The 57,671-nt window shown below is 44.8% G+C and carries 51 protein-coding genes and 1 tRNA gene (2 of these 52 cut by a window edge); 25 read left to right on the plus strand and 27 right to left on the minus strand.

What is annotated here, in order from left to right:
• A protein-coding gene (gene leuS, locus DWW52_RS08375; protein WP_118715043.1) for a leucine--tRNA ligase crosses the window boundary here: on the plus strand, nucleotides 1-624 show its end. 2,148 nt of this gene lie to the left of the window's left edge; the window shows 624 of its 2,772 coding nt (coding positions 2,149-2,772); its start codon lies beyond the left edge, outside the window; its stop codon occupies nucleotides 622-624.
• Between the two features lie 32 nt (nucleotides 625-656).
• On the opposite strand, the gene DWW52_RS08380 is transcribed toward leuS, so the two are convergent.
• Together DWW52_RS08380 and DWW52_RS08385 are read right to left on the minus strand one after the other, a co-directional pair.
• Entirely contained in the window at nucleotides 657-1,028 is a 372-nt protein-coding gene (locus DWW52_RS08380; RefSeq protein ID WP_118715044.1) for a YbaN family protein, read from the minus strand.
• 6 nt (nucleotides 1,029-1,034) lie between these two features.
• Nucleotides 1,035-1,994, minus strand: coding sequence for a tRNA-dihydrouridine synthase family protein (locus DWW52_RS08385; RefSeq protein ID WP_118715045.1), 960 nt, complete (start codon nucleotides 1,992-1,994; stop codon nucleotides 1,035-1,037).
• Nucleotides 1,995-2,133: 139 nt separating this feature from the next.
• Between DWW52_RS08385 and DWW52_RS08390 the strand changes: the two genes are divergently transcribed.
• Both DWW52_RS08390 and DWW52_RS08395 read left to right on the plus strand, forming a co-directional pair.
• The gene (locus DWW52_RS08390; RefSeq protein ID WP_118715046.1) at nucleotides 2,134-2,340 is read left to right on the plus strand and encodes a hypothetical protein; all 207 of its coding nucleotides are present in this window, start codon (nucleotides 2,134-2,136) and stop codon (nucleotides 2,338-2,340) included.
• A gap of 16 nt (nucleotides 2,341-2,356) precedes the next feature.
• Nucleotides 2,357-2,881, plus strand: a complete 525-nt coding sequence (locus tag DWW52_RS08395; protein ID WP_118715047.1) for a TlpA disulfide reductase family protein — start codon at nucleotides 2,357-2,359, stop codon at nucleotides 2,879-2,881.
• Between the two features lie 10 nt (nucleotides 2,882-2,891).
• On the opposite strand, the gene DWW52_RS08400 is transcribed toward DWW52_RS08395, so the two are convergent.
• From DWW52_RS08400 to DWW52_RS08445, 10 genes are all read right to left on the minus strand, one after another.
• Complete coding sequence (locus tag DWW52_RS08400) at nucleotides 2,892-3,800, minus strand: DNA/RNA non-specific endonuclease (RefSeq protein ID WP_118715048.1); 909 nt, start codon at nucleotides 3,798-3,800, stop codon at nucleotides 2,892-2,894.
• Between the two features lie 3 nt (nucleotides 3,801-3,803).
• The gene (locus DWW52_RS08405) at nucleotides 3,804-5,402 is read right to left on the minus strand and encodes a S41 family peptidase (protein ID WP_118715049.1); all 1,599 of its coding nucleotides are present in this window, start codon (nucleotides 5,400-5,402) and stop codon (nucleotides 3,804-3,806) included.
• A 13-nt stretch (nucleotides 5,403-5,415) separates the two neighbouring features.
• Entirely contained in the window at nucleotides 5,416-5,862 is a 447-nt protein-coding gene (locus tag DWW52_RS08410; RefSeq protein WP_118715050.1) for a dCMP deaminase family protein, read from the minus strand.
• A 12-nt stretch (nucleotides 5,863-5,874) separates the two neighbouring features.
• Nucleotides 5,875-6,849: a polyprenyl synthetase family protein gene (locus DWW52_RS08415; RefSeq protein ID WP_118715051.1), complete on the minus strand. Its 975-nt coding sequence runs from the start codon at nucleotides 6,847-6,849 to the stop codon at nucleotides 5,875-5,877.
• A gap of 152 nt (nucleotides 6,850-7,001) precedes the next feature.
• Nucleotides 7,002-8,108 carry a thioredoxin domain-containing protein gene (locus tag DWW52_RS08420; protein WP_118715052.1) on the minus strand — a complete coding sequence of 369 codons (1,107 nt, stop codon included), beginning with the start codon at nucleotides 8,106-8,108 and terminating at the stop codon, nucleotides 7,002-7,004.
• Nucleotides 8,109-8,170: 62 nt separating this feature from the next.
• A complete protein-coding gene (locus DWW52_RS08425) occupies nucleotides 8,171-9,706 on the minus strand; it encodes a PKD-like family lipoprotein (RefSeq protein ID WP_158582529.1) in 1,536 nt (511 codons plus the stop codon).
• A gap of 18 nt (nucleotides 9,707-9,724) precedes the next feature.
• On the minus strand, nucleotides 9,725-10,570 hold the full coding sequence (locus DWW52_RS08430) for a DUF4843 domain-containing protein (RefSeq protein ID WP_158582530.1): 846 nt from the start codon (nucleotides 10,568-10,570) through the stop codon (nucleotides 9,725-9,727).
• Nucleotides 10,571-10,590: 20 nt separating this feature from the next.
• Nucleotides 10,591-12,084, minus strand: a complete 1,494-nt coding sequence (locus tag DWW52_RS08435; protein ID WP_118715055.1) for a RagB/SusD family nutrient uptake outer membrane protein — start codon at nucleotides 12,082-12,084, stop codon at nucleotides 10,591-10,593.
• 23 nt (nucleotides 12,085-12,107) lie between these two features.
• Nucleotides 12,108-15,482, minus strand: a complete 3,375-nt coding sequence (locus DWW52_RS08440) for a SusC/RagA family TonB-linked outer membrane protein (RefSeq protein WP_118715056.1) — start codon at nucleotides 15,480-15,482, stop codon at nucleotides 12,108-12,110.
• 85 nt (nucleotides 15,483-15,567) lie between these two features.
• Nucleotides 15,568-16,728, minus strand: a complete 1,161-nt coding sequence (locus DWW52_RS08445) for a FecR family protein (protein ID WP_118715057.1) — start codon at nucleotides 16,726-16,728, stop codon at nucleotides 15,568-15,570.
• A gap of 123 nt (nucleotides 16,729-16,851) precedes the next feature.
• Here DWW52_RS08445 and DWW52_RS08450 point away from each other — a divergent pair, with 123 nt between their 5' ends.
• Nucleotides 16,852-17,403 (plus strand): RNA polymerase sigma factor, encoded by a 552-nt coding sequence (locus DWW52_RS08450; protein ID WP_118715058.1) that lies wholly within the window; start codon nucleotides 16,852-16,854, stop codon nucleotides 17,401-17,403.
• 375 nt (nucleotides 17,404-17,778) lie between these two features.
• Here the strand turns inward: DWW52_RS08450 and DWW52_RS08455 are convergent.
• Nucleotides 17,779-17,850, minus strand: a tRNA-Arg gene (locus DWW52_RS08455).
• A 262-nt stretch (nucleotides 17,851-18,112) separates the two neighbouring features.
• Between DWW52_RS08455 and DWW52_RS08460 the strand changes: the two genes are divergently transcribed.
• The 5 genes from DWW52_RS08460 (at nucleotide 18,113) to DWW52_RS08480 (ending at nucleotide 23,802) form a co-directional block, all read left to right on the plus strand.
• Nucleotides 18,113-19,336: a PLP-dependent aminotransferase family protein gene (locus DWW52_RS08460; RefSeq protein WP_118715059.1), complete on the plus strand. Its 1,224-nt coding sequence runs from the start codon at nucleotides 18,113-18,115 to the stop codon at nucleotides 19,334-19,336.
• Between the two features lie 97 nt (nucleotides 19,337-19,433).
• A complete protein-coding gene (gene dtd / locus DWW52_RS08465) occupies nucleotides 19,434-19,886 on the plus strand; it encodes a D-aminoacyl-tRNA deacylase (protein ID WP_118715335.1) in 453 nt (150 codons plus the stop codon).
• Between the two features lie 144 nt (nucleotides 19,887-20,030).
• Nucleotides 20,031-20,360: a nucleotide pyrophosphohydrolase gene (locus DWW52_RS08470; RefSeq protein ID WP_118715060.1), complete on the plus strand. Its 330-nt coding sequence runs from the start codon at nucleotides 20,031-20,033 to the stop codon at nucleotides 20,358-20,360.
• A 49-nt stretch (nucleotides 20,361-20,409) separates the two neighbouring features.
• A complete protein-coding gene (locus DWW52_RS08475; protein WP_118715061.1) occupies nucleotides 20,410-22,764 on the plus strand; it encodes an RND family transporter in 2,355 nt (784 codons plus the stop codon).
• Between the two features lie 102 nt (nucleotides 22,765-22,866).
• Entirely contained in the window at nucleotides 22,867-23,802 is a 936-nt protein-coding gene (locus DWW52_RS08480; protein ID WP_118715062.1) for a hypothetical protein, read from the plus strand.
• A 26-nt stretch (nucleotides 23,803-23,828) separates the two neighbouring features.
• On the opposite strand, the gene DWW52_RS08485 is transcribed toward DWW52_RS08480, so the two are convergent.
• From DWW52_RS08485 to DWW52_RS08510, 6 genes are read right to left on the minus strand one after another with little or no spacing between them, the layout of a single operon-like run.
• Nucleotides 23,829-25,160 carry a DUF58 domain-containing protein gene (locus DWW52_RS08485; RefSeq protein ID WP_118715063.1) on the minus strand — a complete coding sequence of 444 codons (1,332 nt, stop codon included), beginning with the start codon at nucleotides 25,158-25,160 and terminating at the stop codon, nucleotides 23,829-23,831.
• On the minus strand, nucleotides 25,160-26,137 hold the full coding sequence (locus DWW52_RS08490; RefSeq protein WP_118715064.1) for a MoxR family ATPase: 978 nt from the start codon (nucleotides 26,135-26,137) through the stop codon (nucleotides 25,160-25,162). The genes DWW52_RS08485 and DWW52_RS08490 overlap by 1 nt, the downstream gene beginning before the upstream one ends.
• Nucleotides 26,138-26,145: 8 nt before the next feature.
• Nucleotides 26,146-27,306 (minus strand): DUF4350 domain-containing protein, encoded by a 1,161-nt coding sequence (locus DWW52_RS08495; protein ID WP_118715065.1) that lies wholly within the window; start codon nucleotides 27,304-27,306, stop codon nucleotides 26,146-26,148.
• Complete coding sequence (locus DWW52_RS08500) at nucleotides 27,303-28,028, minus strand: DUF4129 domain-containing protein (RefSeq protein ID WP_118715066.1); 726 nt, start codon at nucleotides 28,026-28,028, stop codon at nucleotides 27,303-27,305. The genes DWW52_RS08495 and DWW52_RS08500 overlap by 4 nt, the downstream gene beginning before the upstream one ends.
• Nucleotides 28,012-28,890, minus strand: a complete 879-nt coding sequence (locus DWW52_RS08505) for a hypothetical protein (RefSeq protein ID WP_118715067.1) — start codon at nucleotides 28,888-28,890, stop codon at nucleotides 28,012-28,014. The genes DWW52_RS08500 and DWW52_RS08505 overlap by 17 nt, the downstream gene beginning before the upstream one ends.
• Nucleotides 28,877-29,833, minus strand: a complete 957-nt coding sequence (locus DWW52_RS08510; RefSeq protein ID WP_118715068.1) for a stage II sporulation protein M — start codon at nucleotides 29,831-29,833, stop codon at nucleotides 28,877-28,879. The genes DWW52_RS08505 and DWW52_RS08510 overlap by 14 nt, the downstream gene beginning before the upstream one ends.
• Nucleotides 29,834-29,919: 86 nt before the next feature.
• Here DWW52_RS08510 and DWW52_RS08515 point away from each other — a divergent pair, with 86 nt between their 5' ends.
• Nucleotides 29,920-30,627 carry an RDD family protein gene (locus DWW52_RS08515; RefSeq protein ID WP_118715336.1) on the plus strand — a complete coding sequence of 236 codons (708 nt, stop codon included), beginning with the start codon at nucleotides 29,920-29,922 and terminating at the stop codon, nucleotides 30,625-30,627.
• Between the two features lie 74 nt (nucleotides 30,628-30,701).
• Here DWW52_RS08515 and deoC read toward each other — a convergent pair whose 3' ends face one another.
• Entirely contained in the window at nucleotides 30,702-31,562 is an 861-nt protein-coding gene (gene deoC / locus DWW52_RS08520; protein ID WP_118715069.1) for a deoxyribose-phosphate aldolase, read from the minus strand.
• 222 nt (nucleotides 31,563-31,784) lie between these two features.
• Here deoC and mutS point away from each other — a divergent pair, with 222 nt between their 5' ends.
• On the plus strand, nucleotides 31,785-34,400 hold the full coding sequence (gene mutS, locus DWW52_RS08525) for a DNA mismatch repair protein MutS (RefSeq protein WP_118715070.1): 2,616 nt from the start codon (nucleotides 31,785-31,787) through the stop codon (nucleotides 34,398-34,400).
• Nucleotides 34,401-34,612: 212 nt separating this feature from the next.
• Here the strand turns inward: mutS and DWW52_RS08530 are convergent, their stop codons facing one another.
• Together DWW52_RS08530 and DWW52_RS08535 are read right to left on the minus strand one after the other, a co-directional pair.
• Nucleotides 34,613-34,891 carry a TfoX/Sxy family protein gene (locus DWW52_RS08530; RefSeq protein WP_118715071.1) on the minus strand — a complete coding sequence of 93 codons (279 nt, stop codon included), beginning with the start codon at nucleotides 34,889-34,891 and terminating at the stop codon, nucleotides 34,613-34,615.
• Between the two features lie 4 nt (nucleotides 34,892-34,895).
• Nucleotides 34,896-35,693, minus strand: coding sequence for a peptidylprolyl isomerase (locus tag DWW52_RS08535; protein ID WP_118715072.1), 798 nt, complete (start codon nucleotides 35,691-35,693; stop codon nucleotides 34,896-34,898).
• Nucleotides 35,694-35,809: 116 nt separating this feature from the next.
• Here DWW52_RS08535 and DWW52_RS08540 point away from each other — a divergent pair, with 116 nt between their 5' ends.
• Together DWW52_RS08540 and DWW52_RS08545 are read left to right on the plus strand one after the other, a co-directional pair.
• Nucleotides 35,810-36,235 carry an SPOR domain-containing protein gene (locus DWW52_RS08540; RefSeq protein WP_118715073.1) on the plus strand — a complete coding sequence of 142 codons (426 nt, stop codon included), beginning with the start codon at nucleotides 35,810-35,812 and terminating at the stop codon, nucleotides 36,233-36,235.
• Nucleotides 36,236-36,246: 11 nt separating this feature from the next.
• The gene (locus DWW52_RS08545; protein ID WP_118715074.1) at nucleotides 36,247-36,744 is read left to right on the plus strand and encodes an SPOR domain-containing protein; all 498 of its coding nucleotides are present in this window, start codon (nucleotides 36,247-36,249) and stop codon (nucleotides 36,742-36,744) included.
• Here DWW52_RS08545 and DWW52_RS08550 read toward each other — a convergent pair.
• From DWW52_RS08550 to hemW, 4 genes are all read right to left on the minus strand, one after another.
• Entirely contained in the window at nucleotides 36,741-37,340 is a 600-nt protein-coding gene (locus DWW52_RS08550) for a PAP2 family protein (RefSeq protein WP_233556787.1), read from the minus strand. The genes DWW52_RS08545 and DWW52_RS08550 overlap by 4 nt on opposite strands.
• An 18-nt stretch (nucleotides 37,341-37,358) precedes the next feature.
• A complete protein-coding gene (rpoN, locus tag DWW52_RS08555) occupies nucleotides 37,359-38,849 on the minus strand; it encodes an RNA polymerase factor sigma-54 (protein WP_118715075.1) in 1,491 nt (496 codons plus the stop codon).
• Nucleotides 38,850-38,879: 30 nt separating this feature from the next.
• Nucleotides 38,880-40,325 carry an asparagine--tRNA ligase gene (gene asnS, locus DWW52_RS08560; protein ID WP_199691974.1) on the minus strand — a complete coding sequence of 482 codons (1,446 nt, stop codon included), beginning with the start codon at nucleotides 40,323-40,325 and terminating at the stop codon, nucleotides 38,880-38,882.
• A gap of 166 nt (nucleotides 40,326-40,491) precedes the next feature.
• A complete protein-coding gene (gene hemW / locus DWW52_RS08565; RefSeq protein WP_118715077.1) occupies nucleotides 40,492-41,619 on the minus strand; it encodes a radical SAM family heme chaperone HemW in 1,128 nt (375 codons plus the stop codon).
• 116 nt (nucleotides 41,620-41,735) lie between these two features.
• On the opposite strand from hemW, the gene DWW52_RS08570 reads away from it, so the two are divergent.
• From DWW52_RS08570 to DWW52_RS08600, 7 genes are all read left to right on the plus strand, one after another.
• Nucleotides 41,736-43,973, plus strand: coding sequence for a TonB-dependent receptor domain-containing protein (locus DWW52_RS08570; RefSeq protein ID WP_118715078.1), 2,238 nt, complete (start codon nucleotides 41,736-41,738; stop codon nucleotides 43,971-43,973).
• Between the two features lie 4 nt (nucleotides 43,974-43,977).
• Nucleotides 43,978-44,784 (plus strand): DUF4249 family protein, encoded by an 807-nt coding sequence (locus DWW52_RS08575; protein WP_118715079.1) that lies wholly within the window; start codon nucleotides 43,978-43,980, stop codon nucleotides 44,782-44,784.
• A 649-nt stretch (nucleotides 44,785-45,433) separates the two neighbouring features.
• Nucleotides 45,434-45,889 (plus strand): 50S ribosomal protein L13, encoded by a 456-nt coding sequence (gene rplM, locus DWW52_RS08580; protein WP_118715080.1) that lies wholly within the window; start codon nucleotides 45,434-45,436, stop codon nucleotides 45,887-45,889.
• Nucleotides 45,890-45,895: 6 nt separating this feature from the next.
• Nucleotides 45,896-46,282 carry a 30S ribosomal protein S9 gene (gene rpsI / locus DWW52_RS08585; protein WP_118715081.1) on the plus strand — a complete coding sequence of 129 codons (387 nt, stop codon included), beginning with the start codon at nucleotides 45,896-45,898 and terminating at the stop codon, nucleotides 46,280-46,282.
• Nucleotides 46,283-46,375: 93 nt separating this feature from the next.
• A complete protein-coding gene (rpsB, locus tag DWW52_RS08590) occupies nucleotides 46,376-47,161 on the plus strand; it encodes a 30S ribosomal protein S2 (RefSeq protein WP_118715082.1) in 786 nt (261 codons plus the stop codon).
• Nucleotides 47,162-47,243: 82 nt separating this feature from the next.
• Entirely contained in the window at nucleotides 47,244-48,062 is an 819-nt protein-coding gene (gene tsf / locus DWW52_RS08595; protein WP_118715083.1) for a translation elongation factor Ts, read from the plus strand.
• Nucleotides 48,063-48,140: 78 nt separating this feature from the next.
• Nucleotides 48,141-48,800: an HAD family hydrolase gene (locus DWW52_RS08600; protein WP_118715084.1), complete on the plus strand. Its 660-nt coding sequence runs from the start codon at nucleotides 48,141-48,143 to the stop codon at nucleotides 48,798-48,800.
• 21 nt (nucleotides 48,801-48,821) lie between these two features.
• Here DWW52_RS08600 and DWW52_RS08605 read toward each other — a convergent pair whose 3' ends face one another.
• Nucleotides 48,822-50,459, minus strand: coding sequence for a glycosyltransferase family 39 protein (locus tag DWW52_RS08605; protein WP_118715085.1), 1,638 nt, complete (start codon nucleotides 50,457-50,459; stop codon nucleotides 48,822-48,824).
• A 181-nt stretch (nucleotides 50,460-50,640) separates the two neighbouring features.
• Here DWW52_RS08605 and DWW52_RS08610 point away from each other — a divergent pair, with 181 nt between their 5' ends.
• The 5 genes from DWW52_RS08610 to DWW52_RS08630 all read left to right on the plus strand — a co-directional run.
• Entirely contained in the window at nucleotides 50,641-52,215 is a 1,575-nt protein-coding gene (locus DWW52_RS08610) for a glycosyltransferase family 39 protein (protein ID WP_233556788.1), read from the plus strand.
• A 79-nt stretch (nucleotides 52,216-52,294) separates the two neighbouring features.
• Complete coding sequence (locus tag DWW52_RS08615) at nucleotides 52,295-52,873, plus strand: RNA polymerase sigma factor (RefSeq protein WP_118715087.1); 579 nt, start codon at nucleotides 52,295-52,297, stop codon at nucleotides 52,871-52,873.
• Between the two features lie 70 nt (nucleotides 52,874-52,943).
• The gene (locus DWW52_RS08620) at nucleotides 52,944-54,059 is read left to right on the plus strand and encodes a FecR family protein (RefSeq protein WP_118715088.1); all 1,116 of its coding nucleotides are present in this window, start codon (nucleotides 52,944-52,946) and stop codon (nucleotides 54,057-54,059) included.
• 36 nt (nucleotides 54,060-54,095) lie between these two features.
• On the plus strand, nucleotides 54,096-57,575 hold the full coding sequence (locus DWW52_RS08625; protein ID WP_118715089.1) for a SusC/RagA family TonB-linked outer membrane protein: 3,480 nt from the start codon (nucleotides 54,096-54,098) through the stop codon (nucleotides 57,573-57,575).
• Between the two features lie 10 nt (nucleotides 57,576-57,585).
• Nucleotides 57,586-57,671, plus strand: partial view of a RagB/SusD family nutrient uptake outer membrane protein gene (locus DWW52_RS08630; protein ID WP_118715090.1) — the 5' portion only. Its footprint extends 1,387 nt past the window's final position; only the first 86 of its 1,473 coding nucleotides appear in the window; its start codon is at nucleotides 57,586-57,588; the stop codon falls past the right edge of the window.

A 57,671-nucleotide genomic window follows, 5' to 3' on the forward strand; every position in this document is an offset into this window, starting at 1 on the left:
GCTGACACCTTACGCTTGTACGAAATGTTCCTCGGACCGCTGGAATTCAGCAAACCGTGGGATACACAAGGTATTGACGGGGTATTCAAGTTCTTGCGCAAATTCTGGCGCCTGTTCCAAGTTGGCGAGGAGTTTAGCGTGAGCGATGAAGCTCCCACCAAGGAAGAGTTAAAAGTATTACACAAAACGATCAAGAAAGTCGAATACGATATCGAGAACTTCTCGTTCAACACCTCTATCCCGGCTTTCATGATCTGCACGAACGAGTTGACCGCCCTGAAATGCAACAAACGGGCTATCCTTGAACCTCTCGTGATCGCTCTCGCTCCTTTTGCCCCGCACATGTCGGAAGAATTATGGAGCTTGCTGGGTCACTCCCAAAGCATCACGAAAGAATCATTCCCGAAATGGGAAGAAAAATTCCTGGTAGAAGATGAATTCGAATACCCGGTTTCTTTCAACGGAAAGGTACGTTTCAAACTGCCCATGCCGTTAACCGCCACCAATGCCGAGATCGAGGCCGCCGTGAAAGCCGCTCCCGAGTCAACGAAATGGCTGGAAGGAAAAGAAATCAAGAAAATGATCATCGTTCCGAAGAAAATCGTGAATATCGTGATCGGATAAAATAAAACGCCCCTACAGGGCGTTTTATTTTTTTATCTCCTCTTGGCATTAGGCACTATAAACAACACGCTGCACGTCCCGATTACACCCAATCCCAAGAGTAACAACCGCACGTGCCAGTTCTCAAAAAACCCGAAAGCGGAGATCGAAATCATCGTCCACATACAGACAATGGATACCGCTTTGGTCTTCCACCCAACCCCCTTTCGCTCCTGAAAACGTCGCAGATAGGGCCCCAACCATTTCGAACGATGCAAAGCATTATGCAACTTTTTCGAACTATTGTAAAATAACCAGGAACTCAACAACAAAAAAGGAGTCGTGGGCAAACCCGGTACAAAAATACCGATAACCCCAAGAACGATGGAGATACAACCAATAATGATATATATTGTTTTCTTCATCCCTTATTACTCTTCTTCCTCGCTAGGGATAAAAGCTTTCACGACAGCCTCGTTATACTGTGTCAACTTATTACTTTTCTGTATCTTTTTCAAAATCTTCCGATTCGTTGCAGGCATAAAATATTCCCATAACGTTTTCATTTTCATCAACAACTGATGATCTCCTTGCAATCGCTCCATGTACGCTGCAAGTAACTCGGCATGGAAGGCCTTGAATTTCCGGAATTTTTCCTCTTGCGAGAGCATCGTGTTTTCCACGTACTCCCGTGCCAAAGCCGGATCGGATAACAGTCCTCTTCCGATCATAACCCCCGCCAGCCGGGGAAATCTTTCCGTCACGGCATGAATATCCTCCACCGTAACAATGTCACCATTATAAAATAACGGGTGTTCACACCCCTTGTAAAAAGCCTCGAAAGCCTCCTTGTCGGTTTCTCCCTTGTATTCCTGCACTCCAACCCGGGCATGAAGAAATACAGCCGCCAACGGAGTCGAATTCAAGACGGGTAACAACCGCAAACACTCCTCCGGATCTTCCCACCCCAAACGCATCTTCACGGAACACCCAATCTCCGGGAATTCCTTCACCACATCCATCAAAGCCCGCACCCGTTCCGGATCGGACAACAAACCAGCCCCCTTTCCCCGTCGAGAGATCATCGTAAAAGGACACCCCATATTAATATCCACCTGCTTGTAACCCCGTCCTTCCAACATCTGCAAACAAACATCCAGCTCATCGGGTTCTCCCCCCAGCACTTGGGGGACCAGATTCTCCACGCTATTCAATTCCGGGTCACAATCCTTCATATCCCGAGAACGAAAAGAATCCTCCTTTTCCACCCGGATAAACGGCGTGTAGTAAGCATCAACTCCCCCGAAATGTTTCGCGTGTATATTCCGGTAAGTCCAATCAGTATGCCCTTGAACAGGGGCGAAATGTATTTTATAATTCTGTTGTTCCATAATTTTGTGCAAGTAATGAGATACAAAAATAGCCATTTTGTTTCGTATACGAAACAAAACACTAGCATAACCAATAAAAAACACCTTCCGTATATAACGAACAAAAATATTTACTATCTATGTACCAAAAATAATTCACATGAGATTTTTACTATGTCCACAATGCGGAATCCGCCGCTTTTACGTGAAGGATGAAAAAGGGAACCAATGTCTCGTGCAAGTCACGACAGATCATGTTATCATCCCCGTGAATGAACAGGATTCTCTCGAAGGTTTCGACTTGGAAACCCTCTATTGTCTGGGATGTTCCTGGAGCGGGAGTCCCAAAAGTCTAAAACGATATTAATTCAAAACTATATTTCATGAAACAACTGACATTTATATTATTACTCGTGATGACCTGTTCTCTGGCAAAAGCCCAGAAAGATGACAGGGGATACATCGTGAAAGTAGGTGAAAAAGCTCCCGATATCGAATTATTGTTCCCCGACGGAACGAAAAAACATCTAAAAGACCTGAAAGGTAAAGTGATCATGTTGCAATTCACCGCAAGCTGGTGTGGCGTATGCCGGAAAGAAATGCCTTTCATCGAAAAAGACATCTGGTTGAAATACAAAAACAATCCCGACTTCGCCCTGTTTGGCATTGATTTCAAAGAATCAAAAGAAGTAACGGAAAAATTCGCCAAAGACATCAAAATCACCTATCCACTACTGCTTGACCCAGAAGGAAAAGCGTTCTACACCTTCGCTGCACAAGGAGCCGGCGTCACCCGCAACGTGATTATCGACAAAAAAGGGAATATCGTCTTCCTCACCCGCCTATACGATCCCAAAGAATTCGAGGAAATGGTGAAAGTCATTGACCAACTTTTAAAAGAGAAATAAGCCGTATGGCTTATTTCTTTTTCTTTACAGGTTTCGGTTTCCGTATCGGTTTCTTTTTCTTCTTTTTCCCTCCCCAATATTTAATCAACAAATGCACGATCAGGAAAATTACGATCACGGCCACCACCGCGATAATTTGTTGTTCTCTCGTCGGGCGATACGATTTCTCGGTTGCTTTCCCGGATACTGATGGCAAATGCGAAAGCGTGTCCGCTTCCAGCACCCGCTCTAACTCATCGGGCAATTGAGAGAAGAAATCAATTCCCGTCATTTTCTCGACCTTATCCACGGGAACGGCAAAACTATTTAAAGGACGCTTGCTCTCCTCGTTCGGCAGCACGTAAGCAATCATCTGCTGCTTGGAAGGAGAATAAAATAACTTATAATAATACCCCGGCACGGTGACTTTTCCCTTCCCGACAACCCCTTTATTACTCTTGAATATAGGTCCCGTAACCACGTAAAGTTTCTCTTTACGGGCCCGGTTCCGCACATGTTCTTCCAATTGCTTCCAGATTCCCCGGTTGAACATCGGAACCTGAGGCGACATATTCGACATATAAAAGGTCTCGCTCATCGCCTTCGCATCAAACGACATGTCTGCCGCGGGACACAGATGGCCCCGGTCATAACCGCTTCGCTTGTAATCCTCCGGCGTGGCGCACCATTGACTGATCTTCGGGTCTACCCGGAAATCATTCTTCCGGCTGGCCTTCCCCGTCAGGTTGGCTGAAGTCAATTCATAATACACCCAATTCGCTTGTTTATGCTCCTTGTTGAATCCGAGGCAATAATGCTTGTATTCCACCCGCATACCCCCGTCTCCGACTGGAATATAACGTTCCTTGGCAAAACCACCCAAGGCTAAAAACAGGAACAGGAGGCTTATAATCAGCCTCCCGTGTAATATACTCTTCATCAATTATTGTTTAATCGCTTCCTGCAAAGTATTATCAATCTGGCCCAAAATCGGGTAGAAGCCCTCGTCATCTATCGCGTGACGGGCAATATACGCCTCGATCCGGACACGCATCACTTGGTAAGATTCCCGGATACCCTTCTCGTCCCGTTTCACTCCCCGCCCGGCAGCATAATTTGCCATCTCGTTCACCAGATCGAACGATTTCAAATACTGCTGAATCTGTTTGTAATCTTTCAAGTTCTTCATTTCGGCCCGATGCTTATCCATGAAAGCAAACGTGTACTCGTACAACAATTGCGTCTTTGTCACGTTAGCCAGATAACGGGAAACCCCTGTCGTGTCGGCCGGGACAAAAACATCCGGCATGATACCGCCACCGCCATATACCGTACGTCCGCCAACCGTTTGATATTTCAGATTCTCGTCAAAAACGATACTGTCTTTCTGGGAAAATTCCCCATGCACCAAACGATTATAAAGATCATTATAATATTTCTCTTTCCCCTCGTTATACGGTTTTTGGATAGAACGTCCCGAAGGTGTATAATAACGAGCCACGGTCAAACGCAAAGCGGAACCGTCAGGCAACGGCCGTTGTTCCTGTACCAATCCCTTGCCAAAAGAACGACGCCCGATAATCAGCCCCCGATCATTATCCTGTATCGCCCCGGCAAATATCTCGCTGGCCGATGCGCTAAACTCGCTGATTAACACATCCACCCTCAAATCCTTAAACTGGCCTTTACCGTTAGACTTGTAGTCCGTTCTAGGTTGTGCTTGTCCCTGCGTGTAAAGGATCAAACTGTTAGCATCCAAGAATTCGTTAATCATCTGAATCGCTATCGGTAGCACTCCTCCTTCATTCTCCCGCAAGTCAATAATCACCTTCCTCATCCCCAGTTGCTTCAAGTCGACCAAAGACCTCATGAACTCGGCATACGTGTGCATCCCGAAAGTATTGATTTTCACGTATCCCGTCGTGTCGTTCAGCATATATGCCACGTCAACACTCTTCACCGGGATACTTCCCCGAATAATTTCTTTCTTTATAGGCTTCGGTTCCCCCCTTCTCACGATCGTCAATTCGACTTTCGTTCCCAGTTCTCCCCGCATCATCGCCATAATCTGATCCGTGTTTTTATTCACCCCGGCAACAACAGAATCACCCACCCGGACGATCCGGTCTCCATCCATTATCCCGGCCTTCTCCGAAGGTCCCCCGGGCACGACTTTCACGACCGTCACCGTATCCAGATACTTGTAGAACTGCACTCCCACACCCCCGAAATTTCCCACAATCCCTTCATTCGCACGTTGCATATCCTTTGCCGGAATATACACCGTATGCGGGTCCAGATCTTTCAATATAACAGGAATCGCATTCTCCACGATCTCCCTCGTGTCCACCGTATCCACGTACGAATGCTGGATCATATTAATAATCAAATCCAGCTTACTCCCCGTAACGGGCAAAAACATCTCCGAGGACGCCGACACTTGGCCACGATCCGGCAAGAACCGATTCAACATCATCCCGAACACAATAGCCAACGCCAACACGATCGGGGTCAGCAACGCCCTCAAATTACTCTTATTCATGATCGCCTAAATTTTAATCTTTAAATTCTTTATTCTCGTCCAACTCGATAAATGCCACCTCGATCCCCGCCTTACTCAATAGCTCGATACCGTCGGCACTCCGATAATTTTCCGAATACACCACCCGCCGGATTCCGGCCTGTATAATCAATTTCGCGCACTCGATACAAGGAGAAGCCGTCACGTACAGCGTGGCCCCCAAGCTACTGTTATTTGATTTCGCCACTTTCGTGATCGCGTTAGCCTCCGCGTGCAACACGTAAGGCTTCGTCTTGTTATTCTCGTCCTCGCAGACATTCTCGAACCCCGAAGGCGTTCCATTGTATCCATCCGAAATAATCGCATCCCCCCGCACAATCAATGCCCCCACCTGCCGACGCTCGCAATACGAATTCTCCGCCCATATCCGGGCCATTCTCAGGTAACGTTCATCCAGTAATCGTTGCTTCGATTTTTCCATTTAAATATCCATTTATTTCTTTCGATTTCCAAGTGCATCAAGTATCTCGTAAAAATCAACCTTCCGTTCTCGCGGAACTTCTATTTTATCCAAGATATCCCGGCTAAGCTTCAAATATTTATCAATAGCGGCAAAAGCCACCTCCTTAATTCCCAAACGGTCATATATCCGGGTCACGGCCTCGATTTTCTCCTTGTGGTCAAACTGCTTTTTCTCGATCCATCCCCACAACTCCTCTTTTGTTTTCGGGTCTGCCAGTTCGAGAGCCTTGATCAACATATACGTTTTCTTATTCGCGACAATATCTCCACCGATATTTTTCCCGAACTCTGCCACATCACCATACACGTCCAGATAATCATCCTGCAACTGGAATGCCAATCCCAGATTTCCCCCGAAATCATACAAAGCATTATATTCATGTTCCGGAGCCCCCGCCAGCAAAGCCCCGTGCCGCAAGCTACCGGCAAGTAACACAGATGTTTTTAAATAGATCATGTGAATATATTCCTCTTCCGTCACGTCATTACGAGTCTCGAATACCATATCATATTGCTGTCCCTTGCACACGTCCATTGCCACTTGATTAAAGAAGTCGATAGCCCGGCGCAAATACTTGTCCTCGCAATGTTCGATACACTGGTACGCCGTGATCGCTGCCGCATCCCCACTCAAAATAGCCACATTCCGATTCCACTTCTTGTGAACTGTCGGACGCCCTCTTCTCAACTCGGCATCATCCATCACGTCATCATGCAAAAGCGTGTAATTATGAAATATCTCGATCCCGATAGCCGACTTCAACACTTTCTCGATATCCTCCCGGTAAAGATTATAAGCCATTAACGTGAGCATCGGCCGCAACCGTTTTCCCCCGTCTTCCAATATATACTGGATCGGTTCAAACAACGAATACGGTTCCTGCATATACTCTTTCTTCTCTAACTCTTCCTTGATAATCTCCTTTAAATCGTCTATCGTATACATATTCATCACTTTTTCTAATTAGTTCGGCTAAAGTATAAAAAAAGAGCCAACAACGCACCATTAACCGAAAGAAATATCTTTCTAATAGAAATATCCCGACCTCCAACAAGGGAAACCGGGATACAGAAACGATTTCGATAGCATTTTTATCTTTAATGTCCCCCGCCCTCCAACTGGCTTAATTGTTGGGCAACAAACATAATCATCGTCGCGTCCATTTCCAGGAACAACCCGCGTAGGAATTTCGCGACACGAGCCTTTACAGTCTCATCCCCCGCTGCAAACAACTGAGCGCAATTATACATCATAGAAGCCTTGTAATCATCATTCAACCCGTCATACTCTTTCTCAAACAATGTCAGGAACGCACTCAAATCTCCTTTCCCGTAACACTCGATCAAACGAAATGCTCCCGTGTAATAATCCTCCTTGTTCAATCCCAAATCCAGAATACCTCTTTTCACCGCATCATATTGTTGCTGATCAAAGGGTACTTGTGCCGTAATATACTTCTGGATTTCCATTTTATACAAAGCCGCAATCTGTCCCGCAATCTTATCCTTGATCGTCGGGGCAAACTTATTCCGGTTCGCAATCATGTATTGCGCGATAGCATCCGTCGGACTCTCCGTGAAAGAAGTATAAATAAACAGATTTTCTTCCTTCAATCTCTCCCGATCATTCAATCCGTTGAAATAATCCTGCACCATCTTAAAGGCCTCATCCTTCTTCGACATATCCGGCCGACGATTTTGATACACTTGTTCCATTTTCATTCCCGCGTAAGCGGACACCAGATCAGCCGACCGCTCACCTCTCTCGTAACGTTGTTGCAAACGTTCGGGACTCTTGTTCGGATCAATCAACCGATCAATACTTCCGACAAACTCCCTTCCATCAAAAGCCCCTCCTTCTTTTGTCATCAACACTTTTTCATCGGGATCAATCGCCACGAAAGTCGGATACGCTTTCACCTTGTACCGTTTAGCCAGCTCCGGCCCCTCGCCTTTCTCCGCGTCAATCTTCACACACACGAACTTGGCATTCAGGTAATCACCCACCTCCTTCAACGGGAATACATTCTTCATCATCATCTTGCACGGCCCGCACCAAGACGTGTAAAAATCTATAAACACCTGCTTCTTTTCAGCTTTAGCAGCAGCGATAGCCTCCTTGTAAGTAACATCTCGAAAATTCGTCTGTGCCAAGGCCGGATAAAACAAGGCCAAGCCCAGTAATATCAAAAATATCTTTTTCATAAAAATCGTTCATTAATACGTTAATTATCTATCATTTGCACTACACCTTTCAGCCCCAAGCTTTAATATGGAAAATCCGGTCCCATCCCAAACATTGAAGCATAATCCGTAAATGCATAATAATTAGGCATCATCGCCCATATTATAGACTGGGAAACATAACGAACTTGCTTTATCTTTCCATTTCCTTTTACAACATGAACCGGTTCTCCATAAGGTTGCCCTCCCTGTATCTCATACATATACAACGCATAATTATCACCCGCTTGAGTTCCTATCACGATATAATCAAAGCTCTTTCCAAAATAAATATCCGATAAATAAGTAATCTGCCCTTCTATTGAACCCGGAAGGGATAATAAAACCTCCGAAGCATCCTCACTCAAACTATAACGATATAATTGATTATTATGTACCGAATATATAGAATAGGATGACAAGCCGTTCCCTGCAATAATGTCAGCGTTGGCAATATGTAAAGAAGACGATAAACGGCGTACTTCAACTACCTCAAATTTAGGGTTAATTAAAACCAAATAACGCTGGCCATTCTGATCTTCAAACATATACCACATTGTATTCTCTCCGGCCAAATGATTCCACCCCGTAGCAATCGCCCTCACGTTATCCCAAATAATCTCTCCCCCCATATACCCGATTTCTTCAACTTCATCTCCCGCAAAATAACATAAACGATGTTGTTGCTCGTTCCAAAACATCAAGCCTCTACCATCACATGCCTGCACGAAAGAACTTGCTCCGTTTCCTTTTGGATAACCCAATCTCCCCGTCGTATATTCGGAACCAAACATACCCGCATAATCTCCTCGAATCCCTTTACTCGAAAAAAAGAAGTTATAAGCACCAGCCGTCGCCATACAATAAGGAACTTCTTCCTCGCTCATCTCGCCATACAACAAAGTCGAACGATCAAATATTTTCACCAAATCTTCCGTGCGAAAACAAGCCATATCACGTTCACCTGCCCCCACAAACACCGTAGTCGTATACCCGCTCGCTGCCGTTTCCGGATCAACATGAGCTTTCTCGTAAATAACACTCAAATTTCTCGGCTTTCCTCGCATCGCATCCCCTTGCGTACCGTCCAGGACATTCGTCATTAATTGCTTATTTCCCTCGTTATATATATCCAAATCGGTATTCCCGTCAGAAGTTTCTTTCAATATATAAAACCCTCTTGAAAAAGCCGTTGAAACAGTTAATTTCACCTCCTTCATAACGGCATAGCCACTTTCTTTATTAGTAACCTCGAACACCAACGTGTAATCTCCCTTTTTCACATCTACCGCCCAAGACAAATTTTTCACGGAATCAATCTGAACCGTCCGGTATCCTTTGTCCGTCTGCTTTTCAAACTCACCCCCGTAAATATACCAGGCATAGGATAACTCTTCTTCCGAATAACCGCTAACTTCCGGAATCAGATCCAAAACCGTACTACATGATATAGCCGATGTATCTTTCAGTCCATCTATCACAATATCGTTAAGCAACTTCGTGGCCACATGACTATCGTCATCATAACAAGATACGACCCCCAACAAGCTACAGGCTAGAATTATTATATATTTTTTCATGATCATCATTTTAAATTACTAATCCAATGGTGTAAAATCCACAGCATCATTATTCTCCTCCCGATAAACATCCCCGATTTGCGGATCTGCTAATCGTTCGGCATTCTCCTTTAATAACCTCTCGGCAAACCACGAAGCCAAATAATTCACGTACTCACGATCTTTAGGAAACCATGCCACGGTTCCTCCGCTATATTGATATTCATAAAAAAGAGATTCGATATAAGCATCATCCCACGCTTGTTCCGTCCATGCTATCATCAGCTCGTGTTTCATGGCACCATAAGCCCCGAAATAACTATCCAGATGACAAGTTGCCCACATAGTCGGTTTCGCCAACTGGTCCGAAATAACAATCGTGTAAACCGAAAATTCAGGATATCCCAACTTAAAATAACCGTTTTCTTTAAATGTAAACTTCAACACGACATCACCACTCGTTTCCAATGACGGGTCACGCTTTACAACAATCGGGACTAAAGCTTCTGCCTGCCCGGCCGGAATAAAATACCAATTTTGCATCTCCACATCACTAAACGCCACGTAATGCTTTCCCGCCACGGCATCCTTCTCTCCCGTCATAACCTGCTCGAGCTCAAAGGGCCGATCTTCTTTTGACAAATATCCCATTGTGGCAACTCTGACCCAAACCGTATCTATATTTACCCCAATTCCTGAATTCAATTTAAAAGAATGAGAACCTACTCGCATATCATCAGTAACCTCTTCGGTACTAATATCTGTAGTCCTGTACTTAAAATTTAACTGACAAACCGTCGTCTCATATTCCGGCAAATCCTTCTCACAAGCCACCAACCCGAAAATCAACGCTCCGGCAATAAGTATATTGTTTATATATTTCATAATCATTTGAATTTAAAATATTAAGCATTAAACTCGGTACTCACGCATTTCCATAACACATAATCCTGTTCTGTCAGCCCCTTTGTATACCAAAGTACATCTTTGATATTTAAACGTTTGTACATATAAAATGTCTGTCCTTCCGCAAAAAATTCCCGTCTATATTCATCCACGATTATCCCCTGCACGTCATCTAACGAACCGAAAGCGTTTTCATTTAAAACGACATCACGATCCCGCATATAATCCGCGTACAATTGATTCGCTTCCACTAAATTCTTCGTTGTCTCGATAGCAATTAAATACACTTCAGACATCCGCAACATCGGGATTATTTGATAATACAACATCTGGTTACTCGCATTATCCGCAAAATAATATTTCAAAATCGCTGCACAAGACTTATTAGCTGCATCCTTGACATTACGATTCCAAACATAACGATAACGATTATGAGAATCAGTTTCCTGTCCTTTGAACAAATCAGCCAACTGGGTTGCCGTTATGTACAGACGAGTCGAATTAGCCTGAACATCATTTCCCCCGATCAATATATTGGCCACAGACTTGATATCATATTTACTCAAATAGAGCAAACACTCATTCGGGCAAGCCTTATACCCCTGCCCTACAATATCGGAAGCACCGCTTAACGTCATAACCGGATTCCCGTCCGAATCCTTTGCCGAGATAACAGCCATAGCCGCACCATAAGCCAACTCCTTTTCACCTAAATAAAGATATGTCCGCGCCTGTAACGCCTTCACGGCCCAATAATTAAAACGAGCTTGACGATAATACAGATAACTATCATCCAACAAATTAGATGTCGGGAAATTCAACTGTGAAAACGTATATTCAAAAATCGGATCATTATCTTTCAATAAAGACTCCGCCTGATTTAAATCATATTTCAACTTGGAAACATAATCTTCAAAAGCATAATACGCCGGTTTCTCATCAAAAGCCGTTGTCTCCGAGTAAGGCAAACGAACCTGTATGGTCGCCTTTTGTGGCACTTGCCCGAACAAACGCAACACATCCAACTGACAATAAGCTCGAATAGCGTAAGCCTCTCCCAAAACCACTGAACGAGCAGCCTCACTATCAAATACATCCTTATTCTCCTCTACATGCTTAATAATCACATTAGCCTGCACGATCACATTAAACAACTTCGACCAAACAGCCTGCATGGCCTCCCTGGCGGCATCACTCTCGTAATCATGCAATGACAGATAATAATCGGCAGAACGCTCCGTTCCCGGATCCGTTGTGAGCGGATTCCACAAATTTGCCAGCGACTCGATATTACTCATTGTCAACTTCTCCCCGTAAACAGCCTTATCTCCTAACGTCATGTAACATCCCGTCAACGCATCGCAAAATCCCTTGTACGTGGCAAACTGTTCCTCCTCCTTCTGCTCCGTTTCCTGACGCACATCCAGCCAATCATTACAACCAGACAAACAAAAGATCAACGCCATCCCGAACACTAAATATAATTTTCTCATATCCGTAACTTTTTAATCGTTCATCAAAATAAGAATTTCACACTACCCAGAATATTCCGGGCATACGGGTAACTCGTTCCCCGTTCCATCTTCACGGTTGAAAAATGGAAAAGGTCTGACATATTCACACTAAAAATAACCGAACTTATCGGGGTATGCTTATGCAACCAACCCTCGTCCCATTTATATTGAAGGGCAACAGACTGAAGCTCGAAAACATTATCATCCATCACGAAACGAGAAGTAGCCCGGGTTGCCGTGTTGTCAAACTTCTTGAAAGAAACCACGTCACCGGGTTTCTGCCAACGATCCTTATATACACGTGCATCCACGTTCTGACTCATCAACGTGGTTCTAGTAACCTCAACCCGGTCAATCAAAGTCTGGTTGTAAACCTTACCGCCCCAATAAAAACCGAATGACATATTAAGAGTAAATCCCTTCCACATAAACATCGTATTAAAATTCCCCCGGTACTTCGGATCCTTCGAACCCAAATAAACTTTATCAGAAGCATTCCAAATATCCGTCTCCTTGCCATTCTTATCCAAGAAAACCTCTTTACCCGTACTTGGGTCAATCCCGAAGGAACGCACGGCATAAATAGCATTCTGCGGGCGTCCCTCGTAAAACAAATTAGCAACATCCACGTCCTCTTTCAAATAAGCCTCATTCTGGGCTTTCACTGCCTCTGAAAGTTTAGAAATATAATTTTTATTATACACCAACTGCCCGCCAATCATCCAATTAATCTCTCGTTCCGTATCACGAATCAAATAACCGGTTGCCGAAGCTTCCCATCCCCTGTTTTTCACCTCTCCCACGTTAGACACGTAAGAAGAGAATCCCATGGAATGAGGTAAATCCATATTGGATAACAAATTACCGGTTCGCTTCGTGTAAAAATTAAATTCTCCCTTCACGCGACCTTGCAACAACCCGATCTCCGTACCGATATTAAATTCATTCGTTTTCTGCCAAGTCAGGTAAGGATTTCCCCAACCTTGCAAAACGGCCCCGGTCCAATGCATGTAACGATTATCCGTAATATACTTGTAAATCGTAGAAGCCCCGCTGGAAGAACCTTGCTGCGTTCCGGTTTCCCCGTAAGAAGCCTTCAAACGTAAGGTATTCACCACGTCATTCGAAAAAAACTTCTCGTTATGAATATTCCAACCGATACCGGAACTCCAAAACTGGGCGTATTTCTTTTTACTACCGAAAGTCGAACTACCGTCCATACGGTAAGACAAATCCACGTAATAACGATTATCAAAAATATAGTTCGCATTTCCCGTCAAACCCATCCGCCGGGTCTTCATCTTGCTTCCACCAGGCCCCTCGTCTTTCGCGTATTGACGAGCGCTCCCCAAAAAATTTATATCTTCATTTGTAAAACCCTCTGCAACGATTCTATAACTATAACTTCGCGACTCGGATAAAGAGTAATCCAACCCGACATACACTTGATGTTTATCATGAAACACCTTATTATAAGCCAACGTCAGATTTCCGTCATAACTGCTAGTCCGCCCCGGGCTATACGTGTAAGTTCCTCTACGCAAGAACCCTTCATCCGTTGAATAATATTCGTCCTCGGTAAAAGTGGAATGTTCCGCAGGTAAAAATGCATCATTCGTCGTATTTTTCCCGGAAATCCCCACTTGTCCTCTCAATGTCAACTCTTCCGTCGGCTTCCATTCCACCGAGAAATTATTCGTCAATGCTTGATAACCACTTTTATCAAAACTATTCAATGTAGCGTCATACAACGGATTTTGCGACTTACCAGTAGCTTTGTGAAATCCATCAAAATAACGCACCAGTTTACCATTTTGATCATAAGCAGCATTATAAGGTTGTTGCTTCACGTAATCACTAAAATTACCATATTTACTCTCCTTCCCCTCATTCGTCGTGTAAGAACTATAATTCCTGAAAATAAGCTTCTTCATCTGGTACATCAAAGTAACCGACCCGTTAAAATTACGCCGGGAGGATTCCTTCATCGCACCCTGAATATCCTTGTAAGCCGCTGAAACACCCCAGCGGAACTGTTCGCTACCGCCTTCCATCCGCAAATTATAATGCGTCCCGACACCCGTGTGCAACGGTTTACTCAACCAATCCGTATCCGTGCCTGAAAGCACATCCCGCAATCTCTTATAATAAGCCTCTTTATACCACACGTCATTACTCGGGGCCACCGTGTTATCATACAACCCCAGACTTCTCTCCAATTCCAGCTTCTGCGCGGCATTCAACAAATCGTAAGAACTCAAATCCGGAATCTCCAAATCCATACCGACCTCCACGTTCACCCGCAACTTCCCGGCCTCCGGTTGTTTCGTGATCACCACGATCACACCATTCGAACCGCGTGAACCGTAAATCGCCGTGGCTGCCGCATCCTTCAATATATTAATCGACTCAATCTCGTCATCATTATAATCCATCAACTGTTCAAGAGAAATCTCGAAACCATCCCGGATAATCAAGGGAGTATTAACAGCATTCGAAGCACTCTCGTTATACTCCTGCACGCTTATCGGCAAAGAAGAATTTCCCCGGATATTAATCTGCGGAACGGCATTCGGGTTACTTCCCACCGCATTATTCACCGTGAAATTCAACGAAGCATCAATATTTTTCAACGTCTGCAACACGTTTTGCCCCTTGTACATCTTCAATTGCTCGGCATTAATACTGGATACCGCCCCCGTGTAACTCTCCTTCGCCTTCTTGAAAATACCGGTAACTACCACCTCGTCAATCTCCGAGGCCTCGTCCTCCAACGTCACGTTAATAACCTCCTTGCCCGCGTACGTGACCTCCCGGGAAGTCATCCCGACAAACGAAAAGACCAGCACCGGTTTCTCTTCCCCCGCTGTCAGCGTGATCGAGTAATTTCCGTCAACATCCGTGGCAACCCCAAGCATCGTGCTCTTGATCCGCACGGTCACCCCCGGAAGCGGGTTATTCTTCACGTCAACCACCTTCCCGGTAATCGTCAACTTTTTCACCTCCTCCTTCTTCGCCTCCCGTTTTATAACGTAAACCCCGTCAAGCACCTCGCAAAAGAACCCCTTCCCCTTCAACACGGCATCAATAGCCTCCTTTACCGGGACATCCTTCACCGACACAGGCCCGCACGTCACTTGTTCCAACTGGTTCTCGTTAAAAATAATCTGAACCCCCGTCGCGTCCTTGATATAAATAAGAACATCACTCAACGGTTCCGACTTCACGTTTAACGTCACTGTTTTCGATTGAGCCAAAACAACATCCGAAACAGCAAACGTCAAAAACAGCATCAAAAAAACACGTGATTTCATACCTGAAAACATTTTTCTTAAATTAACAGGAATACCTTGCCTGTCAAATCGATTTTTTTTCATACTTTTGATTGTTTACATGTTAACATTAATGTGAAACTTGTTAGAAGTACGAGTTCAGGTCGCCAAACTTATAACTCGTACTTTTCTATTTTCTCATCACTATAATACTTCTTCCTTTAATCTCGAACCTGATATCACAACCGGCCTCGAAAAAACGTAATAACGACTCGATCTTCGCATAACGATTCAGCGTTCCCGTGAAATACAACTTTTTCAAAGCCTCGTCACCAAACGTAATATCCACGTCGTACCAGCGCATCACATCATTCATGATTTCATCCAAGGGGCAACGTTCAAAACGGAATTGCTTCCCCTTCCACGCGATCTCGTTATCAATCTTCACTTTCCGGACAACCGCATCCCCTCCGTTTTCATAACTCACCTGATAACCCGGCTTGATTTTTATATAATTCTCCCGGTCGTCCTTCTTGCAAAATCCCACGCTCCCGTCAACCAACGTGGTCTTGATCTCCTTCTCGTCCGCGTAGCGTTTCACGTTGAACTCCGTCCCGTAAACCCTCACGTTACCCAGATCCGTTTCCACCACGAAAGGATGCTTCGCGTCATGCGCCACCTTGAAATACGCCTCCCCCGAAAGAATCACCCGACGCTCCCCCCCTCTAAAATTCACGGGAAACTGCAACTTCGAATCCGCATTCAACCAAATCTCGCTCTTGTCACTCAACACCACGTGATACTCCCCTCCTTTCGGGATAATCACCGTGTTATACGCCTCCTCCCCGGCTCCCTCGTCATCCGCGAAAGTAACCTTTCCCTCGTTCCTCGCGATCTCGGCAACACCGATTGCTAACCGGGAAGTATCCGTCGTTTTATCCAGATGGACACTCGTTCCGTCCGCCAACATCAGAATCGCCTTGCTCTCTCCCGGGATAATCTCCGCAACAGGCGTATCCGTTACCTCCGGTTGCCGATCGGGAATCATAAACATCCCCCCGATCCCGATAAGCAACACGGCTGCCGCACTCCAACCCAACCATCTCCGGCGTAACACCAAACGCCGTTGCCGTCTTCGCTCCCGTAACATCACGTCCAGTTTCGACAAAACTCTCGGCATATTAGTCTCGTGCACCGCATCCCCGTTCCACTCGGCAACCATTCGCTCGTAATACTTCCGGTGTTCGGGATCAGCCATCCACTCCTCGAACAACTCTTTCTCCTCTCCCGACAACACCCCGTCCATACCCCGCACGAGTAAATTCCAATCTATATGACCATCCTGTTTCATACATTTTATATTTTCATTTTCAAATATAATATCCACACGACCCCGAAACGGGGGACAATATTTTCATCTTTTTTGTAAAACAATCAAGAATATAGATAAATTTGTCATCAAAATCCAGCTCACGTGAACGAACAGATAGACATTAACGAACTTGGCAAGAGAATCAAAAGACGAGATGAAGAAGCTTTTCGTGTCGTATACGTGGAGTACTTCTCGAAGCTTCAACACTACGCCATGCGCTACCTATATGACTGGGACGAATCGGAAAACCTAGTACAAGATGCGTTCTTCACGTTATGGTCTAACCTGGACAAATACGACGAGAAACGTAACGTGGTCGCCTATCTGCTCACGATCGTCAAAAACGCCTGCCTGAAATACATTCGAAGTCTTAAAATCCACGACAACAACCAGGATAAAATGATAGAGGCCATGCTTTTCTCCGACCTCCCGAACGAAGAACCGGATGAAAACTTACAACGACGATTGAATCAAATCCTCGCCCAATTACCCGAAAAACAGAAAGAAGTCCTGTTAAAACACGCCGTAGAACACAAAACCCTTCCTTCCATCGCCAAAGAACTGGATATCGCCGAATCGACAGCCAAGACCCACTACAAACGGGCCATCGCCCTCTTGCGAAAGAACTTGCAATTCATCATTTTCGGTTTTTAAAACAAAGCCGGACACGACCACGAGTAAACTAACATAACTGCCTAACAATTAATTCATAATTAATAGAGAGTTTTATAATCATTACGTACTTACTAACTTTTCACTACTTGCTCAATACCTCCATGAACCCTATACGAACCCTATAGAAACCCTATATGAACCCTATTATAATAAGGTTTATATAGGTTTTTTATAATTTTATGATATGATTACTAACACTAGTCCTCAAGTATTCATAAAGTAGTAATAACGAATTCAGGATAAAACTCTCCGGTAACAGACCATGATAAATAACACACCTCCAATAAAAAAAGCTAAAAGTAAGATGATATGTCATTTACTTTTAGCTTTCAATTTTTAGCCTTTAGCTTTTCGTACCCCCGGGCAGAATCGAACTGCCATTTAAAGTTTAGGAAACTTCCGTTCTATCCGTTGAACTACAAGGGCTCCTTATTTGGTCTGCAAAACTAATCGAAAAAACTGTTTATTCCAAATAACTTACCCGCAAATTCCATACGGATTTTCGACACGATCATCAAGCTCCCGAAAAATCAAATTATTACTAAAAAAGCTCGAAAACATACAAAATGAAAGTGACACGATTGATTTTATTAAAAATTTGATACGAAAAATTTTATTTCAAAAACTTATTATTAACTTCGCAACACAAATACTTAACAGCGTATATTCACTTTAAATAAGAATAAACATGGTTAGCGACTACAAAGAAATTCTATCAGACAGCGCCAAAGGGATGAAGCGCTCTGCTATCAGAGAGTTGTTGAAATTAACTCAAAAGCCGGAAATTATTTCTTTCGCCGGAGGTCTTCCCGCTAAGGAATCTTTCCCGTTGGAACAATTACAAGAAATTTGTGCGGAAGTTATCGCCACAGATGGTGCTGCTGCTTGCCAATACGGTTCAACCGAAGGAGTTCCACAATTACTGGAAATCCTCGCTCAACGTTACCGGGATCAGGGATTAAGTTATGTAACTAAAGACAACATCACGATAATCACCTCTTCTCAACAAGGTTTGGATACAGTTGGTAAAATTTTCTTGAACCGCGGAGACAAATATATTTGCGAATTACCCTCTTACCTCGGAGCTCTCGGTGCTTTCAACTCTTACGGTGGCGTGGGAGTAGGTATCGCTCAAGACGAACAAGGGATGAGCGCAGTGGAACTGGAAAAGACTTTAGCCGAAATGAAAGCTAAAGGAGAGAAACCGAAATTTATTTATTTGATCCCGGATTTCCAGAATCCCGCAGGTATGACCATGCCGGAAGCCAGAAGAATAGAAATCTTGAATATTGCCAAGAAATACGAAATCATGATTATTGAGGATAGTCCTTACCGTGAATTACGTTTCTCTGGAAAACCGCAACGTATGTTGTATGATCTAGATAATGGCGAAGGTAACGTAATCACATTAGGAACATTCTCCAAAATCTTCTTACCGGGATTCCGTATGGGATGGGTTCTTGCTCACCCGATGGTGATCGACAACTTCGTGAAAGCAAAACAAAGTACAGACCTTTGTACTTCAGCCTTCTTGCAAAAAATTACGGTTAAATTCTTCGAAAAGAACTACTTCGATGCCAACGTAAAGAAAATCGTTGAAATGTATCGTAGTAAACTGGAAGCCATGTTGGGAGCTTTCGAGAAATACATGCCGGAAGGAGTGAAATGGACTCGCCCGGAAGGAGGTTTGTTCCTGTTCCTGACGTTACCGGAAGGATACGATGCTGAAGAATTGTTCCAGATCGCTATCGAGAAAAACGTGGCTTTCGTACTCGGAACCGTGTTCTTCGTTAACGGAAAAGGCAAAAATACCATGCGTATCAATTTCTCTTACATGAGCGAAGAACAAAACATCGAAGGTGTTAAGAGATTGGCCGATTCTATCAAAGAATTGTACGCGAGAAAAAAATAATCTAAAGTTTAGAGTTTAAAATTTAGAGTTTAGAGTGGAATGTATGAACGTATGGTTCGTACGTTTCACTCTAATTTCAATTTTTACATTTCCATTCATGAAAATAGTGATACAACGTGTGACACGGGCAAGCGTCACGATCAACGAGCAATTATTCTCATCTGTCGGTAAAGGCATGTTGATCCTAGTCGGCATCCAAGCCGACGACACGGACGAGGATATCAACTGGTTGGCCTCTAAAATCGTCAATCTCCGCATATTTGATGATGAAAATGGCGTGATGAATAAATCCATTCTGGAAACCGACGGGGAAATCCTCGCTGTCAGCCAATTCACCCTGATGGCCCGCACGAAAAAAGGCAACCGTCCCTCCTACATAGATGCAGCAGCTCCCGCCATATCTATTCCCCTGTACGAAAAATTCGTTTCCGTCCTGACCCAAGAACTTCACAAAGAAGTCAAGACCGGTCAATTCGGCGCGGAAATGAAAGTCGAGCTTTTAAATGATGGACCCGTAACGATCCTAATTGATTCAAAGAATCGCCTATGATCGTTAAACTAACAACTAAAAGACAAAAGTTGTATGAATTCAATTTTACGAGATAAAAGTTATATTTTTGCCACAAGAACACTCAAATCCAAACCTGAGAAATGAACTTTTATCTTTTAGTTTTTAACTTTTAACTTGGTAACAATGGATATTGCAGAACTACAAACAGCCGTTGACGCGTGGATCAAGACTCACGGGGTAAGATATTTTAACGAGTTGACGAACATGACGATTCTGGTAGAAGAGGTCGGGGAACTGGCCAGGGTCATGGCTCGAAAATACGGGGAACAGTCGTATAAGGAAGGAGAGAAGGATAACTTGGCAGAAGAGCTGAGTGACGTGCTCTGGGTTCTCGTGTGCCTGGCGAATCAAACCGGGGTTGATTTGAACGAGGCGATAAACAACAATTTTGCCAAAAAAACGACAAGAGATGCTAATCGTCACAAAAAAAATCCGAAACTCTTAAAAGATTAAACACTTTTATCCTACTTTTGCCAACAAATGCGCAAAACAATAAAACATCATGTGGATTAAGATAGCAGGGATTCTTCTTCGTAATCGGGTGGCCTTTATCGCAGGGGTCTTAATTATTACTATTTTCATGGGATTTCAAATCCCGAAAGTGGAAATGTCTTATGAATACTCGAACTTGCTCCCCGCCACGGATAGCGCATATCTTGACTATCTCGATTTTCACGAGAAATTCGGACAAGAAGGCAACGTGATGGTCTTTGCCATACAAGATAAAGACTTTTACCAGCTTGACAAGTTGAACGACTGGATCAGCATGTGCGACAGTCTGAAAGCATTGAACGGGGTTGTGGCTCTCGTGGATATCACCCACTCGTTCAACCTCCACAAAGACACGCTAAATAAGAAATTCGATATTCAACCCATCTTCCCCAGCCATATAAAGGATCAGCAAGAACTGGACAGCCTGGTGAATATTATCGAGAACCTGCCGTTCTATGACGGAACCCTGTTCAATAAATCGAAAGATATATACGGGATGATGGTTTCCGTCTCCGCTGACGTGATGAATTCTCCCGCCCGCGTGGGACTGGTGAAAGACGTCGTGGCGATCACGGAACATTTCACGGAGAAATATAACCTCCAGATGCATTATTCCGGACTTCCCTATATCCGGGTTGTCAACGCGGAAAGTATCAAGGGGGAGATGTACATGTTTATCATTCTGTCGTTGTTGATCACGACATTCATCCTTTACCTGTTCTTCCGTTCTTTCCGGATTATCAGTTTCTGTCTATTGATCGTGCTGATTTGCGTGAGCTGGACGGTTGGCGTCATGGCCATGTTGGGTATTAAAATTACCCTGCTCACGGCGATGTTACCCCCCCTATTAATCGTGATCTGTATCCCGAACATGGTATTTATGATCAATAAATTCCACGCGGAATTCGACCGTCACGGGAACAAGATCAAGGCCCTGCAACGCATGATCCAGAAAATCGGGAACGCCTCGTTCCTGAGCAACCTGACAACAGCTGCCGGGTTCGCTACTTTTATCGTTACTTCGAGCCAGATTCTTGTGGAGTTCGGTATAACCGCTTCTATCGGAATCACGTTCGTGTACCTTGTATGTCTGGTAATGATTCCCTGCGGTTTCAGTTTCATGCCGGAACCGGACAGCAAGCAAATCAAACACCTACATAATAAATTTATCACCGGAACTCTCGATAGAGTGATTCGCCTCATCCTGAATCACCGGAATGCCGTGTATATCACCGCCACGACCGTGGTTGTACTGGGAGCGATCGGGATATCCCTGATGAAATCCACGGGATACATGGTCGATGACTTGAAAGAAACAGACCCGATCCGGCAAGACCTGAGTTTCTTCGAGGAGAACTTTGACGGGTTGATGCCCCTGGAAGTGACGGTTGATTTCGGCAAACCCAAACAAGTGCTGAACTTGAACAACCTCCAAAAACTAGATAAATTATCCGAGGAACTGGCACAAGACGAAGATATTTCCAAACCGATTTCTCTTATCGAGGTCATCAAATTTGCCAATCAGGCATTCTATAACGGGAAGCCCGTCTATTACAGGCTCCCGACAAACATGACGAAGAATTTTATCTTGAAATACGCCTCCCAATCCACGGGAGCCATCGGCGGACAGGCTAATTCGTTCGTGGATTCCACGCTCCAACGGGTTCGCCTCAGTTTCCGGGTAAAAGATATCGGCACGAAGAAGATGCAGGAGAAAGAAAACAAGCTATACGAAATTGTCGAGAAACATTTCCCCAATGACCGTTACACGGTGAAAGTCACGGGATCCAGTATTATTTTCTTCAAGGGAACCCAGTACCTCGTGTTTAACTTGTTTACCTCGCTAGCCTTGGCAATTCTCTTGATCGCCGTTTTCATGGCCTGGATGTTCAAGAGTAAGCGCATGGTACTCGTGGCTTTAATCCCGAATATCATCCCGCAGATTATCACGGCCGCCATCATGGGGTATTTTGGTATCCCGATCAAGGCTTCCACGATCCTGGTATTCAGTATCGCCTTCGGTATCTCCGTCGACGGGACGATCCATTACCTGGCCAAATACAGGCAGGAATTGCAAGGAACGAACTGGAGTATCCGTTCATCCGCCGTACTGGCATTGCAAGAGACGGGACAAAGTATGATTTACAACGCGATCATCCTGTTCTTCGGATTCGGTATTTTCGCACTTTCAAACTTCGGGGGGACAGTCGCCCTGGGTATCCTCGTTTCGATTACCCTGTTAGCCGCCATGCTCTCGAACCTGATCCTGCTACCGTCACTCCTGCTCACGCTGGATAAACACACGACGAACAAGACATTCCAAGACCCTAAAATTTTTGACGAAGAAGAGCCGAAAAAGGAGTAACGATCAACACATTTCTATAGATGAAAAGTTAAATAACAAGATAAATTGTATTTTAACAGAAATAAAATGTATCATTGCCTCTATTAATCAATCGGCGGCTATATGAAATACATTTTATTCCTTGCTTGGAGCATATTGGTGATATTCCCAAGCGCAGCACAAAAGAAAGTTACAATAACAACAGAAAGTTATTCGCAATGGCGAAATAAATCCCCGTTTGGGATTACCGTACGTTATGATCATCGGAATTACAATTCCATGAAAAATTATCTTGTAGATTCAAGGGTTGCTTTTGATGGAGGTAATATGTGGGATACTGAAAATAATCAAGAACCAATTGATCCTTCTGCTTGGGAAAACGTATGGCAAGAACTTCCCAAAAGTGTTAAGGTTAAACAAAATTCATTCAATATAATCCGCCTGCAACCAGACATTTGGGTATTTCCATTCCTCAATCTGTATGCCTTCGGAGGAAAAATATACAATAATGGAACAATAAATTATTTATACAACCCGGAAGAATCTGCCCATAAAATAAGTTCTGATGGCTGGGAATACGGATTCGGAGTTAAAAGCGAATATTTCTACAAGGGCTTCAAACCTCAAATTGGATATTCCATGTATTGGAATCATTTTGACAAGATTAGCAATAAAACAAAATATCAGGAAATTGATATTAAGCTCGGGTATTCCTTTCATACTAATTCTTTTGCAATAAAAAACATCCATATTTATGCTGGAGGAACTTACAATTATACAGAATTCGATATAACATATAAAATAGACTACTACGTAACAAAGGAGATATTTCAAAATAAAAATTTCCCGTTACATTTTCTCAACGAGATAAACTCAAAAATTACCCCCACGTTCATTTATCATGATATTTTATTTCAAAAAATGCACTCGTGGAACATGAACACAAGTATTGATCTGGAAATACCATACGGTATTCATATCCAATTCGAAGGGAAATTTCTAGGAAATCACTCTTCGTTTTCAACGGCTCTTTCTTATCGTTTGTTCGGCAAAAGATAATTAAAATAGATCAGGAGAGCGGAGTTTTAAATCAACTTCCGCTCTTTCAGGTTCAGATAACTATTAATGCTGTTGACCGTGAGGGATTCCGGCTTGGAGAGAATAACCCGGATGCCGAGTTGACTCAATTCCCGTACCATTTGCCGTTTCTCGGTGGCAAACCCGGCAGCAATTGTCTCGAAATAAACATCTTTCAGCGTGCGCACCGGACGTTCGAGGGCCTTGTTCAATTCGGAATTCTCGAAAAGAATAACCAGTACCAGATGACGGGCAGCCAATCGCTGTAAGGCCGGAAGATGCCGACGCAATCCGGACACGGTATCGAAGTTCGTAAAGAGAATTAATAAACTCCGGGTAGGGATTTGCCGGTTGACGGAAATATACAATTTCTCGAAATCCGCTTCCTGGTAATGCGTCTCCAAGCGATACAATGCCTCGCTGATCTGGTTCAATTGCCCCACCCGATTATCGGCTTTCACGCAATTACGGGAATTATTCGAGAAAGTAATCAATCCTGCCCGGTCTCCTTTTTTCAATATTACATTAGACAGGGTCAATACCGAATTGATCGCGTGATCCAGCATCGTCATCCCGTTAAAAGGGGACTGCATCGTACGCCCTTTATCAACCAGACAATAAATCTGTTGTGATCGTTCCTCGGTATACGTATTCACCATCAATTGATTGTACTTTGCCGTGGCCTTCCAGTTCACCGTACGGGGATCATCCCCTGTAACATAAAGTTTGATCTGCTCGAATGCCATATTCCCCCCAAGAGGCCGGGTACGTATTCCCCCGTTCTCCGGGTGATAATTCCCGAACGCCATCAACTCGTAACGGTGCATCATCATGAATGAGGGGTACACGGCAACATCCCGCCCCGCGTCAAAAGAATAACGCCTCTCCACCAACCCGAAACGAACGGATACAAACACCCGAATCTTCCCGAAATTATAAGCCCCCCGTTTCGTGGGACGCAAGGTATAACGAATCTCTTCCTGACCACCGGGCTTCAATTCCGCGTGAAAGGAAATATTCCTATTCTGGAACTCTACCGGAATTTCATCTATAACACGAAAATGGACGTTCAACGGGTAACGATTTCTCAATATCAGACTTACCGGATTCTCCTCCCCGTTAGACAGTTTATCCGCCACGACTCGCGACGCTTCCACGCCTTTCACATTCCGGTACAACTCGAACAATTCCAACAAAAATAAAAACAGAACCGTGAACAAAGCCCCCGTTACCCAAATAAGAAGCAACGGGAAAACGTAAGCCATCACAAGCGAGAATATTCCTAACAAGATAATCAGGAAAAATCGCCGGGATAAATATGTCTCTTTAAATACACGCACTATCTTGGAACTTCAATTTTAGACACTAGCTGTTGTATAATCTGGTCAACCGTCACCCCTTCCATCTCTTTCTCGGAAGACAATTGCACCCGATGACGTAACACGGGAGCCACCAGGTAAAGCACATCATCCGGCACGACAAAATCCCGTCCCTGAATAGCGGCAAAAGCCTTCGCCCCGTTCATCAGCGCGATCGACGCCCGAGGAGACGCCCCAAGATAAAGCCACCCGCTCTTACGAGTTGCTTCCACGATATGCACGATAAAAGATTTGATCTTCGGGTCGACCAGCACTTGAGCCACCTGCCCTCTCAGTTTCTTCAAAGCCTCGACGCTCAACACGGGTTCAAGCTCCTGCCAACGGGCAATCGCTCCCCGGTCATGCAATTCAAGCACCTCGATCTCCTCCTCCACCGAAGGGTATGTCACGTTGATTTTAAACAGGAAACGATCCAACTGGGCCTCGGGCAAACGATAAGTTCCCTCGTGTTCTATCGGGTTTTGTGTCCCGACCACCACGAAAGGATAATCCATCTTGTATTCCACCCCGTCATTCGTGATCTGCCGTTCTTCCATGACTTCGAACAAAGCCGCCTGCGTCTTTGCCGGGGCCCGGTTAATTTCATCCACCAGCACGATATTCGAGAATATCGGCCCTTTCCGATACTCGAAACGCCCTGTTGCCGGGAGAAAAACCGAAGTTCCCAGAATATCACTCGGCATCAAGTCCGGCGTGAACTGAATCCGGTTGAAAGTAGCATCCAACATCCGGGCCATAACCTTCGCCATTAACGTCTTGGCTATCCCCGGCACTCCCTCGATTAATATATGTCCGTCAGCCAGCATCGCCGTGAGTAACAGATCGGCCACTTCCCGCTGCCCGATAATCACCTTGCCCATTTGCTCCCGTATCCGGGCTATCTTCTCGTTCAAGTCAGTAAAATCTATTCTAGACTCAAAGTTTATCTGATCTTCCATAGTTATATCTAGCTTTTAGTTTTAAATAGTTCAATATATTTCACCAATTCCCGCAATTGCTCCTCGTTCACGTGTTCCGCTTTCCGTACACGAACAATCAGGTTCACCAAATTTTCCACGCTCTCACGCCCAACACCCGACCGTTCCGACAACAAGTCGATAAAGCCCCTGTCCAACTCCTCCGTCCGTAGTTTATAATAATAGCGAACCTCTTCGAGGAAACTATTAATTCGTTTGTTGGCAATAGCGAAGTGATCTTTCTGTTTATAATACAAGGAACTCACCACCGACACGAATTCCAGTGTCCTGTTCTCCAATGGCCGGATCACCGGTATCGGCCGTTGTTCCCGTTTAGACCGGAAAAGCAAATACAAAAGTCCTCCCAGCATCATCAAGACATAAGCCCATTTCAACGCCGGATATCTCAAGATAACCTGAAAAAGCGTGTGTTGCCCTCCCGTCCCGGACTTCAAATACTCATCCCAAACCACGTTTTCATCCGCAGGCAAGAACGACAGGACTTTCTGGTAATAATCTCCCGCCACGGAATCCAACAAGTAGAAATTCGTGAATCCCATCGGATTCGCGTGCAAATAAATAACTCCCTCCCCGTAAGGCACTTTCACGAAATTAGGATTCTCCACCTGATTAACATACCCCAAAACCTCCCCGTTAAAAGAGTCTCTCAAACGAAAACTGGTATGATTTGACGCGAAAGAATACGCTTTATCCTCGAAACCCCGCAAATAATCCTTCCCTTGGGCTATCCTCTTCCCCTCTTCAATCCCGACAATCGAGAACAGGGTATCCGGAATAAAATCTGCCGACACGAAAAGAGAGTTCCCGTTTTCGACTTCTTCCAGCAAGGTAGCAAAATCTCCCTGATCTATCTTGAAAAACATCCCCACGAAAAAATAAGTCTCCGGGAAATGACAATCTCCCATTCGCAACCGTTCACGCACTGAATTACGGGAAACCCGCACGCTCCCCTCCGGGAACAGATACGGAAGAGCATCTTTCAAAATATACGTCCCGTAAGGACTTTTCTTGTCAACCGAGAAATTCCGACTCCAATCAATAGGCTGCGGCTTGTTCACCTCGTAAGCCGAATAAACCGCCATGATCACGATCACGAAAAGAATAATCAGAACATTCTGCCGCCGCTTCATGATTCCACCTCCTTTCTGAAATCAACAAAATATCGTTTGATATTCTGGTATTCGGCCTCGCTCACGGGAAACTCCCCGTAACACACGTGATCAAAAATCCGGCTTATCTCCTCGAATGTCCTACTCCATGCCTTGTTTTTTATCTCGTAGATATAATCCCGGTTGGTTTTCGACGCCTCCCAACGAATAACCTGTTTCTTGTCTAACATCTGCAACAACCCGGAATAACTCACCCGGATCGCCAGCACGTAATCATTATCCTGCTCGGCCTTCGCCAATAATCGCACGAAAGCATCCGCTTCCTGCTCCCCGGTATATTCGACCGAATCATCCGGGAAAAACTCTTCTTCCCGTCTCCGGAACAGGAACTTATCCCGGTTCCGTATCACCACGTAAACCAACCCGACCGCCACCAGTGTTGCCAAAATATATAAGATAATATCCAACGCCTGCAAAGAACCCTCCGAGGCCTTCATCCTGAACAAGCGTTCCAATATCCACCGTTTGATCCGGTCCCATATCGTGGGACCATCTTGAATTTTCTGCGTGTAATCAAATGCCGCGTCTTTCTTGTATTTTTCCAGAAAATCAGCTTTCGGGGTACGCAAAACGTAAGAAGAATCCCGGGCCAACAAAGGCTCCCGGTCACTCCCTTCCATCCGTATCGCGCTCCCGATAAAAATGAATACGAATAAAATAATATATTTAATCAATCCCTTCATCCGATTTCTTTTCGGGTTCCGCCCCCAACTGCTCGATCTGGCTCAACAAAGTCGTGTGTTCCATCTCCTCCGTCCGGGAGAAAAACATCATTCCGATTCCCACGAACATCACGGTATACAAGGTATATTGTCCCAAATTAGAAAGCAATAACGAGAACGTGATCTCGTAAGCACCGGGAATCTCTCCCGTAAATGCCGAAGAAAACATGACAACCATATAGGGAATCTGAAACACGTAAGCAACAACACCTACCAATAGGGATAACACGATAATATACCCTAACGTTCTCCACCAATTTCCCTTCACGATAGCCATCGACTCGCTCATGATCTTTCCCAAACCACCATCTTTTAATACAAGGATACAAGAACCGAATGTCAAAGCGACACCAAAATATATTCCGGGAACCAATAAAAACATCGAGCCAACAAGAACAATCAGTCCATAGAATAGCGACCAAACGATATACACGCCCAATTTCTTCAACATCACTCGAAACACTTCAGCTATCGTAATCCGTTCCTCTATACCCTCCCGGTAATGATCCCAGTAAACCCGCAAATAGGAAATAGAAAACAATTGTACCCATAAAATCACCAACATTCCGGAAAGCGAGGTTAACGCCGTACGAACCATCGTTCTCCCGAAAACATCCGGATCATAATTCACCTGAGGAGTCATGGACATATTCAACATCTCCAGCAACAAATCCTTCATTAAAAACAACATGATCAGTATCACGGGAAAACCAATCACGGCAAACGCCCGGATAAAAGGTACGAATTCCTGTTTCATGAAATTCACTGTTGCCGTTATCAAATCCGAAAACGATCGTTGCACGCATAAATTAATTCTTTCCATTGGTCTCATTTTTATATAAATAATACGGATATAAAACAAAATAACCGATCACCCCTCCCAACGAGAGGAGGATCGCGGCGGCACCCACCACGGGATAGGCATCAGCGTGACGGGTGATAAAACTCTCGATCCAACCGGCGATAATAAAGAACGGGATCAATCCGGTAACAATCTTTATCCCCCTTAAGGCTCCCTGTCGGAAAGAATACGAACGTTTGTACGTCCCTGGAAACAGGAAACTATTTCCCATGACCAATCCCGCCCCTCCGGCAATAATAATAGAGGTAATCTCGAAAGTCCCGTGCGCCCATACGGACATCACCGAATGCAGCAAAAGCCCTTGTTGGAAAAAGAAATACTGGAAAGCCCCCAGCATAATACCGTTCGCGAAAAGCATCCACAATGTCCCCACCGAAAAAAGAATCCCGAAAACAAAGGCGATAAACGACACCTTGATATTATTTGCCGTAATCATAAAGAACATATTCCCCTCATCACTCGAAGAATAGACCCCCATCGGCGTCCCGTTCGCGATATTATTCAACGTCTGGTCCACGTAAGCATCCCCTAAAATCAAACGCACGAAAGTATCATCTTTCGACGTCGAGAACACCCCGATCAAGGCCGAGAATAAAAAGAAAAGCAAGGCAAACAACAAGGTCCGTCTTTCCCGGTACAACAACAACGGGAATTCATGCATCCAGAAAGCGATAATCCCCTTCTTCTCCGATTGATCCTGCCCGTAAATGTTAATCTGGTAAACAGCTATCAACTGGTTCAAATACTTAACCACATCGCTACCCGGATAAAAAGTCTTGGCGTAAGAAAGATCATCCGACAGAATCACGTAATTTGAGGCAAGCGTGTCTGCATCCAAATGGTTTACCTTCTCCATTTTTTCCCACTTCTCTTTATTTTTACTTACAAACTTAGCCTCTTTCATAACTTATTACCACACGTTTTTCCTGTGATAAAAATAATGTATTTATTCAAAAATAATGTATGTTTGTAAAAATATTTCTGCTTATCATGAACATTTCTATCAGTACGGCTCATAATGTTGATATTGACTACACTCCCGCGGGTGTTCTGGATCGTATTTTGGCAACAATGATCGACGGGGCGGTTCAACTCGGGATATTCCTTCTGGGTATAATGATTTTCGGACTACTCGATCTGCCCGGTTCCTCTACCTGGTATTTTATCCTGCTGACAGTAATTATCGCCTTGTATCATCTGGTTTGCGAATCGGTATTTCACGGGCAAAGCCTCGGCAAACTGACCATGCACATCCAAGTCGTGAAATTAAACGGCAAGAAACTCACCTTCTGGGATTGCATGCTTCGTTGGATATTCCGGCTCGTGGATATCTCCATTTCAAGTGGCGCAATCGCCGTCATCTCGATCATGATCTCCAAACGAATGCAACGTCTTGGCGACATGGCCGCGGGAACAACAGTCATCCGTCACGAAAAAGACGTTACCCTGAAACAAATGAGCGAATTCGAAGCCCCGGAAGAATACCAAGTCGTCTTCCAACAAGCCTCGCTGCTTTCAGACAAAGACATCAAAATTATTAAAGAAGTATTACGGGAAGTACGTAAAAACAGTAATTACGCCCTTCTGGGTCCACTAACCAAAAAGATCAAAGAAATTACAGGAATCGAGACGGATATGATTCCCTTGGAATTTGTTGAAACAATTCTTAAAGACTACTCACACCTAGCAAACAATTAACCCAGCTCGACCTGCAATCATAATATAAGTCACGGAGTCATTAAACTCCGTCACTCTTTTCAACTTTCAGTTGTCTATCGTTTCATCTCCTTGATGACATCCTCCAATAACTGGGATGTCCCGATTCGGAAATAAGCCGGGGTAAGCCATTGCTCTCCCAAGACATGTTTCACGATTGTCAGGTAACGAATCGCGTTCTGTATTTTAGTGATCCCCCCGGCAACCTTGATCCCGACCATTTTTCCCGTCTGTGCATGGAACTGACGCAAAGCCTCGCAAATCACGTAAACCATCTCCGGCGTGGCATTCACGGGAACTTTACCCGTTGACGTTTTTATAAAATCCGCCCCTGCATAAGCACCGATCAACGAAGCATTAAACACGCTCTCGATCGTCTTCAACTCGCCCGTTTCCAAGATTACTTTCATCACGACCCCGGCACACACTTTCCGGATGGCCACCAATTCATTATATACTTTCTCGTAATTACGCTCTAAAACATCCCCCACAGAAATCACCACATCAATTTCATCCGCACCTGCGGCAATAGCTGCCTTACATTCAGCTAATTTTACCTCCAAGAAACTCTGGGCCGCCGGGAAACAAGCCCCCACGATCGTCGTTTTAATCGGGGTTCCGGACAGACATTCCTTCACGATCGGGGTAAACCGGGGAAATACACATACCGATGCCACATCCGGCAACATATTCTTCTTTATTTTCTTCAACAATTCAGAAACAAAGGTCGTGATCGATTTCTCCGTGTCGGTAACTTTCAGTGAAGTATAATCCATACAAGAAACACACAATTCGAAATTCTCGTTACAATAAGCCGGAGCTATTTCTTTCTCTATCACACCATCCAGCTCGAATTCAATCCGATCCTCTAAATTCGAATACCCGTAAATTGCTAACGTTTCTAATATATTTTCCATATAAGTACTTTATTAATCGGCTGTCCTCCATACCCGTCTGGAGATTAATACGAAAAAAATCTTCGACAGGTTATCTTTCAACACCATCACTTCGTCCTTTTTAGCCTATGCAAAATTACGCAATGTTTACGAGGTTTTAAAACAAATCTCGATCAAATTATTTACTTTTGGGAGGCGAAAAGCAGCTATTAAAATTTAATAACAGATTATAAAGACAAGATAATGGCAACAAAATCAGAAGAACAAACTCCGCTAATGCAACAATATTACTCGGCAAAAGCTAAATACCCGGATGCAATTTTATTATACCGGATGGGAGACTTTTATGAAACCTTCGGTGAAGATGCCATTCTCACGGCAAAAATATTGGGGATCACATTAACAAAACGTTCTCACGGTTCTCCGGGGGATGTCGAACTCGCCGGGTTCCCGTATCATGCCATCGACACGTATTTGCCCAAACTCGTCCGGGCGGGCCAACGAGTGGCTATCTGCGAACAACTGGAAGACCCGAAAAAGACGAAAAAGTTAGTAAAACGCGGGGTTATAGAACTCGTCACCCCCGGAGTTTCCTATAACGAGAACACCATTGATAATAAAAACAACGTCTTCCTGGCTGCCGTCTATTTCACGAAAACCAAAGCCGGACTATCTTTACTCGACCTTTCCACGGGAGAATTCCTGACAACGGAAGGAACTCCTGCCACGATGGATAAAATCCTGAACAGCTTCCAACCCAAAGAAGTCCTTTATCCGAAGGGATCGGAAGCCCGCTTTAACGAAATATTCGGGACAAAATATTACACTTACCCGATCGAGGAATGGTTTTTCGAAACGGAATCCGCTGCCGATCGACTCAAAAAACATTTTGAAGTCGCTTCGTTGAAAGGATTCGGGATAGACAAAATGGATTGCGGGATATCAGCCGCGGGAGCCGTTTTGTACTATCTCGACATGACCAAGCATGAACTGGTGGGACACATCACCTCGATCGCCCGTATTGACGAATCGACCTGCGTGTTACTTGACCGATTCACGTTACGCAACCTTGAAATTCTGGACACGCTCCACGAGGGAGGCCGTTCACTGGCAGATATTATCGACAAAACCATTACTCCCATGGGAGGCCGGACCCTACGCCGTTGGTTATGTATGCCCTTGAAGAAACCCGCCGAAATCAACGAACGTCTGGATATCGTCGAATGCTTCGTGCATCATGAAACGGAACGCCTGGAACTGGAACAAATACTCCGCACGATCGGCGACTTGGAACGTCTGGCTTCAAAGATCGCGGTCGGGCGTATCTCTCCGAGAGAAACCGTTCAACTAAAGATTGCTTTACAAGCAATCAAACCATTGAAAGAACAATGTTTAGCAACAGGAAACGAAGTTCTCCAAAAATGGATGCAACAACTGGATAACTGCGAGTCCTTATGCGAAAAAATAGACCACGAAGTCCGGGAAGACGCTCCCTCCATGCTAAATAAAGGTAATGTCATCGCCACGGGTGTAAATGCAGAACTGGATGAATTACGTGAAATCTCCTCTCACGGAAAAGAGCTGCTTTTAAGAATGCAACAACGTGAAATAGAGAACACGGGAATACCAACATTAAAGATCAGCTTTAATAACGTGTTCGGTTATTACATCGAGGTCACGAAAACACACGTGAACAAAGTGCCGGATACCTGGATACGCAAACAAACCTTGGTTAACGCGGAACGTTACATCACCCCGGAATTAAAAGAATACGAAGAAAAGATTCTCGGTGCCGAAGACCGGATTCAAGAACTGGAAAGCGACATTTACAACGCTTTGTTAGCCGCCGCAGCCTCGTACATTAAACCGATACAACTGGATGCCCGTATCATTTCTCACATCGACACGTTAATCTCTTTTGCCAACATCGCCATAACGAACAATTATCATCGGCCGGAAATCAATGACTCGTTCAACATCGACATAAAAGCCGGGCGCCACCCCGTGATCGAGCGTCAACTTCCCCCGGGAGAAAACTATATCGACAACAACCTTTACCTCGACAACGAGAAACAACAAATCATTATCATCACCGGACCGAACATGGCCGGTAAATCCGCCCTCTTGCGCCAGACCGCGCTGATCGTGATCATGGCGCAAGCCGGATGTTTTGTTCCCGCGGCTTCGGCAAAAATCGGGTACGTGGATAAAATCTTTACCCGTGTCGGGGCTTCCGACAACATCTCCCTCGGTGAATCCACCTTCATGGTCGAAATGAACGAGGCGGCCAATATTCTGAACAATATCTCCGACCGAAGTCTGGTATTATTCGATGAACTCGGACGAGGTACCTCCACGTACGACGGTATTTCGATAGCCTGGGCAATCGTGGAATTCCTGCACGAGAACCCGAAAAATAGAGCCAAAACGCTATTTGCAACCCACTACCACGAACTGAACGAAATGGAACGTTCCTACCCGAAGATCAAAAACTTCAACGTGTCGGTGAAAGAAGTAAACAACAAAGTAGTCTTTCTCCGTAAACTCGTAAAAGGCGGCTCCAACCACTCATTCGGTATTCAGGTCGGCAAAATGGCAGGACTGCCGCAATCCGTGATCAAACGCTCCTCGGAAATACTGAAGCAATTGGAAAACGACCGCAACGCCAGCGGTTCGATCCAGAAAAACGTTTCCAAGATCGGCAACGAACGGGAAGGCATCCAACTCAGCTTCTTCCAACTGGAAGACCCCGTGTTACTCCAAATCCGGGACGAAATCGCCGGACTGGACATCAACAGCCTCACCCCGCTTGAAGCACTTAACAAATTAAACGAGATCAAAAAGATTACCGGAATTTAAATAACCTGTAAAACAAGCTAATTTACATAGAGGAGGCTGTCTGAAAAGTCAATTTACATAGAACTACCACCCCTAGCCCCTCCTTACACAGGAGGGGAAACCGCTTGGTAATCAACCTTCACCCTGTGTAAGGGGTTTCACTCACGAACTAACTCTCCCCCTGTGTAAGGGGGAGTTGGAGGGGGTAGTATGTTTTCATAAAAAGAGACTTGTTAGACATAGCTTTTGATTCTAGCCTTTAACTCTTCTTTCAATTCAGATGGGATATCGTTCCAATGCAAATCTAATAAAGCCCCTTCCAAAGAATAAAGATAATAGCATACAGGAATTGTCTTTCCAGGATAATTCTCACGTATTCTTTTAAAAGCCTCGACAGATGTCATTTCCGCAAGATCAGCCAAAGTGAATATACCAATTTCATTAAGACACTTTTCAATCGTCGCTCCTATATTCTTAGCTTTTCTTAAATCACTGCTTATCCTTAATTTCATAAATTCATTTTGTTATTCTCTTTATCACCACATCCTTCACCGGACGATCGAAATCATTCGTTTTAACGGCAGCGATTTTATCCAACACGTCCAGCCCCTCGATCACCTCCCCGAACACCGTGTATTGCCCGTCCAGATGAGGGGTACCCCCGACGGTCGTGTAGGCTTCTTTTTGCAGTTCCGTCAGCACCAGTTCCTCGTTTACAAACAAACTGTCGCATTCCCGGGTCAACTTCTCGGATAAATCATTCAAAGCCCGCGTATCATTCGCTTCCTGCAAACGGGCGAAATCATCTTTATACTGATCCTTCATTTTCTCGTACAACGACACCTTACGCCTTTCATTGACACTTTTTACAACCGATTCCAAACGTTCGGGCGTGTACACCTGCCCCTGAACGATATAAAACTGCGCCCCGCTGGATTTACGTTCCGGATTCGCATTGTCACCCTCACGAGCGGCGGCAAGAACACCTTTTTTGTGAAAATATTCCGGAACAAACTCCGCATCAAGCTGATACCCAACGTCTCCTTCCCCCAGCATCACGTCCGGCGCAGCATTCCTCGATGTCGGGTCACCTCCCTGTATCATAAAATGATTGATCACCCGGTGAAACAATAATCCGTCATAAAACTTTTCTCCCACCAGTTTCAGAAAATTATCCCGATGCTTCGGTGTCTTATCATACAAACGCACCTTGATATCCCCATACTCCGTGGATATCTTAACGATAGGCTCCGTCTCTTTCTTACACGAAGCTACAAACATTAAAATCAACAATAACCCGATTAATTTATTCATAATGATTCTGTTTCTAATTACAATTTAGCTCTTACCTCACAAAAATAAAGGAAAAAACTTTATTAACAATAAATTTGTTTGTATCTTGGCGTGATTAACCAAAAACGCTATCAAACATGAAAACAATTCTATTTTTCACACTTGCTATTCTAGCCGTCTCGTTTTCAGGATGCCAAAACAGCAAAACAAAAAATACCGACACAAAAAAAGAAACGGTTGTAAAAGTAGAAGCCCAAGCCACCCCGGCGAAGGACACGACTCAAACGCCCAAAGCGACTCTTCATATCGTTGATCCCGTGATAAAAGAGGCCCCCGAATATTTTCTTATAGGCGGTTGTTTCAGAATCAAGGATAACGCTGATCGCATGCACGAAACTCTTCATAAAGAAGGCTATGCTAACGCCTTAATCATGCCCTACTGCAAGGACCTTTACCTCGTGGCTTACGACGGGTACAAAACTCATGAAGAAGCCGTAAGCGCCGTGAGAAAAATACACAAGGTTCCCGGCAAAGAAGAAACTTGGATATACCAACTAAAATAAACGGAAACACCATGAGACTCATTTTGTTCCTGTCACTCGTCACGCTGTCGGTGCTGGTCGGCTGCCAGCGTGATAAGATGAATTCCAAAGACTTGACCACCGTCAACGTGAAAAGAAGCCTCCCGGCCTCTCTTCCGGAAACAGGTACGCTCCCCGAAACCAAGGAACAACCGTCGGTACAAGCCCCCGAAGCGACACGAACCTTAACCAAGGATACCCCTACTTCCCAACCCGAAACCACGAAGAAACAGAACACGGAACAAAACATCAAAAAAACAACTACCCGAAGCTACCACATCATCGTGGCCAGTCACCCCCGGGAAGAACTGGCACAAAAGGACGTGGCCCAATTGAAAGCCAAAGGCTACACGAATGCCCAAATCATCACCAAGGACGGGCGTTACCGCGTCAGTATCGCCAACAACACTGACAAACAAGAAGCCACGAAACAACGGAACGAGCTAGCCGAACAACTCGGGCAAAGCGATATATGGATCATGCTTTATTAATATAGAATACACACCACGGCGGTAGCCCCGTAGATATACCCGACATAAACCTGTGCGGGAGTATGCCGTTTCAGATACAGACGGGAAGAAGCCAGGATTCCGGAAGCCAGAATCAGAATTGGCAACAAATTAATCACTTCTCCCAAATATTTCATCCCCAAGATAAACACGAACCCGCACAAGGCCCCGATCGCCGTCATGTGCATGCTAATCTTCCAGCGGATCGTCACGATCATAAAACCGGAAAGCATAATCACCATGATCAGGTAAAACTGTCGCACGATATTGGAATAAGGCAAGTTCCGGGAAAAATAAAAAACGATAAACGCCCCCACGATCGTTGCCAACACGGGGAACACCCGATCCTGCTTGTGCATCAAGCGATAGTTCTCGATCAACCCCAACCACTTTAGCAATGGCAAACAGACCAGCGGGGTCAACGTCACCCCCAGCAAGGTCAACAGATAAGACATATTCTGTGTATAAGCTGGAACATACGAGAAAATCGTTCCGGAATTGAAGGTGATAAACAACACGTACAAAGGCAATAACAACGGATGAAACAAGATTGACACGGCAAAAGCGAGCACTTTCATATTTTTCAATTATAGCAATTAAACTTCCCGACGCAACCGGGCTACCGGGATATCCAACAACTGGCGATATTTTGCTATCGTTCTCCGGGCAATCTGATATCCTTTTTTATTCATTAATTCCACCAACTCGTCATCCGTGAATGGCTTGCGCTTATCTTCTCCATCCACGATATCCTTCAACACGTTCTTCAACTCGCCGGTGCTAACCTCCTCTCCACTATTGGTTGGCATACTCCCCGAAAAGAATTGCTTCAAAGAATAAATCCCGAACCATGTCTGTATATATTTTGAATTGGAAACTCTCGATATCGTGGAAACATCTAATCCGGTGATATCTGCTATATCCCGGAGAATCATCGGTTTCAACTTACTCTCGTCCCCTGTCTGGAAAAACGGCTTCTGGAACTGCACAATCGCCGTCATCGTCAGCATCAACGTGTTATTCCGTTGTTGCACCGCATCAATAAACGAACGGGCAGAACTCAACTTGTATTTCACGAAAGAAACCACCTCTTTCTTCTCCCTGGAATTTGAACTTTTCTGGTAATCTTCCAGCATATTGACATACGACTTGTTCAGCCTCAATTCGGGAATATCCCCCGTGTTCAAACTCAACTGTAACTCCCCGTCCACGATATCCAAGTTAAAATCCGGAATAATCTTCTCCGCCCCCGGAACCGAAGAATCGGAAATCTGTCCTCCCGGTTTGGGATTCAGTTTCAATATTTCGTCTATCGCATCCTTCAACTCCTCCTCCGAAATCTTCATCCGCTTGGAAATCTTCTCGTAATGCTTCTTCGAAAACTCCTCGAAATAATTCTCCAGTATCACGCGGGCATTCACCAATGCAGGCGCAGACGATTCCAGTAGCCGTCGTTTCACCTGCAACAACAGGCATTCCCGCAAATCCCTCGCTCCCACTCCTGCCGGTTCAAACCGTTGCACCACACGTAACAACGACTCGATTTTGTCGTCATCCACCTCCAAGCCGGCCCCGAATGCGAGATCATCCACAATATTCTCCACGTCCCGACGCAAATACCCGTCGTCATCAATATTCCCGATAATATACTCGCAAATCTTGCGATCTTGTTCACACAAATGCTGCGTACCCAACTGCTCCACCAGATTCTCCCGGAAAGAGATCCCCCCGGAAAGAATAAACTCCCGCGCATCATCATCTTTCGAAGCGTTCGAAGTCGTTAACTTATAATCCGGGATATCATCATCATCACTGATATAGTCGTCCAAAGAAAATTCATCATCCGAAGAACCGTAATCTTCCTCTTCTTGCGACGATTCATCATAATCGGTCTCCTCCCCGTCCTCCTTGATATCAACCTCCGGTTCCACCTTCTCCTCACCCTCTTCCAGAAGCGGGTTAGACTCCAATTCCTCCTTGATACGCTGTTCAAGTTGGTACGTGGGAAGCTCAAGCAGCTTTATCAGCTGAATTTGCAGCGGGTTAATCTTTAACCCCAATTTCTGTTGTAGATTCTGCTTGAGCATCCTTCCTAATTTACCTTATTGAATACTATTTTAAAATTCCGCATTCTTCGGTGCCCGCGGGAACGGTATCACGTCGCGGATATTCCCCATTCCGGTCACGAACAACAATAAACGCTCGAATCCCAACCCGAAACCGCTATGCACGGCGGAACCAAAACGTCTCGTATCCAAATACCACGACATAGAAGAAACCGGAATACCGACTTCCTGCATACGGGTCACCAGTTTATCGTAATCCTCCTCACGCTGCGATCCCCCGATAATCTCCCCGATCTGCGGGAAAAGCACGTCCATAGCCGCCACGGTCTTCCCGTCCGGATTCTGTTTCATATAAAAAGCCTTGATTTCCTTCGGGTACCCCGTCAAAATCACCGGTTTCTTAAAATGCTTCTCTACCAGGAATCGCTCGTGCTCACTCTGCAAATCGACACCCCAACCCGTCACCGGATACTGGAACTTGCCGTTCTTGTTCTGCTTGCTGTTCTTCAATATCTCGATCGCCTCCGTGTAGGTTACCTTTTCGAAATCATGGTTCAACACGAATTGCAATTTCTCTATCAACTCCATGGAACGCTCATCCGCCTTCTTATCCTTCTCTTCCTCCTGCAAACGCTTGCTCAGGAATAGCAGATCATCCATGCAATGTTCCAACGCATAACGGATCAAGTATTTCAAGAAATCTTCAGCCAAATCCATGTTATCCTCCAAATCGTTGAACGCCACTTCCGGCTCGATCATCCAGAACTCCGACAAATGTCGTGTCGTGTTCGAATTCTCAGCCCGGAACGTCGGTCCGAACGTGTAAATACGTCCCAAGGACATCGCCCCCAACTCTCCTTCCAACTGACCGCTCACCGTTAAGTTCGTGGCCTTACCGAAAAAATCCTGTCTGAAATCAACACTCCCGTCTTCCAACAAAGGCGGGTTCTTCGGATCAAGCGTCGTCACCCGGAACATTTCACCCGCTCCCTCACAATCGGAAGCCGTGATCAACGGCGTGTGCAAGTAATAAAAACCGTGATCGTTAAAATACTGGTGAATAGCAAAAGCCATGGCGTGACGAATACGGAAAACAGCACCGAAAATATTCGTGCGGAACCTCAAGTGTGCCACCTCGCGTAAAAATTCCAAGCTATGCTTCTTCGGTTGAATCGGATATTTCTCCGGATCAGCTTCTCCCAGCACGATCACCTCGCTAGCTTGAATCTCGTGAGCCTGACCACTCCCGGCACTCTCCACGAGTAAGCCCTTCACGTGAATAGCCGCTCCCGTGGTAACCTTCTTCATCACCTCCTCGGCAACCTTCTCCATATCAACCACCACCTGTATATTATTGATCGTAGAGCCGTCATTCAACGCGATAAAATTCACCTGTTTATTACCGCGTTTGGTTCTTACCCAACCTTTAACCTCAACCTCTTTACCGCAATCTCCTGATTGCAACAATTCTTTGACTGACATTCTACTCGTTTTCATCTGAAAAACATTTAAATATTAAACTTACAACCGCAAAAATAGTATTTTTTCCACTACAGTACAGTCAAATATATCAAAAAATAACACTTCCTCTCTTAAACACCCTATAAAAAGACAATCTGTAACTTATAAACTTGCAACTAATAACTTTCAGAATAAATTGAATTCATTCCGAAACAACGAACAAATCACTCAAAATCGCGTCGGAAATGACCCACCCCGATTCGCTAATCCTGAATCTACCACGCTCTTCTAACAAATCCCCGCTTTTCAAATATTTCTGTAATTGTTCTTGAACCTGATTCCAGAAGACGGCATAATCTCCTTCTAACTTCTCTTTTTCCACTCCCCACATCGTCCGCAAATTCGTCATCACGTACTCATTGTATAAATCAACTATTGTTAGTTCCTCTTTTTCAAATGAAAGACTACCAGAATATAAACTATCTATATAAGTTTTCAAATTCGCCGTGTTCCATTGTCGTGAACTCAAATCATAAGAATGTGCCGAAGGCCCGAAACCGATATAAGGCTTCTGTTGCCAGTAAGAGGTATTATGCACGGAATACTTCCCGTCCCTCGCAAAATTAGATATCTCGTAATGTTCGAACCCCAATCCCTTCAACCGCTCGCATACCTGCTGGTATCGCTTGGCGATCACCTCCTCGTCCTCCAGCTTGAACTTTCCCTGCTTCACCATAAACTCAAAAACCGTATTTGAATCTATACTTAACATGTATACCGATAAATGTGATACAGGCAAGCGACTAGCCACATCGACATCCGCAAGCAACTCTTCCCCAATCTGTCCCGGTAAGCCGATCATCAGGTCCATGCTGATATTATCAAACCCCATACTTGCCGCCAGCGTAATCCCCTCCACGGCCTGCCGCCCCGAATGCGTCCGGTTAATCTGTTTCAATCGCTCATCCGAGAAAGATTGTACCCCGACACTCAACCTGTTAAAGCCCAATTCTTTTATACTCTCCAACTTTTCACGAGTCAGGTCTTCCGGATTCAACTCGATCGTACGCTCCGCCCCCGGCATGAAAGAATAATTCTCTTCCAACTTCCTCACGATCCGCTTCAAATCCTCCTGTTCCAGGTAAGACGGGGTTCCGCCCCCAAAATAAAGCGTACGCACGTTCCCTTCCGGTAAATAATCCCGGCGTGAATCAATCTCCCGCCCGATAGCTCCCAGGTACGCCTCCTTCAACTTCAACGAGGCAACCGAATAAAACCCGCAATAAAAACATTTACTACGGCAAAAAGGTACATGCACGTATATTCCCATAACTCGAATTCAATAGTTAATCCGCAAAATAACAACAATTATTCACATCATCCATAAGGCTTCAAGGGATTTGTTTATTACATTTGTGAAATTTCGGAATAACAACACGCGTGCCCATGGCTAAATTGGTTGCAATCATATTCTTATTCCTCTCAACATCCCTTGATGCCCAAACCGTCATCATGGGAAAAGTGATTGCCAACTCGGGCGACCCCGTCAGCGGTGTACACATCTATTGCATCGAGAATGAAAAAGGAGCCACGACCGACTCCCTAGGCTTCTTTCAACTGGAATGCATCATTCCTTCCACGTTGGAATTCACCCACATCAACTACAAAAAAGAGACTTACAAACTCACCAAAAGCGATGTACCTTTCGTCATCATTCTCCGGAACAAGCGAAACAACCTGAAAGAAGTCGTCGTGACCGCCCTCCCCGCTAGCGGCCGGGTGCTTTCGTCGATAAAAGGAATTGAACGCATTCCCGCGATACTCGGGGAACAAGACGTGTTGAAATACCTCGCCACCATGCCCGGCATCGTGACCACCAACGCCCTCAACTCCGGCATTTACGTCCGCGGGGGAAACAGCAACGAGAACGGGTTCCTCATCAACAACATGCCCATCGCTTACCCGGATCACCTCTCGGGAATCCTCTCAACCTTCGACCCCTACATCCTGGGCAACTCAACCTTATACAAAAGCGGCTTCCCCGCCCGTTACAACAGTTTTCTATCCTCTTACATCAACATGCGCCCCGAACCGGGTAACAAAAACAAACACGAAGGCGAGCTAACTGTCGGGCTTGTCTCGTCCGCACTGAAAGCCAAGGGCCCGATTATCAAAAATCACACGTCATTTGCCGTATCCGCCCGGACCTCTTACCTGCAACATATCTCCAAGCTATACAACCGTTCCATGGATGACAAAAAAAATCCTAACTACATGCCGGAGTACTCGTTCAGTGATATCACCGCAACCATTGATTCACGTCTTTCCGACAAATGGAAAGCCACCGCGTTCGGATTATTCTCTCTTGACCACATGAAAATGAAGATCAGCGAACACGTGCAATACATCTTCGACTGGCACACCTTTTCCGGCAACATAAACACCACCTATACCCCCAACTCTAACGAACAATGGAATTTCCAGTTCGGCGGGAAAAACACGTACAGCGAGGGCGATGCCTTCGGAAGTGTCCCCATGGGAGGAGGCAACCGCCAGTACGCCTTGCTCGCGCAAACATCCTACAATCGAAGATTCTCGGATAAATTAAACCTGAACACCGGTGCCAAATTCGAATACTCTCGTTTCGAGACCGCCAACAAAAGCGATCCCAACCAGAACCTTTTAATAAAAAGCTCCGATAAAGATTTTAATTTATATGAATTATATCTGGATATAAACTACCAGTTAAATCAAAACTTGATGCTTAACATCGGGGGCAATTACCAATATTACTCGGGAGATACCCGCAAACACACCTTCTCCCCGCGGGCAAAAATCAGTTACTCGATAAACAAATTCACCCTGTGGGCGGATTACGCCAAAACAGTTCAATACCTGAGCCTGTACCCTTACTTCACGGTGAAAACCCCGATCGACATCTGGTACCCGCTAGCCAAGGGGACCAAGCCCGCCATCTGTCATCAATATTCCATCGGTGTCAACCAGGAGATCGGACAACTGCTATCCTTTTACGCGGGAATATTTTACAAGGACATGCGCAACGTGAAAGACTTCGCCTCGGATATCCAGACCGAATACTCCGCCCTGACTAACGATCTCATTCAAGGCAAAGGCCATGCCAAGGGACTGGAGTTCGACCTCACGCTCAATCACCACGCCCTCTACATGCGGGCCAATTACACACTTTCCGAATCCAAGCGCCAGTTCGCAGAAATCAACAACGGAAAAGCATTTTATCCCCCTTACGACGTGAAGCATAACGTGGTGATAAATTTCTCGTACCAAATTTCCCCCCGGTTCCTACTGAACACTCTTTGGACATTCTCCTCCGGAGTCTACACCACCTTCCCCAAAGGAATGGTCGTGGCCCAGAACATCACGGAATTCAACGACAACAGTCCCATATTGATTCCCGTGTACACCGATCGCTACAATTATAAATTACCGGACAATCACCGACTGGATGCCAGCCTCGATTACAAATTCGGAGGCAAGAAACTCTTGTTCAAATTCAGCGTCGGGGCATACAACGTTTACAACAAATCGAACCCGTCTTTCGTTTATTTTCAAGCAGAAAGCACCGACAACCAGACCAAAATCATCCCGAAATCAAAGGTCATGCTACCCTTTATCCCGTATGTTTCACTCCGTATAAACTGGTAAATACATGAAAAAAGGAATTTTAGCCCTCGCATTCGTTTCATTCCTCTCCTGCATGCCGGAAGAGGAGCTTCCCATGAAAGACATGGGAGATATTTCCGGTTATTTCATCGAGTGTTACTGCAAACCGGGAGAGTTCTACACCTTGAACGCAGCCAAAATCTCCCCGATCAGCGAAATTATCGACCTAGATACCCCGGTAGAGCTAGATGTTTCCATAAAAGCCGACACCGTTATCAAACTGCAAGCAACCCCAACCCCCACGTTCCTCGGTAATTTCAGGCACGACACGAAATTCAACCAATACGGCCTAGACTCGCTCTACCTGAGCATCTACACGCCCCAAAACGAGCACATCACCGCCAAAACAGCCATACCGGACAACGTGACCATTTCTTCACACGTTGTTTCCAAAGCGACCAATTCGGTCACCATCAACTTCTCCACCTCCCGCAATCCCGTGCAAAATTACTATATATATAGCGTACAGGCTAGAAAAAACGGGTCCGGCGATAACAACTTACTCAAAAAAGAAACCGTCTACCTCGATTTATCACACAACACCGGGGGTGTTACCATCGAGAAAACGATCAGATGCCAGGAAATTGAAAAAGCCGAAGCCATAGTGATCCTTCTTCTACGCATCACCGAAGAGTGTTATAATTACCAGATTTCTCTCTACGAGGCCAACAGCGCCAACCAGGGAAGCATCACATCCCCCGTCCCCTTGGTCGGGAATATTCAGGGCGCATTGGGAATATTCACCTGTTACACGGAAGACTACCGGTACGTTCTCCGGAACGATTTCGAATAAACCCCGCCCATGTTCAACTTCACGTCAACATTTTGTCCTGCCGGGAACCCATTCATGAATCCCGGCAACAATCTCACACCCATGCAAAGACAGAGTATTCTCAAAGCGATGACCGCTTAGAAGCCATAACTAATTTCATTTGAATTTCATATCAATACCATCTAGAACGCTATTTGAACGCTATATTTAAAATAGCGTTCTTATAACTTAGTAACAATGCAATGAAAGTTTTATATATGGAAGTCATATGAAGTTGAAATAGAGATAATCAAAAATTAGTCATTGCCATTTCTAAAGAAAATCACTGTCAAGTATCTAAAAATAGACCCCGGTGCACGATCATTTACTTGAAATCCGGTCATGCTTGAATATAATCATTCACCAACATATTGAAACAGAAGATGCCAAGTGAAATCTTTTCGCAGAAAGTTTTGGAGTTCACGTATTTTTGTGTAATTTTGCCCCTCATTTTGGAGTGGAGTACTCGCTAAATTGTGAAGAATACCTTAGCCATGCTCTTTACAATGCACCTGTACCCGTTGAAAATAAAAAACAGTTTGCCCGATAAACCTCGTATTTTCAACCCGACAGTATGCAAGGGTCCCCACGAAGAAATACAAACAGAAGTTTAATATTTAATTAAAAAAAAGTGGATCAGATTAGTTACAAAACAACTTTCGTCAACAAAGCCACCGCACAGAAAGAATGGGTTTTGATTGACGCAGAAAATCAAGTTGTGGGACGTCTTGCCGCAAAAGTTGCGAAACTGTTAAGAGGCAAGTACAAACCCAGTTACACTCCCCACGTGGATTGTGGAGACAATGTAATCATCATCAACGTAGAGAAAGTTATCTTCACCGGTAACAAATTAACAGACAAACAGTACCGCAGACACACCCAGTATCCTGGAGGACAACGGATTTCTACTCCGGCCCAGGAAATGGCAAGATTCCCCGAAAGAGTTCTTGAGCACGCGGTCAGAGGAATGCTTCCCAAAAGTCGCCTTGGAAGAGCTGTATTCAAAAACATGCACTTGTTCGTAGGATCAGAGCACAACCACGAATCACAGCAACCGAAAGTAATTGATATAAATACACTTAAATAACAAGGTATGGAAGTAGTAAATGCAGTAGGTAGAAGAAAAGCAGCGGTAGCCCGCGTTTATCTTAACGAAGGAAAAGGCAATATTACGATCAACAAAAAAAGCCTGGAAGAATATTTTACGTTGCCTACCCTCCAGTATATCGTGAAACAACCGCTTGAATTGTTAGGCGTGTTGGGACAATACGACATCAAGGTAAACCTTGTTGGTGGAGGATTCAACGGACAAGCTGAAGCTTTACGTTTAGGAATTGCCAGAGCGTTAGTGAAAATCAATGCCGAGGACAAATCAAAATTAAGAGCAGCAGGGTTCATGACTAGAGACCCGCGCGAAGTTGAGCGTAAAAAACCGGGACAACCTGGTGCTCGTAAGAGATTCCAGTTCTCTAAACGTTAATCAGAGTTTAGTATCTAAATTGGCGGGACTTCTGTCAAGAACTACCCGGCGATTGATCAAATTTAAGAATGTAAACTTTAAAGAAGACACAAAATGTCAAATACAAATTTCGACGAATTATTAAATGCAGGTTGTCACTTTGGACACCTTACCCGTAAATGGAATCCCAAAATGGCTCCGTATATCTTTATGGAGCGTAATGATATCCACATTATTGACCTGAACAAAACCGCTATCATGTTGGACAAGGCAAGTGCAGCCTTAAAACAAATAGCAAAATCAGGTAGAAGAATTCTGTTTGTTGCAACAAAGAAACAGGCTAAGGACATTGTTGCTGAAAAAATTTCTAACATAAACATGCCGTTCGTGACTGAAAGATGGCCGGGTGGTATGTTAACCAACTTCCCGACAATCCGTAAAGCCGTGAAAAAAATGACCACCATCGACAAGATGGAAAAAGACGGTACTTTCTCTCACCTTTCAAAACGGGAAAAACTTCAAATCTCTCGTCAAAGAGCAAAATTGGAAAAGAACTTGGGTAGCATCGCTGACCTGACTCGTCTTCCGGCAGCTCTTTTCGTGGTTGACGTGATGAAGGAGTACATCGCTGTAAAAGAAGCTAACACGCTGGGAATTCCGGTATTCGCTATCGTGGATACGAACTCTAGCCCGGACGGGATCGATTTCGTAATCCCGGCTAACGATGACGCTTCAACTTCAATCTCTTTAATTATCGACAAAGTAGCCGGAGCCATCAAAGAAGGTTTGAGCGAAAGAAAAGCAGAGAGAGAGAAAGAAGGCGACAAAAAAGTAGCAGAAAAAGCTGAAGCTCAAGACGAAGTAGCAGCAGAGGTTGAAGAAACCGCTTCTGAAGAATAGAGTTATTTTAGATTTTAAATTTCAGATTTTAGATGGAACGATCTAACTTCTGAAATTGAATTAACATGGAGATTTAAAGAAAATGGAAATAAAAGCAGCAGACGTGATGAAGTTGCGTAAAGCAACAAACGCCGGAATGATGGACTGCAAACATGCATTACAAGAAGCCGAGGGAGATTTCGACAAAGCCGTTGATATCATCCGCAAAAGAGGTCTTATTGTTGCAAGCAAACGTGCAGACAGAGAAGCAAAAGAAGGTTGCGTTTTAGCTAAAACCGACGGAAAGAACGCAGTGATGGTTTCCCTGAACTGCGAAACTGACTTCGTGGCTAAAAACGAAGGATTCATTGGTTTCACGACCAAGATTCTCGAAGCCGCTTTAGCTAACATGCCTGCTACTACCGAAGATTTGTTGGCTATCCAACTGGAAGGTAGAAGCATCGCTGACCAAATTTCAGAACAAACCGGTGTTATCGGGGAGAAATTGGAATTAAGCTACTACGGTAGTATTAAAGCCGAGGATTGCGTTGTTTACATCCACCCGGGAAACATGTTGGCAACTGTTGTTGGTTTCAACAAAGCCGCTGACGCCCAAGTGAAGAAGAACATCGCCATGCAAGTTGCAGCCATGGCTCCTATCGCCGTGGATAAAGACGGAATTCCTCAAAACGTTATCGATCACGAATTCGAGATCGGTCGCGAGAAAGCCCGTGAAGAAGGTAAACCGGAAAACATGCTGGAGAAAATCGCTCAAGGTCGCTTGAACAAATTCTTCCAGGAGTCAACCTTGTTGAACCAAACTTACGAGCAAGACAACAAGATGACCGTGAAAGAGTACTTGAAAAGTGCAGATAAAGATTTGACCGTTACAGCTTTCTTACGTTACACGTTGAACGCTTAACAAAAGAAAATCTTTGAAATACAAAAACAGGCTTAGCAATAGGCCTGTTTTTTTATCCACCCTCAACAGCAATCCCAGATGAAGAACGGAAAAGAATACAAGTACATCCTGCTGGATCTCGACGGAACACTGACCGATTCCATGGAGGGAATCACGAAATCTATCCGTTACGCCTTAAAACATTTCGATATTGAAGTGTGCGATTTGAATGATCTTCGGAAATTTGTCGGTCCCCCTCTGAAGGAATCTTTCATGCATTTCTATCATTTCACGGAAACCCAGGCCGAGGAAGGAATTCGCAAATACCGGGAACGTTTCGCGGATAAAGGAATATACGAAAACACCGTATACGAGGGAGTCGAAACGCTATTGCAACAATTGAACGAGGCCGGTAAACAAGTGATGCTGGCAACAGGGAAACCCACTTATTACGCCGAAAAGATCCTGAATTATTTCCACCTGGACGCTTATTTCAAGTTTGTCGGAGGGAGTGGTCTCGACGGTTCGTTATCGCACAAAGACGAGGTTATCCGTCACGTGCTGGAAAGTAACGATATCCGTGATTTAAACCGGGTTGTCATGATCGGGGACCGGGAAAACGACATCACGGGAGCCAAGCGAACAGGGATCGACAGCATCGGTGTTCTTTACGGGTACGGGGACCGGGAAGAGCTAACCTCTGCCGGAGCCGACCGGATCGTGACCTCGGTGGAAGAGTTATCACGGGTATTATTATAATCGAATACCCGCGATCATTCTTTATTTTTTCTCTAGTATCGTCACGTAACGCACGAATTTGGAGGAATAATGTTTTTTATCGGATTTCGGACGATTGTTGTTATCAAACACATCTATAAAATGCAGGTTCACCTTTTCCTGTATGGTCGCGGGCAATACTTCAGCCGCGGGCTTTTCGGAAACCAGCACGATGGGAAGAGAGTCCAGAATCGTGGTATCTTTCTCTATATCCCAAGGCAAGATGCGACGTCCAGCCTTGTAAACCAATTCAATGCGCAATCCTTCTTTTTCCGGGTAATAGAATGGTAGGTGCTGTAATTCCTTTATATCGCGGACAGCTTTTATACTCTTGATCTCGGTATTATTAAATATGTTCGCGACTTTAGACATCAACAAGGTTTCCACGAGGATCAACAGGAAGACAACGCCCGTGAATACTTTCATGGAGCGCATCCTCACCCCTCCCGTGAAAATCGAATAGGCTGTCGCAAGGAACAGAATCGAGACAATGATAAGAAGGGTTAGGCTGACCTGCTCTTTCGTGTAAAACAAGAGATACACGGCAACAGGCATTCCTAAAGCAATCAGGGCCGGAAGGAACGCGTTGATCCGGAACATGACACGATCGCCAGTCGTGAGCGTCTTTTCTTTCGTGGCGGTAAATATATAAACCACGTAATGCGCAACGACCATGGCCGCGGGAATTAACAACGGTAGCAGGTAACGGGTCTTTTTCTCCGGGAAAAGGGAAAGTAACACGAGTGTGACCACGGTCCATAAAACGGCCAGCGTGTATTCTTTACGCAGGGTGATTTTATTTTTCAACCACGGCCAGCATAATCCCGTCAGAAGGAATAACGACCAGATTCCCGATTCGGCAAAGAACAACCAGTAGTAATACCAGGGACGAACGTTTCTCTCAATCCATGCCGTTGATTCTTTCGCCAACACGAACATGGCCGTATCCCGGTGGAACATGTACAAGTAAAGCGGCCACCAGAAGCTGATGACAACGAACAGCAATAACATGACCACGATCGGCCCCCCTTTCCGCTTGAAGGAAGGACGGTATACCCAAAAATAAGAGATCAGGAAAGGGAATAACAAGGCATAGAAAGAAACCGGACCTTTCCCAAGGAAAGACAAGCCCAGGAATATTCCCGCCCATATAAAATTACCCCAACCTGTTCGCATGCTGGATACTCCCTTGTAAAAGAAAAATATCGCTCCCAGCATGAAACTGTGACAATATATATCCCACGTCGCCACCCGTCCTGCCATGATGACATTAAAACTGGTAGCGAGTACCAGAGCGGAAAGTAATCCCAAAAGCCGGTTACCGCTCAGGGACGAGGCAAAGAAATAAAGGAAAAATGCCATTAAAGTTGCCATGACCCCGGCAGCCGCACGCTGTAAAGAGATGTTATCTGGGGCCAGATATTCAATTCCGGCGGCTACCCAAGTGGGAAGAGGTGGTTTTTCCAAACGCAATTCACCGTTCATCGTCGGGACTAACCAATTATCATATTCGATCATTTCATGGGCCGTGACCAAGTTACGGGACTCCATAATATCCTCATAAACAGAACTGTTATTCACGAAAAAAGCGAACCAGCAGACAACAAGAATGAATAGATAATGTATGTAGTTTTTATGCATAATCTTATGAATTACACTTTTAGATTAAGGTGCAAATTTATAATAATAAAACTATTTTCAGCGGCATATCGTTCAAATAATGAAAGAAGAATTATTTTCTTAAAACGTAACAAAGGAGTAACATTTTTGGTATACTTTTTGGATATTTTATTAGCACAGAGGACTTGACGTATTCATTATCATGAAAGTAGAACGATATTTGATATTATTTATCCTGGTGATTCCCGTGTTGATCTTAAGGGATTTCACTCCAAATAATGAACTGAAGTACCTGAGTATCGTGGACGAGGCGTTACGAGACGGGCATTTTTTCACGTTTTATAATCAAGGGGAGATTTACGCGGACAAACCACCCTTGTATTTCTGGTTGCTCATGTTCAGCAAATGGATCTGGGGAGAATATAGCATGTTCGGACTTTCGCTATTCTCGATTATCCCGGCCCTGGTTTCCATTTACGTCATGAACAAATGGGTAGAGGCGGAAACTGGGGCTTCCACCCGGTGGACAGCCTCGTTAATGCTTTTCACCAGCGCTCTTTTTATCGGTTCCGGACTGGTTTTACGCATGGATATGCTGATGTGTATGTTTATCCTGCTCGCCCTTTACACGTTTTACAAGCGATATTCGGGTAAAGGACGCCCGATAGATCGGTTCTTGTTGCCGTTTTATGTCTTTATGGCCATATTTTCCAAAGGGCCTGTCGGGATTGTCGTTCCCTTGATTTCAATGATCGTTTTTTTAATGGTGAAAAAAGAGATTCGCCATTTCGGTCATTATTTCGGTTGGCGGGAATGGGGTATTTTATCGGGTTTTTGCATCGTGTGGTTTTCCTGCATCTACCTAGAAGGCGGAAGCGCCTACCTCAACAACCTTCTCTTCCACCAGACGATTAACCGGGCGATCGATTCTTTCGATCATAAAAAAGCTTTCTGGTATTACGGGGTTACTTTCTGGTACGCTGTCGCTCCCTGGTCACTCCTGTACATCACGACCCTGGTTATCGCTATAAAAAAGAAATTACTATCGACGGACAAGGAGAAGTTTTTCCTTTCGATCATCGGATCGACTTTCGTGGTTCTTTCCATATTCAGCGCAAAACTCGATATCTATATGTTGCCTGTATTCCCGTTCTGCACGTACCTGACGATTCTATTATTGCCCAAGGAGAAGGAGAAATGGGTTTCTTTTACCCTGTATATCCCAATCGTCGCTCTCACGATTGCCCCGGCTGCCCTGTTTTTCATCGAGCGCAAACCGGGGATACCGGATTCACCGTTTATCTATATCGCCGTAGCCCTGTTGTTCATGTTCAGCTTAACGGCCTGCTGGTTGCTATACCGAAAACAGATGTACAAGGCGATCAATTGCACTGCGCTAGGTATTCTCGCCACCCTGTTCACGGGAGCTTTCGCCTTACCACAGGTCAACCCGTACATCGGTCTTACAACCGCAGCCGAGAAGGCACAAGACATTTGTGAACAAGAGGAGATCGATCACTATTATTATTACAGGTTCCGCAGCGGGGAAAACATGGACGTGTTCCTGCACGAAGAACCCGTGAAAATCACGAACGAAGATTCTTTGCTCAATATATACCAAAAGGGTGATTGCATGATTTTCCTAAAAGAAAAGGACGTGATGCGCTCCCAAACACTTCAAGAACGCTTGAAAAAGATCCATCACGAAAAAATCGGGAACTATTACCTGGTACATCCTCCTTTGCCCGTGCAATATAGTGAAACCTCTTTACCCTAGTCGATCAATCCGCCCGAGAGTTTATCTCATATCTTGAGATCGAATCGACAAGTACCACATTTTTACGTATATTTGTGGCATGGTAACAATCAAGGATGTAAAATTAATTAAATCTTTTAATGCCGGTGATCCTATGGCTTTCAAGGTCATTTTCGATCACTATTACAAGATTTTGTGTTCTTATACCTACCATTTTATACAGACTCCTTACGCGGTTGATGATATCGTGCAGGATCTCTTCGTTACCTTGTGGGATAAACGCGAGAGTTTCGATTGCATTGAAAAGATCAGTTCTTTCCTTTTCGTTTCTGCCCGGAACGCCTGTTTAAATTACTCAAAACATGAACAGATGAAGGCGAAGAAACTAAAAGAATTTGTCGCCCAAACAGATGAAGCGGTGTATGACGATTATATTATCACGGCCGAATTCGACCAGAAGTTAAACCATTGGTTAAGTTCCCTCCCCTCAGAATGCAGAAAAGTCGTCGATATGGCAATTGCCGGAATGAAGAACGACGAAATCGCACAAGCCTTGAATATCTCGGTCAACACGGTAAAAAATCAAAAAGTCAAAGGTTTCAAGATATTAAAGGAACTCTATAAGGATGAATATCTTACAATTCTATTTTACGTTTTCATGTCTATCGCATCAAAATAATTCATCAAAAAAATAAGCTTCACGTAGTACGACCCGAGGGTTTGATTGTTATACTGTAAAATAGATAAACATGACACCTAAAGATCGAGAACATATCGCCCATTTAATTTTTCTCGCTTACACGGGACAGGCAACTCCCGAACAGCAAGAAGATTTATCCCGTTGGCTGGAACAGAAGCGGCATAATCTTGAATTGTATCATACAATCGTAGATAACAACCGAATCCAATCGGAACAAGAGGCTTTTGCCTTGTTCAATCAACAAGAGGCGTGGGCAAAAATATCCCGGAAGACGTACCGGAAACAAAGAACGTTATACACACGGATCGCACGTTATGTAGCCACGTTGATTCTATTGATCTGTGCCAGCGTGTATTTCCTGAACACGGAACAACCGGAAGAGAAGATTACAACCGCAGCGCTATACCTGGAACCCATGTCACCCAAGGCTATCTTGCGAAACGAGCAGGATATGCAGATGTCTCTCCCCGGCGAACGTTACTCGGTAAAAGACAGTATCAAGTTAAAAGAACAACTTGAAGCATCGGAGGTTTTGCAGATCTACGTGCCAAAAGGCGGGGAGTTTGAGTTGGTGCTGGATGACGGAACTCATGTTTGGATGAATTCGGAAACCGAATTAATATTCCCCCGAACTTTCACGGGAAACGAACGACGGGTAGAATTAGTCTCCGGGGAAGCTTATTTTGACGTTTCGAAAGACAAGGCAAGACCTTTTATCGTGCATAATAAAAACTTGGATTTAACCGTGTTGGGTACACGATTCAATATCCAGAGTTATGCCGACGAGCAGGAGATCGTGACGACCCTGGTGGAAGGAGCCGTACGACTTTCATCAAATAAGGCTGTCCTGCGCCCCGGCGAGCAAGCAGTTTATGACAAAACGACCGGAACAACTCAAATTGAAACCGTGGACACGGAACTTTTCACCGCATGGAGACACGGGCGACTGGTATTTAAATCCGCCCGGCTGGAATCAGTTCTCAAACAACTGTCTCGCTGGTACGATGTAACTTTCGTGTACGAGGAGGAAGAAGTGAAGGACTGGGTGTTCTCCGGCAACATGAAAAAATACGAGAATGGCAACGTTATCCTGGGCATATTGAAAGCCACGGGCAAGGTAAATTTTGTTCAACAAGATTCGGTCATATATGTAAAACGACAATAGAAAATATCGACTTTATTTCATTAAAAACCAATAACTATGAAGAAGAATTCATTAATCCCAAAACCGGGGTTCAGGCTTTTTTGCCCTCACCCGAAAGTGTTCGTGAAGCTATTCGCCCTTATTGTCTTCATGACATTTTATATTCACTCCTACGGATTAGGGCAAAATAAAAAAATGGATGTTCATTTCAATAACGTTTCGATTGATTACGTGATCGAATATCTGGAGGCGGCAACGGACTACACGTTCGTGTATAATGACACGGACAAAGAAGGAGTCAAAGTTTCCGTATCGCTGAAAGACGCAGACATAATCACCATTTTGGACGCCGTGTTCAAAGATACTCCCCTCGCCTACCAGATCAAGGAAGAGCGGATCGTCGTATTGAGACGCAAAAATATCCCGACAAAGACAGAACAGGAAAAGCAACTCGTGGTAAAAGGACGGGTGATTTCAGAAAAGGAAAAAGAACCTATCATCGGGGCCACGGTCGTGCTGGAAGGAACAACACTGGGTGTTGCCACGGATATGGACGGAAACTTTTCGTTGAACGTTCCAAAAGAAGCGAAAACCCTGGTCATCAGCAGTATCGGTTACGCAAGATTCCAACTGATATTAACCCCAGAGGTGTTTGAAAAGATGAATGTCATCCAGCTCAAAGATAGCGTGAGTTTCGTGGATGAAGTGGTTATCGTTGGATACGGTACAACCAAGGTAAAAGACGCAACAGGAGCCGTTTCCCGGTTAGGCGAAAAAGAAATCGCCATGTCGCCAGCCGGGGCTTCGATTCAAAGCATGTTGCAGGGACGGGCTCCCGGCGTGAACGTCATGATTCAATCAGCCTCCCCTACCTCTCCGGTAAACGTTGTCATCCGGGGTGTATCCACGCTGACCGGTAACACACAACCTCTATGGGTTATCGACGGGGTACCCGACTACTCGCAAAGTTCAACGGGAGACGTAACCAACGCCCTGTTTAATCTGAACTTGTCGGATGTCGAAAGCATTGACATCTTGAAAGACGTTTCGGCTACCGCCATTTACGGTTCCCGGGCAGCCAACGGGGTCATCATCGTGACCACAAAAAGGGGAAAACAGGGGATGCAACCCACGGTTGAACTCTCCCTTCGTTCCGGAATCCAAACAATCAATTCCAACAAACTCGATGCTTTGAACGCCTCTGAATACAAGCGATTCGTGGAAACCGTAGGCCGCCAGTCTATCGAGATCGCCGGATTCGATTACAATACGCGCTTTTTCTTTGACGAAACGAAATTCAATCAACTGAACACGAGCCAATGGGACGGCAGCATGTTGCAACTGCGCTCGGACGCCTTCATGGACGGGGATACCGACTGGTGGGACGAGATGACACAGAATGCCACGACAACACAATGCGACATTTCCGTACGAGGCGGTACCGCAAACACGAATTACTTTATTTCTTTCGGGTACAATGACCAGAAAGGAGTGGTAAAAGGAGGAAGAAGTAAATTGTACACCGGACGTCTGAACTTGGAGACGTTGATCGGCAAACAATTGAAACTAGGTGTAAACCTCTCCGGTTCATCCCGAAAAACGAATAACAAGGATAACCTGATTGACAACATCATCCGGTTCCGTCCGGATTTCCCCGCCTACAATGAAGACGGGAGCCTGAACCTGGTAACAACAAGTACCGTTATCGAGAACCCTCACCTGACGTTAGCCAACCGAAACGACGGACGGGGATTGACATTCTCGTCTTCCGCATTCTTGGAATGGACGATCCTGGACGGCTTGAAATTCAAATCCACCGGGACGGTCAACTACACGAACTCCAAAACGGACGTGTTCTCAAAGAAAGGAACGAGAGGATATTCCATAGCCTACAACACCCGTAGCCTGGGGAATAGCGAATATAACACTTACGTGTGGGATAACACGTTGACCTGGATGAAGGATTTCGGGAAACACAACCTAGTTGCCGTGGTCGGGCAGTCGATTGAAAAATATAAATCCAATTACCTCTCCGGTGGGGCCGACGATTTCCCAGACGAGGAGGTACTAATCAACTTGGGTAGCGGGGCCGATTCGTGGTCTGACAGTGACGAAGCCGGAAACACGCTGGTATCAGCTATCGCCCGTATAAACTATAAATATAACAACCGTTATCTGGCAACCTTTACTTTCCGTACCGACGGTTCTTCCAAATTCGGACCGGATAAACGCTGGGGATATTTCCCTTCCGGAGCCCTAGCCTGGGTGATCTCAGAGGAAGAGTTTATGGCCCCGTTGAAAACCTATATTCCTTACCTGAAATTACGAGCTTCTATCGGGAAGATCGGTTCTCAAAATCTAGGTAATTATGACTACATATCTCTCATGGGGTCAGCCACGTATGACGGAGAACCGGGAACAAAACCCACTTCTTTGGGCAACCCGGTTCTGCAATGGGAAGAAACCACATCCATTGATGTCGGTCTTGATTTCGGCTTATTCAGCGAACGTCTTCGGGGAACGATCGGTTATTACAACAAACAAATCAATAACTTGATATATAACGGTTCTGTTCCCGCAAACTCCTCGTACACTACTGTGAACCAGAACGTGGGTACGATAGCCAACACCGGATGGGAGGTTGACATGCGGGGTGATGTGATCCGTACCGACAAACTCAATTTCGAAATCGGCTTCAACATTGCCACTAATACCGGGAAGGTGAAGAAATTGGACGGTGTCGTGAAAGAATTGAAAATGCCTTATTATTACGAGTATGTTCGTCTGGTCGAGGGTGGACACATCGGGGACTGGTACGGGTATAAATATGCCGGACGACTGTTCAGAACACAGGAAGAGATTATCGCCCTGAGACCGACATCTGCAACTACCGGAGCTCAGGAGAATTATTTCGGCAGTTACGACTCTCCCGGGGACATGTACCTTATCGATCAAGATGGGGACGGGAAGATCACGGCAAAGGATAAAGTGAAGCTAGGGAATTTCAACCCGAAATTCTTCGGAGGATTCAACCTCTCCCTCAGTTGGAAAAACCTGTATGCAACAGCCGTATTCACTTATTCTTACGGGGCAAAAAGAATGTGGTATTATCAATATGAAAAAACTTCGGGAGTGGGGACTTACAACATGTATAACTCTATTTTCGACAGTTACAATTTCAAGGGTAGCGACGCCTTATTCCCCAGACTGGCTTACGCCGGAACGGTAGCCAATGCCTTGAGCGACCTGTATATACACGACGCTTCTTTCCTGCGGATGAACTCGTTAAATCTAAACTATCGCTTGCCGCAAAATTGGTTTACGGGAACTTTCGTGAATAATATTGAATTCTCGTTCTCGGCCTCCAACTTGTTCACGATTACCCAATACCCGGGCTTTGACCCGCAAGGAAACTTCGGCTCTAACCCGACATCGGCAACAGCCAATGACGTGATAACCGTGGCTCAAGGGGTTGATTACAGCACCTATCCTTCGGCAAGGACTTATAGCATTGGTATCAAGTTTACTTTCAAATAAATTCAGCACCATGAAAAGAATTCTATACATATTAATCTTAGGGTTCACGTTAGCCTCCTGTGATGATTTTCTCACGGAAGAACCCGCACACAGTCA

This window comes from Odoribacter sp. AF15-53 (genome assembly GCF_003479425.1).
Lineage (GTDB): Bacteria > Bacteroidota > Bacteroidia > Bacteroidales > Marinifilaceae > Butyricimonas.

Bases quoted from the DNA above. Each gene is read 5' to 3' on its own strand.
- DWW52_RS08395 (WP_118715047.1), top strand. From the start codon at position 2,357: ATGAAACAACTGACATTTATATTATTACTCGTGATGACCTGTTCTCTG.
- rpsI (WP_118715081.1), top strand. From the start codon at position 45,896: ATGGAAGTAGTAAATGCAGTAGGTAGAAGAAAAGCAGCGGTAGCCCGC.
- asnS (WP_199691974.1), bottom strand. From the start codon at position 40,325: ATGAAAACGAGTAGAATGTCAGTCAAAGAATTGTTGCAATCAGGAGAT.
- DWW52_RS08600 (WP_118715084.1), top strand. From the start codon at position 48,141: ATGAAGAACGGAAAAGAATACAAGTACATCCTGCTGGATCTCGACGGA.
- DWW52_RS08435 (WP_118715055.1), bottom strand. From the start codon at position 12,084: ATGAGAAAATTATATTTAGTGTTCGGGATGGCGTTGATCTTTTGTTTG.
- hemW (WP_118715077.1), bottom strand. From the start codon at position 41,619: ATGGGAATATACGTGCATGTACCTTTTTGCCGTAGTAAATGTTTTTAT.
- DWW52_RS08515 (WP_118715336.1), top strand. From the start codon at position 29,920: ATGAACATTTCTATCAGTACGGCTCATAATGTTGATATTGACTACACT.
- DWW52_RS08480 (WP_118715062.1), top strand. From the start codon at position 22,867: ATGAAATACATTTTATTCCTTGCTTGGAGCATATTGGTGATATTCCCA.
- DWW52_RS08570 (WP_118715078.1), top strand. From the start codon at position 41,736: ATGGCTAAATTGGTTGCAATCATATTCTTATTCCTCTCAACATCCCTT.
- DWW52_RS08405 (WP_118715049.1), bottom strand. From the start codon at position 5,402: ATGAATAAGAGTAATTTGAGGGCGTTGCTGACCCCGATCGTGTTGGCG.
- DWW52_RS08475 (WP_118715061.1), top strand. From the start codon at position 20,410: ATGTGGATTAAGATAGCAGGGATTCTTCTTCGTAATCGGGTGGCCTTT.
- DWW52_RS08540 (WP_118715073.1), top strand. From the start codon at position 35,810: ATGAAAACAATTCTATTTTTCACACTTGCTATTCTAGCCGTCTCGTTT.
- DWW52_RS08460 (WP_118715059.1), top strand. From the start codon at position 18,113: ATGGTTAGCGACTACAAAGAAATTCTATCAGACAGCGCCAAAGGGATG.
- DWW52_RS08500 (WP_118715066.1), bottom strand. From the start codon at position 28,028: ATGAAGGGATTGATTAAATATATTATTTTATTCGTATTCATTTTTATC.
- DWW52_RS08605 (WP_118715085.1), bottom strand. From the start codon at position 50,459: ATGCATAAAAACTACATACATTATCTATTCATTCTTGTTGTCTGCTGG.
- deoC (WP_118715069.1), bottom strand. From the start codon at position 31,562: ATGGAAAATATATTAGAAACGTTAGCAATTTACGGGTATTCGAATTTA.
- DWW52_RS08620 (WP_118715088.1), top strand. From the start codon at position 52,944: ATGACACCTAAAGATCGAGAACATATCGCCCATTTAATTTTTCTCGCT.
- DWW52_RS08575 (WP_118715079.1), top strand. From the start codon at position 43,978: ATGAAAAAAGGAATTTTAGCCCTCGCATTCGTTTCATTCCTCTCCTGC.
- DWW52_RS08430 (WP_158582530.1), bottom strand. From the start codon at position 10,570: ATGAAATATATAAACAATATACTTATTGCCGGAGCGTTGATTTTCGGG.
- DWW52_RS08535 (WP_118715072.1), bottom strand. From the start codon at position 35,693: ATGAATAAATTAATCGGGTTATTGTTGATTTTAATGTTTGTAGCTTCG.
- DWW52_RS08385 (WP_118715045.1), bottom strand. From the start codon at position 1,994: ATGGAACAACAGAATTATAAAATACATTTCGCCCCTGTTCAAGGGCAT.
- DWW52_RS08445 (WP_118715057.1), bottom strand. From the start codon at position 16,728: ATGAAACAGGATGGTCATATAGATTGGAATTTACTCGTGCGGGGTATG.
- DWW52_RS08510 (WP_118715068.1), bottom strand. From the start codon at position 29,833: ATGAAAGAGGCTAAGTTTGTAAGTAAAAATAAAGAGAAGTGGGAAAAA.
- DWW52_RS08490 (WP_118715064.1), bottom strand. From the start codon at position 26,137: ATGGAAGATCAGATAAACTTTGAGTCTAGAATAGATTTTACTGACTTG.
- DWW52_RS08550 (WP_233556787.1), bottom strand. From the start codon at position 37,340: ATGAAAGTGCTCGCTTTTGCCGTGTCAATCTTGTTTCATCCGTTGTTA.
- DWW52_RS08380 (WP_118715044.1), bottom strand. From the start codon at position 1,028: ATGAAGAAAACAATATATATCATTATTGGTTGTATCTCCATCGTTCTT.
- DWW52_RS08440 (WP_118715056.1), bottom strand. From the start codon at position 15,482: ATGAAAAAAAATCGATTTGACAGGCAAGGTATTCCTGTTAATTTAAGA.
- DWW52_RS08615 (WP_118715087.1), top strand. From the start codon at position 52,295: ATGGTAACAATCAAGGATGTAAAATTAATTAAATCTTTTAATGCCGGT.
- DWW52_RS08625 (WP_118715089.1), top strand. From the start codon at position 54,096: ATGAAGAAGAATTCATTAATCCCAAAACCGGGGTTCAGGCTTTTTTGC.
- dtd (WP_118715335.1), top strand. From the start codon at position 19,434: ATGAAAATAGTGATACAACGTGTGACACGGGCAAGCGTCACGATCAAC.
- DWW52_RS08505 (WP_118715067.1), bottom strand. From the start codon at position 28,890: ATGGAAAGAATTAATTTATGCGTGCAACGATCGTTTTCGGATTTGATA.
- DWW52_RS08470 (WP_118715060.1), top strand. From the start codon at position 20,031: ATGGATATTGCAGAACTACAAACAGCCGTTGACGCGTGGATCAAGACT.
- DWW52_RS08545 (WP_118715074.1), top strand. From the start codon at position 36,247: ATGAGACTCATTTTGTTCCTGTCACTCGTCACGCTGTCGGTGCTGGTC.
- rpoN (WP_118715075.1), bottom strand. From the start codon at position 38,849: ATGCTCAAGCAGAATCTACAACAGAAATTGGGGTTAAAGATTAACCCG.
- DWW52_RS08400 (WP_118715048.1), bottom strand. From the start codon at position 3,800: ATGAAGAGTATATTACACGGGAGGCTGATTATAAGCCTCCTGTTCCTG.
- DWW52_RS08420 (WP_118715052.1), bottom strand. From the start codon at position 8,108: ATGAAAAAGATATTTTTGATATTACTGGGCTTGGCCTTGTTTTATCCG.
- DWW52_RS08410 (WP_118715050.1), bottom strand. From the start codon at position 5,862: ATGGAAAAATCGAAGCAACGATTACTGGATGAACGTTACCTGAGAATG.
- DWW52_RS08415 (WP_118715051.1), bottom strand. From the start codon at position 6,849: ATGTATACGATAGACGATTTAAAGGAGATTATCAAGGAAGAGTTAGAG.
- tsf (WP_118715083.1), top strand. From the start codon at position 47,244: ATGGAAATAAAAGCAGCAGACGTGATGAAGTTGCGTAAAGCAACAAAC.
- DWW52_RS08390 (WP_118715046.1), top strand. From the start codon at position 2,134: ATGAGATTTTTACTATGTCCACAATGCGGAATCCGCCGCTTTTACGTG.
- DWW52_RS08610 (WP_233556788.1), top strand. From the start codon at position 50,641: ATGAAAGTAGAACGATATTTGATATTATTTATCCTGGTGATTCCCGTG.
- mutS (WP_118715070.1), top strand. From the start codon at position 31,785: ATGGCAACAAAATCAGAAGAACAAACTCCGCTAATGCAACAATATTAC.
- DWW52_RS08495 (WP_118715065.1), bottom strand. From the start codon at position 27,306: ATGAAGCGGCGGCAGAATGTTCTGATTATTCTTTTCGTGATCGTGATC.
- DWW52_RS08530 (WP_118715071.1), bottom strand. From the start codon at position 34,891: ATGAAATTAAGGATAAGCAGTGATTTAAGAAAAGCTAAGAATATAGGA.
- DWW52_RS08425 (WP_158582529.1), bottom strand. From the start codon at position 9,706: ATGAAAAAATATATAATAATTCTAGCCTGTAGCTTGTTGGGGGTCGTA.
- rpsB (WP_118715082.1), top strand. From the start codon at position 46,376: ATGTCAAATACAAATTTCGACGAATTATTAAATGCAGGTTGTCACTTT.